The sequence below is a fragment of the Pseudomonas helvetica genome (assembly GCF_039908645.1).
GTDB lineage: Bacteria > Pseudomonadota > Gammaproteobacteria > Pseudomonadales > Pseudomonadaceae > Aquipseudomonas > Aquipseudomonas helvetica.
Genome location: NZ_CP150917.1, coordinates 1,015,088 through 1,071,955 on the forward strand (window position 1 = coordinate 1,015,088; position 56,868 = coordinate 1,071,955).

Sequence of the window (56,868 nt, forward strand, 5' to 3'; positions counted from 1 at the left end):
GTCGCCATCAAGAAGAACGCCACCAACACCAACCTGGTGTCCGGCGGCAACGGTCTGGAAAACTTCGAAACTGCCGTGCCGTTCCCGATTCCGAAAAGCGGCGTCGAAGTCATCTGGAACCACATCACCCGCTATCGCGGTGGCAGCGTGACCCGTCTGGTGACCCAGGCCACGCCGCAACCGAACGGTTCCTACAGCCTGGTGTACTTCCAGGACCAGTTCGTGTTCCGCGACAAGATGAAGGATTACGACCCGAAAAACCCGGGCAACATCCTGTTCTACTTCAAGCAGAAAGTGACTGCACCGGCGCGTCTGGCCGGTGGCGTGCTGCTGGTTCACGAAACCCTCGACCAGGTGAAGGAACCGCGTTCGGCGTGGGTCTACAACGCCGGTCAGCGTCGTGTGCGGCGTGCCCCGCAAGTGTCTTATGACGGGCCGGGTACGGCTGCCGATGGCCTGCGTACTTCCGATAACCTGGACATGTACAACGGTGCCCCGGATCGTTACGACTGGAAGCTCGAAGGCAAGAAAGAGATGTACATCGCCTCCGACAGCTACAAGCTAGACTCGCCTGCGCTCAAGTACGACGAAATCATCAAGGCCGGTCATATCAACCAGGACCTGGCGCGTTACGAACTGCGTCGCGTCTGGCATGTGGTTGCGACCCTGAAGGAAGGTCAGCGCCACATTTATGCCAAGCGTGACTTCTACATTGACGAAGACACCTGGCAAGCCGCGGTCATCGATCACTACGACGGTCGTGGTCAACTCTGGCGCGTGGCTGAGGCGCATGCCGAGAACTACTACGACCAGCAAGTGCCGTGGTATGCCCTGGAAACCCTCTATGACCTGCAGTCCGGGCGCTATCTGGCGCTGGGCATGAAGAACGAAGAGAAACGTGCGTATGACTTCGGTTTTACCGCGAGCACCAGTGATTTCACCCCGGCTGCACTGGCTCAGGACGGTGTTCGCTAACGTGTCGTAACACCGAGGCCGCATCCTCGAAAAACGCCCCGACTGGTTCGGGGCGTTTTTTTGTCTCGAAAAAAGATCGCTGCATAACCAGCCCGGTAACTTTTGTTCGTAGTCTTTTTGTAGCCATTTGTAGCAGGAACCTTCAATCCGCTCCGGTTTACCGCTAGTCTGCGGACATCTGCAATGCCGACAACAGCACTTAAACAAGAGTTGGCTATGACTGACCTGTTCCGAATCCAAAGGCCATCCGGTGCGGCAATGCCTGTGCTGGAAGGGCGTTTTTACCGGCCCCCCTTGCCCGACAGCTATGTGCTGCGGCCTCGTCTGTGCGAGCGGCTGAGTGCCGGGTTGCAAGGGCGATTGCTGCTGGTCAGCGCGCCGGCGGGGTTCGGTAAAAGCTCATTGGCGGTGGAGTTCTGTCAGAGCCTGCCGGCGCATTGGCAAAGTCTCTGGCTGGGGTTGAGCCCGCGCGACAATGATCCCGGGCGCTTCCTCGAACGGCTGCTTGAAGGCCTGCAAAACTATTTTCCACAGCTGGGCAGCCAGGCCCTTGGCCTGCTGAAAATGCGTCAACGCCATCAACCGTTCGCCTTCGAAGAATGGCTGGACGGGCTGCTCGATGAACTGGCCATTCACCTGTCACCGAGCGCGCCGCTGCTGCTGGTTCTGGATGACTACCATCTGGCCCAGGGCCCGGTGCTCGATCGCTGCCTGCAATTTTTCCTCAATCACTTACCCGATGGCCTGCTGGTGCTGGTGACCAGTCGCCAGCGTCCCGACTGGCACCTGGCGCGTTTGCGCCTGTCGCGGCAGTTGCTTGAACTGAGCGAACAGGACCTGCGCCTGACCCACGACGAATCCCTGACCCTGCTGGATCGACACAGCAGCTCATTGCGCGGCGAGGCGTTGGAGAATCTGATCCAGCGCAGCGAAGGCTGGGTCGCAGGGCTGCGTTTCTGGTTGCTGGCTGCCTCTGAAGCGCGCAATGGCGGCGCGTTGCCGCAGCCGCTGCACGGTGGCGAAGGCTTGATACGCGACTACCTGCTTGAAGAAGTCATCGACTGCCTGCCCGCCGAAGTGCAGGCATTTCTATACGACACCGCACCGCAAGAGCGCTTCTGCAGCGAACTCTGCGACGCCGTGCGCGAAGCCCATGACAGCGCCGAGATCCTGCGCTTTCTGCTGTCCCATCAAGTGTTCCTGGTGCCGCTCGACGAACACGGCCATTGGTACCGTTATCACCATCTGTTTTCCGACCTGTTGCGCAGTCGGCCGACCGCCAATGCGATGGTGCCCACCGCTAGCCTGCACTTGCGCGCCTGCCGCTGGTTCAACGCCCAGGGTCTGCTCGATGAAGCGGTGGAGCAGGCATTGCGCGCCGGGCACCTGGATGTAGCGGCGAACCTGGTGCAGAACCTTTCCGAAGAACAGCTGCTGGCCGAACAGAACGTCGGCATGCTGCTGCGCTGGAAAATGGACTTGCCCGACAGCCTGCTGATCAGCACCCCGCGACTGATCGTGCTGTACAGCTGGGCGCTGGGGCTGGCCTGCCAGCTCGATGCGGCTGAAGAATTGGCCAGCCACTTGAGTCGCTTCCTGCCGGCACCGTCGGCCACCGCGCAGAAGTCCATGCTGGCGCAGTGGCTCGCGCTCAGCGGGATCATCGCGCGTGGCCGCGGCCAGCGTGAACTGACGCTGCTGTATTGCACCGAAGCGCTGGAGAGCCTGCCGCATAAACGCTACGGGCAGCGCTTGATGTGCCTGTCGACCTTGTCCAACCTGGCGATCGCCGACGCGGACCTGTGGCGCGCCCGGGGCTTGAACCGCGAGTCGCTGGAGCTGGCGCAACGGGTCGGCAATCCGCTGTTCGAAGCGCTGGCCCATTACGACCGCGCACGGGTGCTGCAAGCGCGCGGGGAAATTCTCCGTTCGCTGGATGAAGTGCATCAGGGCCAGCAACGTTTGCAGGGTTTATCGCCGCAGCGGCTGTATGCGATTCGCGCACGTCTGACCTTGTACGAAGGTTTTCTGCTGACCCTGCGCCTGCAGCCCGAAGCCGGGCTGGCGCGTTTGCGGACAGGGCTGAACGAAGCGCGGGCCTGTCGCGATATCAGCGTGCTGATCGGTCATTGCGTGATCGCCAAGCTGGAAGGCTGCAATGGCGAGTTCGCCCGGGCGTTTGCCGAACTGGCCGAGGCTGAACGGCTGATGCACATCTGGGACGTGCCGCCGATTTACTACCTGGCGATGATCACGCTGGTGAAATGCGAGCTGTGGCTGGCTCAGGGCCGCACCGATCTGGCCGAAGCCTGGTTGGCGCGATTGGGTCAAACCTACAATGGCGAGCAAGCTGCGGCACCGCCAGAGTTTCATCCACAAATGCCGCTGCACATCGAACTGCAACAGGCGCTGCTGGAGTCCATCCAAGGGCAGCCGATGCTGGCGGAAGGGCGTTTGAACGCATTGCTGGAACATGGGCAGAAGACCGGAAGGCAGATGCTCAGCGTGATGGCGTTGAATCAGAAGGTCGCGCTGTTGCTGAACAATGGCCGTGAACCTGAAGCGCGTCAGGCGTTGGGGCTGGCCTTCGAGGCGGCGGCCGGTGGTGTCCTGCAACCTTTTGGTGAGTTATTGCGCGATCACCCGGACTGGTTGCGTGAGCAACTGGCGCAGTGTCCGACCGGTGCACTGCGTGAGAGCCTGATCGAGCGCTTACCCCAAGCCACTGCCCGCGAGACGGTTGAGTTGCAGCACCCCGGTGAAGCACTCAGCGCCCGCGAACAGGCAGTCCTGCAATTGATCGCCCAAGGCTGCTCGAACCAGGAAATCAGCGATCAGCTGTTCATCTCGCTGCACACCGTCAAAACCCACGCCAGCCACATCAACGGCAAACTCGGTGTCGAACGCCGTACCCAGGCCGTGGCTCGGGCCAAGGAACTGGGCTTGTTGGCGTAACGTCCAGCGATCAGGGGCGGGCCTTGGCGGTCAGCTGCTCGCGGCAATAATCGGCAAACAACTGCGCCGGTTTGGTCAGTTGCCCGCGTTTGAGCCAGGCCGCCACCAACCCCGAACCGGTGACGTCTTCGACAATGTCGACGCAGACCACTTTCTGCCCGTCATAGGTGCATTCCGAATGCGGTCGGGTGACCAGAATTGAAAAGCCGAAACCCTGGCCAACCATCCCGCGCACCATCTCGATCGACGGCGAGCTGAAAGCAATTCTGGGCGTCAGTCCGAGCTCTTCAAACAAACTGACGAAGTAGGTCCGGCTCGGCTGCACGTCGAGCAGAATCATCGGCTCCAGGCACAAGTCACGCAGGGACACTTGTGCTTGCTGGGCAAACCGATGATCGGCCGGCAGCAGCGCGTAAGGCCGTTGCGCCGGCATCAGGGGTTCGGTTTCGATGGTGGCGTCCAGGTCGTGCTCGTAAAGGATCGCCAGATCGAAAGCGCCCGAGGTCAGGTTCTGTACCAGCTCTTGCTGCTCGCCGTCACGGATGCGGATTTCCACCCCCGGATACAGCGCCGAGAACCCGGCAATCAATTGCGGCAGGTACAACGGCGCGACGGTTTCGAAGCAGCCGATATCGATCTGCCCGGACACCACGTCGTTGTCGGCCAGGGCGTTCTGTTCGAACTCCTTGGCCATGCGCAGCAGTTCCTGAGCCTTGCGGTAGAAGCGTGCGCCACTGGGTGTCAGGGAAACGCCCTGGGCGTGGTGACGAATCAGCAACTGCACGCCAAAGCTGTTTTCCAGACCCTTGATCGCCGTGGAAATCGACGGCTGGGCGATGTACAGCTTCCGCGAAGCCTCGGCGACGCTGCCGCACTCGACGGTGGTAATGAAGTACTTCAATTGACGCAGATTGTAGGCAGCCACAGCAAACCTCGGGGTGGATGGATTCGACGCCAGTCTTGACCGTTGAACCCAAGCAATTTGCGCACCGCCCTTATCCACTGGGGCGACGGTTTTGTTGTGCTTGAACAATAACCACATGGCGCGCACGCGGGGAGTTTGGCTGCCCAGTTTTTTCATGGCCTGCGACCACATATTTACTATTTTTCCCCTGCCGCCGCCTGAGCCACCATCGATCGCACACTAAAAAGTCCAAGGAGCATCCGAACGTGTTCGAGCGTGAATATTGGCAAGGCCAGGCCGCCGCGCTGCAGTTTCCTACGCAGGCGTTGATTGAGGGCAAACAACGGCCGGCACAGTCCGGGCAAACCTTCGCCGCGATCAACCCGGCCACCGGCGCAGTGCTGGCCGAGGTGGCGGCGTGCGGTAATGCAGACGTCGATGCGGCGGTGATCAGCGCACGACAGGCGTTTGAGTCGGGCGTCTGGTCGGCGCGTTCGCCCGGCGAGCGTAAACAGGTGTTGCTACGGTTGGCCGAGCTGATCATGGCCAACCGCGAAGAACTGGCGCTGCTCGATTCGCTGAACATGGGCAAACCGGTGATGGACGCCTACACCATCGATGTGCCAGGCGCCGCCGGGGTGTTTCGCTGGTACGCCGAAAGCCTCGACAAACTCTACGACCAGATCGCCCCGAGTGCGCAGAACGTGCTGGCGACCATCACCCGCGAAGCCCTTGGCGTGGTGGCCGCCGTGGTGCCGTGGAATTTTCCGCTGGACATGGCCGCGTGGAAACTTGCGCCGGCGCTGGCCGCCGGCAATTCGGTGATCCTCAAACCGGCCGAGCAATCACCGTTCTCCGCCTTGCGTCTGGGCGAGCTGGCGCTGGAAGCGGGTGTGCCGCCAGGCGTGCTGAACGTGCTGCCGGGCCTCGGCGAACAGGCCGGCAAGGCCTTGGGGTTGCACCCGGACATCGATTGCCTGGTGTTTACCGGATCCACCGAAGTCGGCAAATATTTCATGCAGTACTCGGCGCAGTCGAACCTCAAACAGGTATGGCTGGAGTGCGGCGGCAAGAGCGCCAATCTGGTGTTCGCCGACTGTCAGGACCTCGATCTGGCGGCGCAGAAAGCTGCGTTCGGGATCTTCTTCAATCAGGGCGAAGTCTGCTCGGCCAACTCGCGGCTGCTGGTGGAGCGCTCGATCCATGACGAGTTTGTCGAGCGCCTCATGGTCCAGGTCGAACGCTGGCAGCCGGGTGATCCGCTGGACTCGTCGAGCACTGCCGGGGCGATTGTCGATAGCCGGCAAACGGCGCGAATCATGAAGTTCATCCAGCAGGCTGAACGCCAGGGTGCGAAGCGTGTGTGCGGTGGCCAGCAGTCGATTATCAACGGCTCGGACAACTTCATTCAGCCGACGATTTTTACCGGCGTGACGGCGGACATGCCGCTGTTTCACGATGAAGTGTTCGGCCCGGTCTTGGCCGTCACGGCGTTCGATGACGAAGCCAGCGCACTGCAACTGGCCAACGACAGCGTCTATGGTTTGGCTGCATCGTTGTGGACCGATGACCTCAACCGCGCCCACCGCGTGGCGCGGCAATTGCGCGCCGGGACGGTGTCGGTCAACAGCGTCGATGCGCTCGACGTAACGGTGCCTTTTGGCGGCGGCAAGCAGTCCGGTTTTGGCCGTGACCTGTCGCTGCACTCATTCGATAAATACACCCAGTTGAAGACCACCTGGTTTCAACTGCGCTGACAATAAAAAGGAGAACTGGCGATGACCACCCCACGTGAAACCCGCGACTATCAGGCCGCCGATGCTGCGCATCACATCCACGCGTTCGTCGATCAGAAAGCCCTCAACGACGAAGGGCCACGGGTGATGGTCCGTGGCGACCGCCTGCACCTGTGGGACAACGACGGTCGGCGTTATCTGGATGGCATGTCCGGGCTGTGGTGCACCAACCTCGGTTACGGGCGCAAGGATCTGGCCGCCGCAGCGAGCCGGCAACTGGAGCAGTTGCCGTACTACAACATGTTTTTCCACACCACCCACCCGCAGGTGATTGAGCTCTCCGAGCTGTTGTTCAGCCTGCTGCCGGGGCACTACAGCCACGCGATCTACACCAACTCCGGCTCTGAGGCCAACGAGGTGCTGATCCGCACGGTACGGCGCTACTGGACGATCCTCGGCAAGCCCGAGAAGAAAGTCATGATCGGCCGCTGGAACGGTTACCACGGCTCGACCCTGGCCGCGACGGCGCTGGGCGGGATGAAGTTCATGCACGAAATGGGCGGGATGATTCCGGACATCGCGCACATCGACGAACCGTATTTTTTCGCCCACGAAGGCAACCTCACGCCCGCCGAATTTGGTCTGCGGGCGGCGCAGCAACTCGAAGAGAAGATTCTTGAATTGGGCGCCGACAAGGTCGCCGGGTTCATCGCCGAGCCGTTCCAGGGCGCTGGCGGGATGATCTTTCCGCCAGAGAGCTACTGGCCGGAAATTCAGCGGATCTGCCGCAAATACGACGTGCTGCTGTGCGCCGATGAAGTGATCGGCGGCTTCGGGCGCACCGGTGAATGGTTCGCCCACGAGCACTTCGGTTTCGAGCCTGACACCTTGTCCATCGCCAAGGGCCTGACCTCGGGTTATATCCCCATGGGCGGGTTGGTTCTGTCGAAAAAAATGGCCCAGGTGTTGGTGGAGCAGGGCGGGGTATTCGCCCATGGCCTGACCTATTCCGGGCACCCGGTCGCGGCGGCGGTGGCCATCGCCAACCTCAAGGCCTTGCGCGATGAAGGCGTGGTCACACGGGTCAAGGACGACATCGGCCCGTACCTGCAGAAATGCTTGCGCGAAGTGTTCGGCAATCACCCGTTGGTCGGTGATATCCAGGGCGTGGGCATGGTCGCGGCCTTGCAATTGGCCGAGGACAAAACCAGCCGCAAACGCTTCGCCAACGAGAACGACATCGCCTGGCGCTGCCGTACGATTGGCTTCGAAGAAGGGGTGATCATTCGCTCCACACTCGGCCGGATGATCATGGCTCCGGCGCTGATTGCCACGCGTGAAGAAGTGGATGAACTGGTCGGCAAAACCTTGCGCGCGGTGAATCGTACGGCGCAGGAATACGGCCGGCTCTGAGATTGCTGGAAGGTCCTGCGGACCTTATCGCGGGCAAGCCTTGCTCCTACAGATTTGTAGTCGATCACACCTGCGTGGTTCGACACACAACCTGTAGAAGCAAGGCTTGCCCGCGATAGCTATTGCCCGTTCAGTACACTTCTCACCTCTTGCACCCACCCCGGGCACCTCCGCGCATGGCGCCCATTTGCAGTGCGCGCTACCGAGGTTTTTCTTCATTCGCAGCGACATATTTCCTCGTTTTCCTATGGTCTTCCTTGGGCCAACATCAACCTCGCCAGTCAGCCGAACGCTGACCACCTCAAGGTCCATTCAGAGACCGCAGGTAGCACCTGTTCCAAGGCCGCTGGCCGTACTGCCCAGGACAAAACTAAATCAACAGCTGTGGGAGTGCTCCATGATCAAGTCCTTGCTAACCCGTTTCGCTCAACCACTCGCGATCACCGCCATCGCTGCCGGGGTCGCCACCAGCGCCCAGGCCGGCACCCTGTCCATCGGCCACACCACGTGGGTCGGTTACGGCACCCTCTACCTCGCCCAGGACCTGGGCTACTTCAAGGAGAACGGCCTGAGCGTCGAACTGCCGGTGGTAGAAGAAGCCTCGATGTACATGGCCGCCCAGGCTTCGGGCCAGTTGTCCGGTTCGGCCTCGACCATCGATGAAGTGCTCAAGTATCGCCCGCAGTTCTGCTTCAAAGCGGTAGCGGCTCTGGATGACAGCCATGGTGGCGACGGTGTGTTGGTGGGCAAGGACGTCATGAGCCTGCAAGAGCTCAAAGGCAAAGCCGTGGCGGTGAACGAGGGCTCGACCTCGCAGTTCTGGCTCTCCTACCTGCTGAAAAAGAACGGCATGAAAATGAGCGACATCACCGTGCAGAACATGACTGCCGACGATGCCGCCACCGCCTTCATCGCCGGTCGCGTACCGGCCGCCGTGACCTGGGAACCCCATCTGTCGATGGTCCGTGACAAGAAGCAAGGTAAAGTGCTGATCGACAGCAGCACTACTCCCGGCGTGATCGTCGACGTGGTTGCGCTCAACTGCAACGTCATCGAGAAACAGCCGGAAGACGTCAAAGCCCTGGTCGCCGGTTTGTACAAAGCGGTGAAGTACACCCAGGACCATCCGGACGAGGCTTACGCGATCATGGCCAAAGGCGTCGGCGGTTACCTCGCTGATCCGAAGGAACTGGCCGCTGCCGCCAAAGGCGTGCGCTTCTACGATCAGGCCATGAGCGAAAAACTCCTTGGCTCGCCGGGCAAACCGGGTGACAGCGCAGCGCTGATCAAAATCGCCAATGAAACCGCCAGCGAACTGCAAGGCAAACCCTACAACGTCAGCCACGATGAACTGGTCGACAACCGTTTCGTCAGCCCGCTGTAGGAGGTGACCATGTTCAAGCGAAATTCATGGTTGAGCCGCTGCATCACGCCCAAGACCGGCTTGCCGGTCAAGGTGATCTGGAGCGCCAGCGGCCTGGCCTGGGTGCTGCTGGTCGGCCTCTGGGCCGGGTTGTCGTACGGCGGCGTGGTGCCGGGCATGTTCCTGCCGACACCCGGCGCGGTACTCGATGCCGCCGTGCGCCTGGCGCGCGACGGCACACTTGGGGTCCACGTTTGGGCAAGCCTGGAAGTGGTGATGGTCGGCTTCATCGTCTCGTCGCTGGTGGCGGTGCCGTTGGGGTTGCTGATGGGCAGTTTCCGCATCGTCCAGGCGTTCCTCGAACCGATGGTCAACTTCATCCGCTACCTGCCGGTGACCTCGTTTGTGCCGCTGTTCATCCTGTGGATCGGTATCGGTCTGGAGCAGCGGGTCTCGGTGATCATTTTCGGCGTGTTCTTCCAGCAACTGGTGATGATCGCCGATGTCTCCAAAGGCATCTCCAAGGACCTGATCAACGCCTCGTACACCCTCGGTTCCAATCGCCGCGATGCGGTGCTGCATGTGATCGCTCCGGCCTCGTTGCCGGGTGTGCTCGACACCTTGCGCGTCACCATGGGCTGGGCCTGGACGTACCTGGTGGTCGCCGAACTGGTGGCCGCTTCCAGTGGTCTCGGCTACCTGAGCCTCAAAGCCATGCGCGGCTTTCAGGTGGATGTGATCTTTCTGGCGATCGCGATCATCGGCCTGTTGGGCCTGATCACCGATCAACTGTTCCGTTTTCTTCGACTGAGGATCGCCGCATGGGCTCAGTAACCGCCGCCAATCATCGTTTCACCACACCCACTGCAGCGCCGGTGCACGCCGCGCCACGGCTGCAAGTGGACAAGGTCAGCCTGCGTTACCAGAAGCCTGATGGCGGGATTTTTACGGCGCTGGAAAAGGTTTCGTTCGAAGTGCCGGACCAGCAATTCGCGGTGCTGGTCGGGCCCTCGGGCTGCGGCAAATCCAGCCTGCTGTACCTGACGGCAGGCCTGGCCGAACCCACCGAAGGCGAGATCTACGTCGGTGGCCAGCACGTCGAAGGCCCCGGCGCGGATCGCGGCATGGTCTTCCAGAGCTACACGCTGTTCCCCTGGCTGACCGTGCGGCAAAACGTCGAGTTCGGCCTCAAGCGTCGCGGCATGCCGGCGGCCCAGCGCAAGGAAATTGTCGACTACTACGTCAACGAAGTCGGCCTGACCGGCTTCGCCGACAACTACGCCAAGCAACTCTCCGGCGGCATGATGCAGCGTGTGGCCATCGCCCGGGCTTTGGCCAACGACCCGCAAATCCTGCTGATGGACGAACCCTTCGGCGCCCTCGACAGCCAGACCCGTCTGCAAATGCAGCAACTGCTGCTACGGGTCTGGGGCAACAGCAAGAAGACCGTGCTGTTCGTCACCCACGACATCGACGAAGCGATTCTGCTCGGCGACCGGGTCTATGTGATGGGCGCGAGACCTGGGCGGATCAAACAGATTCTCGACGTGCCGATCGAGCGTCCACGCACGCTGGACATGGTCATGAAGCGCTCGTTCATCGAGATGAAGCGAGAGATCTTCGGGTTGCTGCATGACGAGTTGGAGGAGGCGCATTAATCGCAGTGTCGCGTCAGACACAAAACCCGTGGCGAGGGAGCTTGCTCCCGCTCGCCAGCGAAGCAGGCGTAAAACCTGCTGACGGGGTTTGCCTGGCAACACGTTTTGGGGGGCGCTCTGCGCCCCAGCGGGAACAAGCTCCCTCGCCACAAATCGCCACGCATTCCGCCATCAAGCTCATCGAGATGAAGCGAGAGATCTTCGGGTTGCTGCATGACGAGTTGGAGGAGGCGCATTAATCGCAGTGCTGCATCAGACACAAAACCCGTGGCGAGGGAGCTTGCTCCCGCTCGCCTGCGAAGCAGGCGCAAAACCTGCTGACGGGGTTTGCCTGGCAACACGTTTTGGGGGGCGCTCTGCGCCCCAGCGGGAGCAAGCTCCCTCGCCACAAATCGCCACGCATTCCGCGATCAAATTCATCGAGATGAAGCGAGAGATCTTCGGGTTGCTGCATGACGAATTGGAGGAGGCGCATTAATCGCAGTGTCGCGTCAGACACAAAACCCGTGGCGAGGGAGCTTGCTCCCGCTCGCCTGCGAAGCAGGCGCAAAACCTGCTGACGGGGTTTGCCTGGCAACACGTTTTGGGGGGCGCTCTTCGCCCCAGCGGGAGCAAGCTCCCTCGCCACAAATCGCCACGCATTCCGCCATCAAGCTCATCGAGATGAAGCGCGAAATCTTCGGGTTGCTGCATGACGAATTGGAGGAGGCGCATTAATCGCAGTGCTGCGTCAGACACAAAACCCGTGGCGAGGGAGCTTGCTCCCGCTCGCCTGCGAAGCAGGCGCAAAACCTGCTGACGGGGTTTGCCTGGCAACACGTTTTGGGGGGCGCTCTTCGCCCCAGCGGGAGCAAGCTCCCTCGCCACAAATCGCCACGCATTCCGCCATCAAATTCATCGAGATGAAGCGCGAAATCTTCGGGTTGCTGCATGACGAGTTGGAGGAGGCGCATTAATCGCAGTGCTGCGTCAGACACAAAACCCGTGGCGAGGGAGCTTGCTCCCGCTCGCCTGCGAAGCAGGCGCAAAACCTGCTGGCGGGGTTTGCCTGGCAACACGTTTTGGGGAGCGCTCTGCGCCCCAGCGGGAGCAAGCTCCCTCGCCACAAATCGCCACGCATTCCGCCATCAAATTCATCGAGATGAAGCGCGAAATCTTCGGCTTGCTGCATGACGAGTTGGAGGAGGCGCACTGATGAGGACTCAGGCGTCCGTTGTCTCCGGGAGCGGTTCCGGTGCCTGAGCTGAAAAGTTCAGGGTAACCGTGAAGCGATTCTTTTCGGGCGCGACCTCGATGTGCCAGCCCAGTTTTGCGCAGAGCTGGTGCATCAGTTCGAGCCCGAGGCCGTAACCGAAATCGGTAGATTCCTGATGCTGTTGGGTGTCGCGTATCCGGTTGACGATGCGCAGTTGCAGCTGTTCGAAGGTGATTTCGACGCTGCCATCGTCGGCATATTGCAAGGCGTTGCGCAGGAAGTTACCCACCACGATGCGGCACGCGGTCAGGGGCAGCCGGCAAGGCTCGTCGCTAATGCGCAGGATCAATTCGATATCGCGTTTGCCGATCAGGTAGCGATGTTCCTTGATCAGTTCATTGAGCAACTGGCGCATGTCGAGCGGTTCTTCGCGCAGCGCTTCCGGGCTCTCGCGGCTCATCCACAACAACGTCTCGGCAATCCGCTGCATGTTCAGCACCGAGCGCTCGATCCGTTGCAAGGGCGGCGGCAGTTCGCCGCCGGACTGCACGGCGAGCAATTCGACATTGGCCTTGAGCACCGCCAGCGGTGTACGCAGTTCATGGCTGGTGTAGCGCAGCAGACGCTCTTCACGCAGGCTCGCGGCTTTAACCTGTTGCACGCTGTGGGCCAGCGAATCGGCCAGCACATTGAACTCGCGAAAGATGAAATGCGGCCGGCCATTCGGCGCCGCGCCGACGCATTCCAGGCGGGTCGACCACTGCGTCAGCCGGCCGAGCGGCCGGACCACCCACCACACCAGCAGGGCGATGATGATCAGCGCGGGAATAAACACTGCCAGACCGATCATGCTGATCATCGCCAACTCGTGTTCCAGGTAGGCATCGGACAACGGCGTCTCAACCACGCCACCTGCTTCATGGTCGTGGTCGGTGCCGTACATATACAGCGTTTTACCGTCGTACAACGGGTGGATCAGGATGGCCGTACCGTCATCCTCGTCGTCGGATTCCATGTCACTGAAGAACTGCACGGCGCCGAAGACCAATGTCGGCGTGGTGTCGAGCAGGTCGCGGATGTTCTTCGGCAAGGCCTCCTTGCCGATAGCACTCTTGACGAAGTAGTTATCGGGTGGCGGGGTCGTCGGGTCCTGCTGGTAATGCCGGGCGAAGTATTGCGCTTCCTCTTCCATCATCGCGCTGGCGGTAAACAGGAACCCACGCATGGTGTACACCGGCAGCAGCTGGTTATAGATGATCAGCACCACGGCAATAATCAACAGCAGACTGCCACTGATCACCCACTTCAGGCTCAGGCCTTTGCGCATGTCGCCCCCAACTGAACGCCGATACCGGGCAACGTCTGGATCAACGCCACATCGAAGTCTTTGTCGACCGCCTTGCGCAGACGGTGCATGTGCACCTTGAGCGTGTTGCTGTCCGGCAGTTCGTCGCCCCAGATCGCTGCTTCCAGGCGTTCGCGGTTGACCGGCACGGGGCTGGCGCGCATCAGGCATTCGAGCAACGTCCAGCCGGTCGGTGACAGGTGCAGCTCCTGCCCGTTGCGACTGACCTTGCGCGTTGAAAGGTCCATGATCAGGTCCGCAACTTGCAGCCGGCTGGCCTGGCCACTGCGGCGCAGGCTCAGGGCGCGGATCCGCGCAACCAGTTCCGGCAGTTCGAACGGCTTGACCAGATAGTCGTCGGCCCCGACCGAGAAACTGGCGAGTTTGTCGGCCAGGGCATCCAGCGAGGTGAGCATCAGGATCGGCGTCTGATTGCCCTGTTCGCGCAGCTTTTTACACAGCTGCTGACCGTCCAGGCGCGGCAGCATGATGTCGAGCAAGATCACGTCGTAGTGCTGAGCAAGTGCCAGGTTCAAACCCATTTGCCCGTCACTGGCGTGGTCGCAGACGATCCCGGTGATTTCCAGGTATTCGATGACAGTGTTCGCCAGGTCGATGTTGTCTTCGACCAACAACAGATGAATATGCACGTACAGACCCACGGTTTTTTACTGGTGGGGCAGAGGATAGCGGAGTTGCGATTCTTCGCGACAATGTTCACCTGACGTTAACCCGCTGGTCCCTATTGTGGCGGCGTGTTTCAACAACAGGACCTCGACATGCAACCCGCAGGCTCGGAAAAGGAAAGCGACCACTACACCGCACAGTTTGTTTTGTGCTTGCTGCTGGTGCTGAGCATCGCTATTGGTATGGCCATCTACATCTCCCAACTGAATGCCTGGATCGATAAGAGAAGAGCCTATTCAACCCCCCACTCGTTTGAGTGCGGCAGAGGGCAGGGCGTTTTCATCATCGACCCCAACGGCAAACGCCGTGATTGCTACTTTGTTGAAGAGACTGAGGACGCTGAAGATCAATAGCGCCAAATGCCGGTGGTATCAGCCCGTGAAATTCAATCGCAAGAAACGTAGTTCTTGCGTTTGAACCCACAATTACTCTGAATACGTCCTCTGACACAGATGAACGATCGCCTTCAGCGTCCGGCGACGTCTGAAGCTACTGTCGGATCAAGGAGTCAACCATGTCGTACGTATTCAAACTGATGAAATCCCCCGTCGGCACCCTCACCCTGGTCGCCAAAGGCAGCAAGCTCTGCGCAATCCTCTGGGAGAACGACAAACCCGACCGCGTTCGCCTTGGCCCGTTGCACGAAGATATCCACAGCCCGGTGTTGCTGGAAGCTGAGCACCAGCTCAATCAGTACTTTGCGGGTGAGCGGGATTGCTTTGAGCTGGAGCTTGATTTTGCTGGCACCGATTTTCAGCAGAAGGTTTGGCAGGCGCTGCTGACGATACCGTTTGGGGAGACGCGCAGTTATAGCCAGATTGCGGTGCAGATTGGTAACCCGAAAGCGGTTCGGGCAGTGGGGGCGGCGAATGGGAAGAATCCGATTTCGATTGTTGCGCCTTGCCATCGGGTGATTGGGGCTTCGGGGAGTTTGACCGGGTTTGCGGGAGGGTTGGGGGTGAAGCAGTTTTTGTTGGGGTTGGAGGGGAAGGAGACGTTGCAACTGGATTTTTGATGTAGGGAGATGTTGTGGGCACCACGGCCGGTAATCTCGAGGCGAATTGGCTCCGCGCAGGGCTTCGTGAAACGTTAAAGACCTTTCCTGGTTTGATCGAGTACCGCGCCTACTGCCCGATGAGCGACGACCGAATCTTCGCGGACTTAGCAATGTGGGACAGTCTTGAGAACGCACAAAAAGTGGCAAAGGCGTTCAATGATGGAGATCCGAGATTCTCTGAGTATATGTACGCTATTGAAAACCTGACGTTCATGAGTCACCTCGTTCCAGAGATGAGTTGACCCCGACGGACTGCCAGAGCAGGCAAGAAAGACCGATGCCTTTGCTGTCAGGCATCGGTGTCGTCACTTCCAGTGTAAGTGTCCTCAGATCACCTATTGCTATGTTCCGGGCTGCAAACTGACGTTATCTGGTAAAACCGTTTCGAAAAAACGTATCGTCCGCCCTCACACCTTGCGTGACTAAATGGGCGACCACGTATGGGGCAGCAACTCGATAAACCCACCACACTGTCGTCCGCGTAACGCACAACGATCACATCGCCACGGGCATGCCGCTGCAGGGACATCGAACTCTCGATTCAAGATGTTCGGGATATCCAACCGTTCAACCGTCGCTCGTTTATAGGCATGAGAACCTGGCTATTTGCTGACGAGGTCGGGCTCACGCATCAAGCTGCGCACTTTGAACCGACCGATTTGCTCACCATCGTCACGCATCAACGAGAGAAGGCTATGGCTGCCGGCAGCACTACGACTTTGTGAAAACAACTCGCTCACCCGGCTGCGCAACCGAAGCCGTTCGACATCAGGCGTTTGGCGCTTGAGGCGATGGGTGTAGTAACTTGACCGGTTGATTTCAAACACTTTGCACAGCCAATCAACAGGCTTATGGACGCTCAGCTGATTGATCAGCGCGTACGCTCGTGATCTCCGACATCAAGAGCGCGGTAGCCTTTTTTAATATCGATTTGTCCCACTCAAGGCGGGCGATCCGGGCTTCCAGCTCCTGGATTTTCTGCTGTTCCGGTGTCAGCGCTTTACTCTGCGGGGTAACGCCTTGGCGCTCCTGCTGAACCTGGTCGACCCAGCGGCGTAGTGCCGACTCGCCGATGCCAAGTGAGCGGCTGGCTTCGATATAGCTGTAGTTTTGCTTGAGCACGAGGTCGGCAGCCTCGCGTTTGAATTCAGCAGAAAAGGAACGGCGTTGTTTGGTCATCTGACACCTCGATCTGGTGAGCATTCTCACCTAAATGGGTGTCCGTTTTCATTAGACCACTACAGTGTGCACTCAAATTGTGCGCACCATTTTTAGCCATTCTTAAGCGGACACCCATACGACAAGAGCGTCGCAGCTATTCCAAGTCCTTTAAAGCTCAGGTTTCAACCGATCAGGTTCACCGTTAAGGACAGCGATAAACATTTCCTGAAAGGGTAACGTTGGTTTGCTCCAATCGGTTGTCCGAACCGGTTTGGCCCGCTCGTTGAGTTAGCAGATAAACCCGATTGCCCCCCATTGCTGCTGCTTTGTTTTTCAGGTCATTACGGGCTCCGGTCTCCAGGTTGGCGTTCCCAGTAATACTGCCCAGCAGAAAGTCGCCCTGACTACCTGTAACGTCTCCCAGGAACTGGCATTCGGAGCCAGGCTCGTTATGAGTTATGCGTACGGTGTTGGCGATGGGACCCACAGTAGATGTAGGTGCGCAACCTATCAGTCCAAGCAATACGGTGGACAAACTGATGCGAATAAGGGTACGGGGGATAAGCATGTACACGACTCCTTTCTTACCAAAATGACATTGCCCTTTTGGATAATCTGCCAGGGCTTTAAGCCTGCGCAGTATCAAGATTTGGTGGAATAGGAACTGTATTAATTAGTAATTTTTTCTTGCAAATCTGTAAACAAAAATTATACGTATCCGACGCCCATTCGCTCGCGGCAGGAATGGCAGTTACCTGCCCCCCGCGAAAAAATGCATGCCCCCCGGGTTGCATAAGCCAATCAGCTTGTCGCAGACACGTTGTTTCAAGGGATGCGCCCGCGCAGCTGAGAAATATGGAAAAAGGGGACTGGAAAAAGGGGACGGATTTATTTGCCATTGGTGGGGGGGCATTGGGCTAACCTTTGGCCAAAAAAATAAATCTGTCCCCTGTCCCCTGTCCCCTATTTTTTGCGTATTACGGGCTAACGGCATTACTGTTGGCGCGGACATAGTAATTATCAAACTCGCCGCTCTCGACAAATACGAAGCCATGTCGAGTGTAGAAACGATTTGAAGCGCTTTCCTTGAGTGCGCCAACCTTAATAGGACGCCCGATTTCATCAGCCTCTCTGAAAATCCGAGTGAGAACTTCAGAGCCTATTCCTAATCCTTGAGCGCCGGGTATGACATACAAGTGGTCAAGTAGCAGCTCGCCCTGATGGTTTTTTATGACGACAAAGCCGACTAGATCACCTGATACCACTATGCGGCGTGTGCTGTTAACGTCGAACCCACTAAGAAATCGTTCACGCGCACGATTAGGATCAAATCGCCCGAGCCGCTCAAGGCTTTCGCGCATAGCCTCAATCCGAATGGCTACCAGATCCTCCAAGTCACTATTTGAAGCTGCGCATAAAACGACAGCGGTTTTTTGATCAGAGGAAGCTGGCATAACGGGCACTCTAAATATGGCCAGTGAGTGATTATGGAGAGCAGAAGTCGCATAGCCAGTTCTATCAATGGGACAGACCACATTTTACTCAATCTCATGTTCGTGGTCGGTCCCTGTATTTTTGCGTCATCCCCACGTTTCTTTCAGTACAGAGCGAAACAGTTCGGAAAGTAATGGCTCAACCTCTTTGCGTTCGCTACGGTTCGGCTTGATGGCCTCGAGTCGATGCAGTTCACGCTCAATGAATTGCTGGATGGGCATGATCTGGGGCGATAGCCCCATCTCGGGAGACGTGCGTTTTATTGCAAGCAAGTCATCGATAGCCTGCTGGAGTCCGGGCTCGTCTTCGATGACTCCGCGCAGCTTGTCAAACTCGATGGGGGCGGGCTTATGAAACTGTTCCAGCCACCGCACCGATAACAAGGGGCGCAGTACGTAAAAATACTTTTTCAGCGGTACTTGAGGGGTCTGCAAATACCCCCTGTAGTTGGTTTTGGCCATGCTGCGATAATGGTAGATGCCACTTTCGACCGAGTACACCAGCGGCAGCAACTCCTTGGCCCGCTCGTGAAAGGATCCTGAGTGTTCGTAAACGATGGTGGACTGCAGCCACTCCACAAAACCTGGATTGGACTTCCAGAATAGCCTCAACGCCTTGCGCAGATCCCAGCCATTGATGTCCATGTCGTCAACGATCGGATACTCGATGACGTCGCGTTGTTCCTCAAGGCCGACAGACAAATACCACTCAGGTTTATTGACGTAGATGAAGCGTGCGTCGTAGTCGCTATTCGGAGAGGCAAATCCCCAGGCGCGACTGCCTGATTCAACGGCTAAAAGCACCTTCACGTCGTGCTCGTTCTCGGCACGGCGAAGGCGGTCTCGAACTTCTTCCTGAACAGCGATAGAAACCATGACCCAACTCTAATCAGATGATATTTAAAAAAGGCGGACGAATTTATTTATTGCTAAGGTGATCTGGCCGCTTAATAAATCTATCCCTCTCTGTCTTTTCACATTTCCGCTAGCGACTAGCTCTTCTGATTTAACGCATTCAGATAGGCCGACTTCAGCGCGAGACGCAGGGTGTCCAGCGCATCAGGGTCAAGCTGAGCGAGATTCCGCCCCAATAATGATTGCCCTGGCCTGTCAATCTTGACGACGCCTGTTCCGATATATATCGCACCGTTGATATCAACCGACATTTCAACCTGACATGCCGAGTACTCGGGCTTGTTCCAGGTTTTTAGGAAGATTTGTTTGATTCCGATTTTTGCCTTGGTTTTGCCATCGGGACGCGACTCAAGCGCAGACATGATGAAATTTTCCAAGTCCCTCACTGGGACCATGGCGTAGCCTTCATACAGCGAGCCATTGTAATTAGCGGCGTGCCAAACGATTTTGCTCTGTTCAGTACAGTCGCTACAGCGTTCTATCCCCGATACGCCAGTAACTTCAACATCTGTGGTGGCGTTCCGGATTTCGGATAATCCTTGCTCTGTGCTGTACGAAGCAAAATGAAGTCTATTTGTAGTGCAGCCAGCAACTAAGATCATGGTTGCCAAAAGCGCATATCGAATCATGAGCATTCTGCAGCATTTCCCTCTGACGGATCGGTCGAACGCGGAAAAATTGCGGTTGCAACTCTTTAGCTCTCTGAGCCTGCGGTAATGCTGCTCAAGGTTATTTGGTCGTTTGTAATCGTACTTTTTGTCGAGGCCAATTGCCATCGCTCAAAGCTATTGGGAGCAGAACTATTTTCTGCTGTTCCCCAATACACCCGATTCAGTCCTAGGAGGCGGCTACAAAAATTCTACTTTGGGAGAATCTTCCGACAGTTTTTCAAGGTTGCCAGGTGGGAAGGCATGTGGATAACCTCCAGGTGTCGCTGCCAATTCAGCGGCCGGGTTTAGCGACCTGAACAGGTATAGGTGATACAGCCCCCAAAAACTTTGTTTAGGAGCTTCACCATGCACAAGGTCACTCCCGATTCCGTAGAAACCCCAGGCACTTCCCCTTACGCCTCCACCGATTCCAAAAAACTCCACGCCGCCGCCGCGCGGGCGCTGGATCATTACCTCAAGCCGCCGTTTGTTGAGGCGCCGCTGTCCGATAAGCGTCCTTCCAATATTTTTACGGTGATTCCTGATCTGGATAACGAGACGCTGTTGGCGCATGCCTCGGAAACGTTGGCGTCGCTGAATGTGATGGCCAGTGATTTGGCGTTTGAGCTGGAGGGCACACGTCGGCATGTGGCGTTGGCGATTCAGCAGATGATTTCGTTGGGGGAGTTGTTGGTGAATCGGGCGTTGGATAATTTTGATCAGCCGGAGGCGCCGTAGCAGCGCGTTGTCCGGATACCGGTTAGTTAAGCCGTTACACGATTTGTAGCAGCTGGCGAAGCCTGCGTTCGGCTGCGAAGCGGTCGTGAGTTCTGCCTCCACGGTTGACCTGAAAAAACGGGTGTTTGATTTTACGACCGCTGCGCGGCCGAACGCAGCCTCGCAGGCTCGGCAGCTGCGGGGGAGTGTGCCGAGCCTGAAATCGCTTTTATGGAAAAAGGTGGAAAAAGGGGACGATTTATTGGCCATTGGTGGGGAGAGTGTCAGATTTTTTGTGTGCGGGCTGGTAGCGGCCTGCCGTCAGGCAGGCCTTAGTTTTACCAGGTCGGCCTGATAAATCGATCTCCGTACAGGATCGCAAATTGATTCATCGCACTCTTCCAGTCATGGGCCGGCTTGCCCCAGTTCGCGGTGATGTTGCGTAAGCCCAGCCAGATCAACTTCGTCGCAGCATCGTCAGTTGGGAAGTGACCTCGGGTCTTGATGATCTTGCGCAACTGAGCGTTGATACTCTCGATGGCGTTCGTTGTGTAGATCACTTTTCTTATGGCCGGGGGAAACACAAAGAATGGGAAAAATCCGATTTCGATTGTTGCGCCGTGCCATCGGGTGATTGGGGCTTCAGGGAGTTTGACCGGGTTTGCGGGTGGGTTGGGGGCGAAGCAGTTTTTGTTGAGTCTGGAGGGGAAGGAGACCTTGCAGTTGGCATTTTGATGGGCGAGATGTTGTTGTGGGGGCCGCAGTCGGTGGTCAGAACATATCGCTGAACTGCGCCTCAGAATAGGTTGATCGGCACGTTGGCGACGATGCGGAACTCGTCGTAACTGCCGTCAATCTGCCCGCCGCTGGCGAGGTGGTTGTAGACGATGGTGCGCAGCACCGAGTTTTTGAGTTTTCCGGACTGGATGATATAGCCCAGCATCAAACCGTTTTCGCTGTGTTTGGCGTCGTCCAGGCCGCGTACGTTGTAGCCGGTATTGCGGCCGTAGCGGTCGCCGTCGTAGTGGGTGCCGTCGATGTCCCAGCCTTTGGCGTGCCACAGGCTGGCGGTGAGACCAGGGACTCCGTAGGTCGTGAAGTCCAGGTCGTAGCGCAGTTGCCAGGACTTTTCGTTGGGGCCGTTGTAGTCCGCGTATAACGAGTTGGCCATGTAGTTGCCAGTGGATTCCCACACATAGTCAAAGTACTCGTTGCCGAATATTTGCTGCCAGGCAAGCGTCAGGCTATGGGCCTGGTGAGTGGTGGTGAAGGCCAGGCTGGCGGCGTTGTTGTCGATGTAGCCGAGGTTCTTCTTGCCTGAATCACTGGTGTGGTAGTAGTTGAAGGCAGTCTTGAGGGCCAGATTATCCTGGTCGCCCATGCGGTGCGTAACGCCGACGTAGGTCTGGTCCCACATGTCTTCGAAACGCGAGGCGTAGACGCTGGCTTCCAGCCCATAACCCGGTTTGACCGTGGCCCCCAGGTAGCTGATGCGCGCGCCACTGTAGGCGCGGTTGCCGAAGGTGGTGGTCAGCTTTTCGGCGCCGGTGCCGGTGCGCGGAATCGCCCGTTCGAAGCTGCCGCCCTGTATCGACAGCCAGTCGAGTTCGTTGCTGAGCAGGCCCACGCCCTGGAAGCTGGAGGGCAGGGCGCGGTTGTCCTTGTAGCGCAGGATCGGATTGTCGGTCATTAGCCGGCCGGCCTTGAGCTCGGTGTTGGACAGGCGAACACGCACATCACCTATACCTAGGCGACTCCAGGTGGGAATCGCATCGCCATCGCCGTCTACCAGCACCCGGTCGCCGCCGTTGGCCACCTTTCCGTGGCCGCGCTCCAGGTTTACGGCACTGAAGATCCCTGCATCCATGCCGACGCCGATCAGGCCCTGGGTATAGCCGGAGCTGTACTTGAGCATGCTCGCCTGCACCCAGGTTTCGCGAATACGGGTGGGCTCGATGCCGCCGGGTTTCTTGATGCTCAGGTGAGTGGTGCGTTTGGTGTGCTGGTTGGAATAGTAGTGACGCAGGTTCAGGTCCAGGGTACTGCCTTCCAGAAAGCCTGGCGCGTTAACCTGGGCCTGCTCTTGGGGGAATGGCTGAGCGAAAGCCTGGGTGCCGGATGCCAAAGTGACGGCCAGCAAAAGACGTGGATACATGGTAAATCCCATACAAATCAGATGTAAGGCAACCGTCCCGGGAAGGCCCCGGGGCGCATTTATCAGCGGACCTGGGCTTCTGCAAGCAGGGTTTCGCGGGCGGGGCGTTCGGGCAGCGACGGACGCGTTTCCTTGGCGAACCAGGCGGCGGTCAGGCACACAAGGTTAGCGATCAGCAGGTACCAGACTGGCGACATCGGGTCACCGGTGGTGCCGATCAGCCAGGTAATGATGATCTGCGCCGTACCGCCAAACGCTGCGACACCGAAGGCGTAGACGATGGAGAAACCGGTGGCGCGCACCGATTTCGGGAAGCTCTCCACCAGCAGCACGATCAACGCTGCGCCGCTCATGCCATGCAGGCCCGAGAGTACCGCCAGGGTCAGCAGGAAGGTCGCCGAGCTGGGGTGCTCGGTCATCAGTTGCAGGGCCGGGAACAGGATCAACAGCAACACCACTCGGGGCGTCATCAGGATCACCCGACGCCCAAAGCGGTCGCAGAGCATGCCCCCGGCCACCGCGCACACAGCCATGGCGGCGCCGGCCACCAGGGTCGAGAGCATGGCAATGCTGGTGGGCAGCTTCAATTCGGTGAGGGCGAAGGTGGTCATGTAGTTCAGGAAATACTGGGTGATGGTGCTGCCGGAAAGAATCAGCAGCCCCAACACCAGAGCGCGCCGGTGTTTGCCGACTATTTCCCGTACCAGATCGCCGGTGCGGGTTTGTTCGGTGTGGCCGTGGAAGGTTTCAGCAAGATTGCGACGGATGTAGATACCGATCGGCAACACCAGCAGACCGAACACGAACGGTACACGCCAGCCCCAACTATTGAGGTCTTCCGGGGACAGGACTTTTGTCAGGGTGAACCCCACCAGCCCGGCTACCATCGCGGCGACGCCTTGGGCAACCACTTGCCAGCAGGCGTAGGTGCCGCGTTTGTGGGGGGGCGCCGCTTCAAGGATGTAGGTAGTGGCGGGGCCGGCTTCACCGCCCCAGGCCAGGCCCTGGATCATGCGGGTGACCACCAGCAGGATCGGCGCGGCGATGCCGATGGTCTCGTAGCCGGGCAATATCGCGATGCTGCCGGTGCCCACAGCCATCATCACCAGGGTCAAAAGCATCGCCGGTTTGCGCCCGACGCGGTCGGCGTAGGCGCCGATCAGCACCGCACCCAGGGGCCGGACGATAAAGCCGGTGCCGAACGCGATGACCGATAGCATCAGGCTGACGAAGGCACTGTCGGACGGGAAAAACGTGTGGCCGATCATCACCGCAAACGTTGCGTATACACCGAAGTCGAAAAACTCCACGGCGTTACCCAGGACGACAGCGAAGATGCTTTTTTTGCCGGCGCCCGGCGTGGGTGTATCGCGTGCAGGATCGGGGCGAGTCAATGGTTGTACGGGCATTCCGTTGCCTTTCAGGTCGATAGCGCTCCGGCCGGGAAGGCCTGGAACAACAAGGTGGGAGGGGCGTTCTTGAGGGGCCGAAGTCAGGCAGGACTCGGCCAGCAGTGGATTGCGCCACGCCAGTTTTCGTAGGTTTTGGCGATTTGCAGCAGCCACTGATCGGCAAAGCGCGGGGCGATCATCTGCAGCCCAATGGGCATGCCGTCGTCGGCGAAACCGCAATTGATCGACAGCGCCGGTTGTTCGCCCATGTTCCAGGGCACCGTGAACACGATGTGTTCGAACGGTTGCTGCGGGTCATTGCTCGGTGACGGCCAGTCGGCCGCAAAGGCGTTGATCTGGTTGGTGGGAGAGAGCACCAGGTCGAATGTGTCGAACAACTGCGCGGCGCGGCGGCGCATTTCGAAGGTCTGGTTGAAGCCCCGTACGGCTTCCACGCCGGTGATATCGGCGCCTGGGGCGGCCCAGTCGCGGATATACGGCAAGACTCTGTCGAATTGCTCGCTGCTCAAGGCCGACAGCTCAGCCCATTGGCGAGCGCGCCAGAACTGGTCGAGGCCGTCGAGCTGGGCGCGGTCCATGATCGGCGCAATCACTGTGACCTTGGCACCGTGGGCTTCGAACAGCCGCGCTGCTTGCTCCACGGCGTTACAGACGAAATCTTCAGGTGCGAGGCCGGTGCCGGGTTCGAGCATCAGGCCGACACGCAGGCCCTTTACCGACAGCGGCTGATTGCTCCACTCAGTGGTGAGCGGTGGCAGGCTGGTAGCGTCGCGCGAATCGGGGCGGGCCAGGTGTTGCATCAACAACACGCAATCATCGACCGTGCGGGTCATGGGGCCGGCCGTGCGGCCGGTGTAATACGGGTCGATGGGGATGCGCCCCAGCGTCGGCTTGAAACCGACCAGTCCGCACCAGCCCGCGGGCAGCCGCACCGATCCGCCGATGTCAGTGCCAACGTGCAGAGGCCCGTAACCGGCAGCTGCAGCAGCGGCGGCCCCGGCACTCGATCCACCCGGGTTGTTGGCTGTGTTCCAGGGGTTGCGGGTGATGCCGTGGAAGCTGGAAAGGCCCGAAGAGAGCATGCCGAAATCCGGAACGGTGGTCTTGGCCAGGATGATTGCCCCGGCTTCACGCAAGCGCGCGGCGGGCGGTGCATTCTTCAGCGCAGGCGTCAGGCGGGTGGCGGCGCTACCCAGCGGGATGGGCTGGCCCTCGGTGGCGATCAGTTCCTTGAGGGTCACCGGCACACCGTCGAGGGCGCCGTTGGGTTGGCCTTTGTTCCAGCGTTCGGTGGAGGCCTGGGCCTGCTGACGCACTTGTTGCGGGTCGAAGGCGTAGAGCGCATTGATCTGCGGCTCCCAGCGGTCGATGTGGGTCAGGAGCTGGTCGTAATAGTCGATGGGAGTGAGTTGCCGGCTGGCGAATCGGGCCAGCAGTTCGGCGGCCGTAAGGGTGTGCAGGTCACTCATCATTCTCTTCCTTGGAATGGGCCGGCGGGTTGCAATGGGGGCGACTATATACACCCCGCCGTGCATCGGCCAACACCTGTTCAGCAAAAGCGGTGGGGCATTTCTGTTCAGACCTTTGTTTTTTGGCGCCGGGAGCGACGTCGAGGATTTGCCAGGTTATTGGCCAGCGTCGGTTGCCAACAGTTCAAGCCATTGCTGTGCCGCTACCGACAGCTGTGCGTTTTTGCGCCAGATTACGACGAGTTGCCACTGCAGTTCGGCGCATTCGAGCGGGACGATTTCCACACCGGGTGGGATATGGTGTTGAGCCAATAGCCTGGGTAATACCATCAGGCCTGCATTCGCGGCCACTAATGACAGGCAAAAGGCCAGGTTGTCGCTCTTGGCTGCCTGTAGGCGACTGACGTCCAGAGCAGGGCAACAGAGCTTGATACGGTGATTGAGGATAGAGGCGCCCTGCAGCTGTACCCATGGGTGATGCGCCAAATCTGGCAGAGTCAGTCGATGGCGGCTGGCGAGTGGGTGGCGAGGCGGCAGGACGACAACGAGTGGCTCCTCACAAATCGGCAGCCAAGCCAGGTCGTCGCCCTCTGGTCGCAGACTGATAGCCAGCTCTATCTCGCCCTTGCGAACGGCCTCTTCCAGGGCTTGGCCTCCTTGTTCACACAATTGGAGTTCCACTTGGGGAAAGCGTCGCCGAAACTCGGTCAACACGACCGCTATATGATCGGTACTGCCTAAAGGGGGTAACCCCAGCCGAAGGACGCCGGTGACGAGGCTATTGAGCAGGTTTACGTCGGTCAGCATTTGCTTGCTGCGGTTCAGTAATCCTTTGGCATGGCGGAATACCACTTCACCCGACGGGGTCAAGCGTGACGGCACGCCTGGACGGCTGCGAACCAATAGCGTCGTACCCAGTTCTTCTTCGAGTAATTGAACGGCTTTGCTAAGTGCCGATTGGGTGACGTGAATAGTGTGGGATGCCCTCGAGAAGCTTCCATGCTCAGTCACTTCCACGAAATAGCGCAAGTTCTTCAGGTCCATCTTGTATTCCATTTCCGCATAGAGTTTATAAAAATTGTTCACTCACTCCGGTTGGAGAAATGCTTCTACTATCGCCCCGCCAAAAACGTCCGGATGCCAAGACGGGGAACATCAAATCAGTAGTAGAGGCCAACCTTGTTCAGTGATTGTATTCGGCTTGATCAGACGCTGGTTGAATCTGCACAGCGCTATCCACAGAGGCCCGCGCTACAAGCGGAAGATGCGTCATTCAGCTATCAACAACTGAACGAAACGGTTAATAAGTTATACGAGTTGATGCGTGCGGAAGGCGTGCAGGCCGGTGATCGAGTAGGCATCTATATTGCGAAGAGCGCAGCCGCTGTTGTGGCTATTTATGCCGCATTAAGGCTGGGGGCATTAGTCGCTCCGATGGATGTCAAGGACCCCGCGGAACGGGGTGCACGGATGTTGGCCAACGCCGACCTGGATTTTTTATTGGCTACCCCTGCAAGCCAGGCAGCAGCCTCCAGGGTGGTTTCCATTCATGGTCAGTCTGGCGACGCTCGCGCAGTGGGCGATCTATGGCTGTTCCCCTTGCGAGGACAACCACGTCGACATGCCGGGTGCGAGGGTGGCTATGTTTTGTTTACATCAGGCAGTACCGGCGCGCCCAAGGGTGTATACCTATCGCATGCCAACGTCCTGCATTTTGCTGCCTGGGCGGCACGCGCAATTGCTCTGGACTGTGAAGACCGTGTTGGATCACAAGCGGCACTCACCTTCGATCTGACGACCTTCGATCTGTTCTCGACCGCACTGGCCGGCGCCTGTCTTTGCCTGTTGCCAGACTACCTCAAGACTTTTCCTCGCGATGTGACGCGCTGGCTGGGTGAGCAGTGTATCTCAGTGTTCTACGCAGTACCCACCTTGTACCAGATGCTGCTACAGCAGGGCGGGATTGAGCAAGCGAGGCCGTCTGCACTACGCGCCGCGTTGTACGCGGGTGAACCGTTCCCGCCACAACTGCTTAAGCGCTATCTGACTGCATTCCCCGACTTGCCGTTCTACAACCTGTATGGGCCTACGGAAACCAATGTGTGCACCGCAGAACAGGTGAGCCTGCCGAGTATCGAGACGGTTTTGCCGTCGATCGGTTGGGCGATTGATGGAGTGGAAGTCGACATCATCGGTGACGACGGTCGCGCAGCGTCGGAGGGTGAGATTTTCGTTGCAGGGCCGACGGTATTCGCTGGTTATCTGGTTGATGGCATCTGTCGCGATGCCCGCCGTGCAGTGTACTTCCGCGATGGAGTGGAAAGGTTGGCCTATGGCACGGGGGATATCGGGTATCAGGCGGCGGATGGTCGCTTTCATCTGCAAGGTCGACGAGACCATCAGGTGAAGCGTCGCGGCCACCGCATTGATCTTCTGGACATAGAAAGTGCGGTATTGGCCTTGCCAGGTGTTGAAACTGCCGCCGTTGTAGTTCGCCATGGCACAGCGCCGGACTGTGAGATCTGGGTACACGTGGTGAGTGCAAGTACAGGTCGTGATGAGATTGTTCGCGGCTTGAGCGGAGCATTGCCGAAGAGGATGCAACCGGATGGAGTTCATATGGCGCGAAAGTTGCCGGCGACTGCCAACGGCAAAATAGATCGACGTGCTTTAAGCATGTTGAGTGTAAACATGGAAGAGACAAGTAATGAAGAACATTGAAACGCTGTGCGCGCTGATTCATTCGAATCTGCTGACTCAATATCAAGGTGCAGACCTTAATGTGGTACCGGATACGGCGCTATTGGAGGAAGGCTGGCTGGACTCTCTCACGATCATATCCATTGTCGCCGACGTTGAGAAAAAGTTCGAAATAGCGTTCCCCGAAAACAAAGTTGTCGCGGCTTCATTTCGCACGCCGGCCGCACTATGGGCCGTCATTGAGGCCGCCCTGGTCGAGCTCGCTTGAGTCTGTGCCGATAACAGAGAGGGCGAGTGATGCTGTTCGCAGACGAAGACAAGTTAGTTGAACAAGCGGTGCAGGAGAGTTGCATCCAGGGTCAGGCTTTGTTGCCTGAGCTGGAAGGCAAAACGTTCCGCGAGCAATGGTTGCTGGCAGCGGCGACAGGGCTGCTGCGCACCTCCAATAGCACCGTGACAAACAAGCTCGCGATGGTGGAAGGATTGGGCATGAGCGGTCTGAGTCCTGCCCTTTGCTATGCGCTGGCTTCACAGTTGTTCGGTATGCAATTGCCTATGCAGCCCTGGCTGAATGCCGAACAGCGCAAACAACTGGCAGGCCTGGAAACCGGAGAGACGCTGTTGTGTCACGCGCTGACTGAAGTGCAGGGCGGTAGTGATCCGAAGTCGATGGAAACCGTGGCTGAACGTCAGGCGGACGGTAGTTATCGGTTGACGGGCGAGAAGCGCTTCATTACCGCCGCCCCGGTAGCCGATCACGCTTTGGTGTTCGTTCGTACCGGCAAGGGCCGATCACCATTCGATTTATCAGTCGCACTGGTTGACCTGTCGGATGCGGGCGTAGTGCGCAGTGAGCCGCTGGACAAGACCGCGTTGCCCGGCGTACCGATGGGGGTGTTGACCTTTGACGGTGTGCGGTTGGAAGAGCACAGCCTGTTGGGAGGCGAGGGGGCGGGTTTCTCTGTAATGACCGCGACCACGACCTGGGAACGAGCGCTGCTGATGGGGTATGCACTAGGCCCCATGCACAGGATGCTGGATCAGACGGTGGAGTGGAGCCGGGAGCGAATTCACTTCGGTAGATCCATGAGCTCCAGTCACCTGGTGGCGGGGCATGTGGCCGACATGAGCATGTACCTTTACCGTTCGCGAAAACTGCTCTACGGCATTGCGCGGCGCATCGATGCCGGGGTGACGATTCGTCAATTGAGCGGTGAGGCCGCGATGGTAAAGATTTCGGTTTCTGAAGACTTTACGCGGCTGTCGCAGTTGGCAGCCCAGTTAGGTGGTGTGCGTTCTTACATCGCCGATTCCGGTCGGGCGATCGATCTCATCAGCCCATTGGCGTCAATGACCTATGCGGGGGCGAACGATCTGCTACGTATCAGCGTGGCGCGCCAGGCTGGTTTGCCAGTCGAGAACTGAGCGCTCGCTAGAGTTTTTGAATCATATACATAAGGTCAACGCATATGGCTTTGCCACATCAAATCGATGAAATTCTCACGTTGGTGGATCGCATCGGTACACGGCTGGTCGACTTGGCTCCGTTGGTAGATAACCAACAATCGGATAGTAGCGAGAGCTATCAACTGATCAAGGAGTCTGGTCTGTTGGGCTTGCTGATCCCTCGCGAGGCTGGGGGGGCGGGTCTGAATTATATGGAATATAGCCAGGTTCTGGCGCGACTTGCTCAGTATGACGCGGCAACTGCGCTGGGATTCAATATGCACAATGTGGCGCTTGGCTCGTTATGTGAGTCGGCGGGGAAATCGCTGTCAGCGGCTGCGGATGCCTTTCGCTCCTGGGTATTTGATGAGGTGATATCGCACAACAAGATGTTTGCATCTGCGACGTCAGAGCTGGGTAGTGGTGCGCGGTTGCGAGGTATCCAGACACATTACCGCCCGCATGAAGGCGGCTTCCTGCTCAATGGCAACAAGTCTTTCGTGTCGTTGGCAGGCGCTGCAGACTATATCGTAGTAACGGCAAAACCTGAGGGTAACGACAGCGACAGCGAAATCAGCCACTTCGTGGTCGGTCGCAATGACGAAGGTGTGCGTTACGGCCAAGTTTGGGACGGGTTTGCCATGAATGGTACCCAGACCGCCAGCATGACTTTTGAAAATGTACTTTTGACCCGCCAGCGTTTGTTTCTGGCAGTCGAAGGGATGTCTTTATTCAAGCTGGTACGTGAGCCTCATTGGATGATTTCCGGTTATACCGGTGTTTATCTTGGGATTGCTACCGCGTTGCTGCAACACATCACCGAGGCCGTGCGTTCCACGCCTTCCCAACTCGAATCCAGCGCGATCCATCAGGAAGTAGGCCGGCTATCGGCTGAGTTGCAAGCGGGTCGAGCGTTGCTGAATGAGGCCGGCACACTCATCGTGCAACGGCGCGGAACGATAGAGGCGAATGCCGCTGTGCATGCTGCCAAGTACTTCATCGGTGAGCTTGCGCCAAAGATGGCAATGGCGGCGGTCAAGATTTGTGGTGCGAGCACATTGAATCGTAGCCGACCGCTGGAACGATTCCTGCGCGAATCGTTCTTTTGCAGTGTTATGCCGGCCAAGCCAATGGACTGTCTGGAGTACTTAGGCAAGGCCCAACTGGGGGTTAATCTGTTCGATGCACGACAGATTAACTGGTAGTGATTCATGCGAGTCTCAACCCAATTCAGACGCGCCGCCTGGCTCAGCACTTATCTGTTGTTGGTGGTGATGATGGTGGGGACCTTGCCGACACCGTTGTATCCGCTCTATGCCACGCAATTAGGCTTGTCTCCATTTGTGGTGACGTTGGTATTCGCGTCCTACGCACTCGCCATCCTGTTCAAACTGATGGTGTTTGGTCGATTGTCTGATTTGTTGGGCAGACGCGCAGTGCTGGGGCTGGGGCTCGGGCTGACATTTGCCAGTCTGTTGAGTTTTTTGCTCTGGCCCACGTTAGCCGGTTTGTTCGTCGGGCGAATATTGTCCGGGATGGCAGTAGGGTTGATGGTGGGGGCCACGACTGCCTATCTGAGCGAGTTGCTGAGTAATCGGTCACTCGCGGCGCTGATCTCCAGCTTGAGCAACATGAGCGGTTTGGGGCTTGGGGCGTTACTGTCTGGCTGGGTGGCAGAGACGGCCGCGCAGCCGCTCCATGCCAGTTATATCGCGCTGCTGTTCATGCTGTTGCCGGGTTTGCTGTTGCCATGGCTACCCGAAACAGTGATCCACGGAGGTACTCGTCCACCGTTGCGATTGCAGCGATTGAGGATACCGAGTGAGATGCGGCAAGCCTTTATGGCCGTGGCAATGTCGGTGTTGTGCGGCTTTAGCTTTCTTGGCTTGTTCGCCGCACTGGCTGGTCGTTTCCTCGCAATTGGATTGCATCACAGTGGCCTTCTGTTGAGCGGAGGCATTGTCTTTTTGACTTTCTGCAGTGCTGCAATCGGCCAGTTGCTGGTGTTGCGATTGTCGCCCCGTCGAGTCGTTCCCGTTGGTGTCTGGCTGCTGCCCTTGGCTTTGGCCTGTGTCTGGCTGGCCTTTCATTTTGCATCCTTGTCCTTGTTCCTGGGGGGAGCGGTCTTGGGAGGGATGGGTGCGGGCATGGTGCTGCGCGCAGGTCTGGGACTGGTGACGATGTTGTCTCCTGCCGATCGTATTGCGGAGGTCAGTTCAGGCTTTTTCGTCGCGGCCTATTTGGGGTTGATTGTGCCCGTGGTCGGGGTGGGTTTGCTTTTGTCCGTATGGGATATGTCTTCAACCATTGGCCTGTTCGGCGCACTGGTGACGATATTGGTGATTTTCAGCAGCCGTGCGGTTTTGGGGCTTGGCCCGGCACCCGGTTTGCCTATCGCAGTAGGGGGTGAATGATGGCGACGATCTCGCTGAATGGCGGAGAAATTGATTATTTGCTGATCGACGGTGAGTCAGATCTTCCTCCGCTTGTACTGCTGCATGAGGGGCTCGGTTGCATTGCGATGTGGCGACGTTTCCCTTATCGACTGGCAGCAATGACCGGACGCCGAGTGCTCACTTATAGCCGCTATGGTTACGGTCACTCGTCTCGAGCGGATTTGCCACGTCGTTCTGACTATATGCACGTGGAGGCGCAGCAGGTATTGCCTGAACTGCTGGAAAAACTGCAGCTTCGCAATCCAGTGCTGGTGGGGCATAGCGATGGCGCGTCTATCGCGCTGCTCCATGCGAGCAAATTCCCTGTTGCGGGGCTGGTGCTGTTTGCGCCACATGTTTTCGTCGAATCCATCACCTTGAGCGGCATCGACGCCGCGCGAAATTCGTTCCTGGCCGGGAACCTGGAACGACAACTCGCTCTGTTTCACCCCGACCCCAAAGCAGTCTTCGAGGGGTGGAGCAGTGTCTGGAGGTCCGATCATTTTCTTGACTGGAATATTGAGCCGTGCCTGGCCGATATCCATTGCCCTGTCTTGTTGTTGCAGGGAGATCGAGACGAGTACGGAACGCTGGCGCAGCTGAGCGCGATTCAACGCAAGGTACCCGCAGTGGTCACCCCGCATTGCCTGATCGATTGCGGACACTCGCCGCATCTTGATCAGACCGCCCACACACTTGATCTGATAGTCGAATTCTTCGACCAGATGACGGGCGTATCGCCCAGAGCCGAATTGGCGTCCGCGTCGATTTAAGAGGTCCTTCCTTCAACGCTATTTTCGCGAGGAGCTAACTTCATGAGTACCGCAATCAGTGAAACCCGCCGTCTAACCGTACCCGACATCAGGGCTTGCAAGGGCAACCGCAAGATCGTGTCGTTGACCGCGCACAATCGATCGCTCGCTGAAATCGTTGACGAATTTGTCGACGTTATCCTGATGGGGGATTCGACCGCGATGGTTGCCTACGGGCAGCCCAACACACTGGATTTCACTTTGGATCAGACGATCCAACACAGTCGCGCGGTAGTGCGTGCTACACGTCGCGCGTGTGTGGTGGCTGATCTGCCGTTCGCCTCCTATCAGGAGTCGCCGGCTCAGGCTTTCCGCAGTGCAGCGCGGTTGATGAAGGAAGCGAATGTCGCAGCGGTAAAAGTGGAAGGTAATGCGGCCATGGCGCCCACCGTGCAGTTTCTGGTGGAGCGGGGCATTCCAGTGATGGCGCATATCGGGTTGATGCCCCAGTTCGTCAACACCATGGGTGGGTTCAAAGCCCAAGGTATGGATGAGCAATCGGCAGACTCTATCTGTGAGGCAGCCATGGCGATGGAATCAGCAGGGGCCTTTTGCATTGTGCTGGAGGGGGTAGCAGAGCCGCTGGCCCGAGAGTTGACCGAGGTACTGCGCGTGCCGACGATCGGAATCGGGGCCTCGCCCGCGTGCGATGGCCAGGTGCTGGTGATCGAAGATATCCTGGGTCTTGGTGGTGAGTTCGTACCGCGTTTCGCTAAACGTTATGTCGATGCCCATGCTGTTATCCGCGATGCAGTGGGCCAGTACGCATCGGATGTCCGCAATGGCTGCTTTCCTGAACTCTCGCACTGCTTTGGAGTGAAACGCTGACATTAATGCTGCTTGACTCGGAGTGCTCGGCAAGCGTTCGAGCTACCCCCTCTTAAAACTCAGACCTTAAGGGGATTGCGCGCAGACTGATAGAGGAAGTCTATGCACAAGCGGGGTCGCTTCAGCTTCGCTGCGGCTGACGAACGCGCCGGCATCCATTTCCCGCTCTATCATGGTCGCCCGGGGTTTTGCTTCGAGCTGGGTATTGAATGTGTGTGTCTGTTGGGGTCAACCTTTACGTCTGATTTGGGCGTGCCATTGGTGGGGGCCTTTCTTTCTAAACCTCGCCATCGCTTTTCGCACGGTACCAAAAATGTGCCATTAACTTTTTCAGGAACGCCCATGGACGCTGCCAAACCCGCTCTGATTCGCGAGACCTTTCCCGTTGGGCCGTTGCAGTGCAACTGCACGATCATCGGTGATCCGATCACCAAGAAGGCCATCGTTGTCGATCCGGGTGGCAATCATGAGTTGATTCTGGCGCGGCTCGAGGCGTTGGGGTTGAAGGTGGTGAGCATCATTCATACACACGCGCATCTGGATCACTTCCTTGCGTCGGGCCAGTTGAAAGAGAAAACCGGCGCGACGTTGCACCTGCATAAAGAGGATCAGTTCCTTTGGGACAATCTGGAGATGCAGTGCCAGATGTTCAGGGTGCCATACACGCCGGTGCCATCGCCGGATCGTTGGTTGGCCGATGATGAAGAGCTTGCCTGCGGTTGTGGCGTGGCATTGCACACGCCGGGTCATACACCGGGTTCCATGAGCTTTTGGTTTTCTGAGGCTAAGCTGCTGATTGCCGGCGACACGCTGTTTCGTCGCGGGGTAGGGCGTACGGACTTGTGGGGCGGTGATCAGGCGACCATCGTGCGTTCGATCAAGCAGCGTTTGTACACCCTTGATGAAGAGGCGACAGTCATCACCGGACACGGTCCCGATACTCGTCTGGGCGATGAAATGCGTGAAAATCCTTTTGTGCGGGCCTGATTTTCCGGGCTGCGTAATGGCCTGATGGAATTTTTGCCTTAGGTCGTGTTCCAACGCCCGCAGGGGTCTATTGCCAACGTCCGTTGCACCACAGAATGTAAAAGTAGGAGCTCTCCATGTTCACCTCGAGTCGTTTGATTATTGTCGCTACTGCCGTGGCCATGCTGGCTGGCTGTGCCAACCAGAACCCGTATGACAATCAGGGGCAGGCCGACAGCGGCTCCACGGGCATGAGCAAAACCGCCAAGTACGGCGGCCTGGGTGCGCTGGCCGGTGCTTTGGCCGGTGCAGCCATCGACCACAACAACCGTGGCAAGGGCGCGCTGATTGGCGCCGCTGTTGTCGGTGCTTCCGCCGCCGGTTACGGTTACTACGCTGACCAGCAGGAAAAGAAACTGCGCGCCAGCATGGCCAACACCGGGGTTGAAGTGCAGCGTCAGGGCGATCAGATCAAGCTGATCATGCCGGGCAACATCACCTTCGGTACCGACTCGGCAAACATCGCTCCAAGCTTCTACCAGCCGCTGAACAACCTGGCCGGTTCGCTTAAAGAGTTCAGTCAGAACCAGATTGAAATCGTCGGCTACACTGACAGCACCGGCAGCCGTCAGCACAACATGGACTTGTCCCAGCGTCGTGCTCAAAGCGTGGCAACTTACCTGACGTCGCAAGGTGTCAGCGGTGCCAACCTGTCGGCACGTGGTGCCGGTCCGGATAACCCGATTGCCAGCAATGGCGATGTCAATGGTCGGGCGCAGAACCGTCGTGTAGAGGTTAACCTCAAGGCGATTCCGGGTCAGCAGTATGGCCAACCTGCCCAGCAGCAAGGTCAGCAGTACCAGTAACAAAAAACCTGACTGAACCCCAGGTGTAAAAAGCCCGCCCGATTCTCAGCAGATCGGGTGGGCTTTTTTTTGGTTCTTCACGGATTACCGGGAAACACAGCAACAAAAAAGCCCTCGGACATCACCTGTCCGAGGGCTTTTTTTATGTCGCGTGAAACCGGGTTATTTCTTCAAGCCGTAATGCTCGTCGAGCATGCCAGGGGAGTTCGGCATTTTCGGCGCGTAATCGCGTGGCGGCTCCTGATTGCGTGGCGGCGTCAGACGTTCCCGTGGCGCTTGCACGGCGGCCTCGGAGTGCAGGGCGGCCAGCAGGCGTTGGCGAGTCTGTTCGTCCAGGGCCAGGCGGTTGGCACCCTCGGCGAGGTGGTCTTGCACTTCCTGATAGCTCTGAGTGAGCTTCTTGACCAGCGTTGCGGTGCTGTTGAAGTGGGTGACCACTTCATTCTGATAGTTGTCAAAACGTTCCTGAATGTCATCCAGCTGACGTTGCGTGCTGCTAGGCGCGGCATTCGGCAGAAGGCGGGCGATCAGGAAACCAATGGCGACACCGGCAACCAGGGCAAGAGTCGGCAACAACCAAACTAAGAGCGAGTGTTCCACGAGTCCTTCCTCTATAAACGGCTTTGCTTTACGTTAACGGCTCGGACCTGCGCTGTATACCGCGACGAGATCGCAATCATGCCAGGCACAGACTTTTAGCTAGACGAGTCGACCCTTCGAGAGGTCACGGAGTTCCTTCCTTGCTTATGCGTGAAACCCCTGTATTGATTGATGGCCCGGTGGGCCAACTGGAAGCCTTGTACCTGGACTCCCCCGAGCCACGTGGCCTGGCGCTGATCTGTCACCCCAATCCGGTGCAGGGCGGCACCATGCTCAATAAAGTCGTTTCGACCTTGCAGCGCACTGCCCGCGACGCCGGTTTGATCACATTAAGATTTAATTACCGTGGCGTCGGTGCGAGCGCCGGCACGCATGACATGGGCACCGGCGAAGTCGATGACGCTCAAGCCGTGGCCGAATGGTTTCGCGCCAAACACCCTGGTTTGCCGATGACCCTGTTCGGTTTCTCGTTCGGTGGTTTCGTTGCGGCGAGCCTCGGCGGACGCCTGGAAGCCAAGGGCGAGCAGCTCAAGCACGTGTTCATGGTCGCGCCGGCGGTGATGCGTCTGGGCGATCAGGATCAGCTGCCGCAGCACGGCGAACTGACGCTGATCCAGCCAGAATCCGACGAAGTCATCGATCCGCAACTGGTTTACGATTGGTCTGACGCCCTCGATCGCCCCCATGAGCTGCTGAAAGTGGCAGAATGCGGACACTTTTTTCACGGCAAGCTGACCGATCTCAAGGATCTGATCCTGCCGCGCCTTTCGAATTGATTGCAGTCTGATAAGCGATTACCCATGACTACTCGTACGCGTATCCTCACCGGCATCACCACCACCGGCACCCCGCACCTGGGCAACTACGCCGGCGCGATCCGTCCGGCGATCCTCGCCAGCCGCGACAGCAATGCCGATTCGTTCTACTTCCTGGCGGACTACCACGCCCTGATCAAGTGCGATGACCCGCTGCGCATCCAGCGCTCGCGTCTGGAAATCGCCGCGACCTGGCTGGCCGGTGGCCTGGATGTGGATCGGGTAACGTTTTATCGCCAGTCCGACATCCCGGAAATCCCTGAGCTGACCTGGCTGCTGACCTGCGTCGCCGCCAAGGGCCTGCTCAACCGTGCGCACGCCTACAAGGCCTCGGTGGACAAGAACGTCGAAGCCGGTGAAGACCCGGATGCCGGCATCACCATGGGCTTGTACAGCTACCCGGTGCTGATGGCGGCGGACATTCTGATGTTCAACGCGCACAAGGTTCCGGTCGGTCGCGATCAGATTCAGCACGTGGAAATGGCCCGCGACATCGGCCAGCGCTTCAACCACCTGTTTGGCCAGGGCAAGGAATTCTTCACCATGCCCGAGGCGCTGATTGAAGAAAGCGTCGCCACGCTGCCCGGCCTCGATGGCCGGAAGATGTCGAAAAGCTACGACAACACCATTCCGTTGTTCTCCAGCGCCAAAGAGATGAAGGACGCGATTTCGCGGATTGTCACCGACTCCCGTGCGCCGGGCGAAGCCAAGGATCCGGACAACTCGCACCTGTTCACGCTGTTCCAGGCTTTCGCCACTGCGGCGCAGGCCGACGAGTTCCGCAGCGAACTGTTGCAGGGCCTGGGTTGGGGCGAGGCAAAGAATCGTCTGTTCCAATTGCTCGACAACGAGCTGGGCGAGTCCCGCGAGCGTTACTACCAACTGATCGATCGCCCGGCAGACCTCGAAGACATTCTGCAGCACGGTGCCGCCAAGGCTCGCGCCGTGGCCACGCCGTTCCTCAACGAGCTGCGTGAAGCGGTCGGCCTGCGTTCTTTCGTCAAGCAGACGCAAGTAGCGGCCACCACCAAGAAGAAAGCCGCGAAAGCCGCACGTTTCGTCAGCTTCCGTGAAGACGACGGCAGCTTCCGCTTCCGCCTGCTGGCGGCCGATGGCGAGCAACTGCTGTTGTCGCGCAACTTCGCTGACGGCAAAACCGCAGGCCAGGTGACCAAGCAACTGCAATCCGGCCAGGCGCTGGACGTTCGCAGTGAAGACCTGAGCTTCAGCGTCTGGCTCGAAGGCGAGTGCGTTGCCGACAGCCCGGCGTTTGCTGACAGCACTGCGCGGGATGTCGCCATCGACGCCTTGCGGGTTGCGTTGACGCCTGTTCAGGAATAATCAACGGCTCGGCCCGACCAAGGGCTGATTGCCATTCTCAAGGGTCGTCGCTACAGTGTCGGCCCGTTTTTGTTGCCTTGCTAACGAATTATGACGCCCCTAGAACGATATCAAGCTGATCTGAAACGCCCGGAATTCTTCCACGACGCCGCCCAGGAAACTGCCGTGCGTCATTTGCAGCGCCTGTACGACGATCTGGTCGCGGCCTCGCAGAACAAACCCGGCCTGCTCGGCAAACTGTTTGGCAAGAAAGACCAGGCGCCGGTCAAGGGCCTGTACTTCTGGGGCGGCGTAGGTCGCGGCAAGACTTACCTGGTCGACACCTTCTTTGAAGCGCTGCCGTTCAAGGAAAAGGTCCGCACTCACTTCCACCGCTTCATGAAGCGCGTGCACGAAGAGATGAAGACCCTCGGCGGCGAGAAAAACCCGCTGACCATCATCGCCAAGCGTTTCTCCGACGAAGCGCGGGTGATCTGTTTCGATGAGTTCTTCGTGTCCGACATCACCGACGCGATGATCCTCGGCACTTTGATGGAAGAGCTGTTCAAGAACGGCGTGACCCTGGTCGCGACTTCGAACATCGTACCGGACGGTCTGTACAAGGACGGTCTGCAACGTGCGCGCTTCCTGCCAGCCATCGCGCTGATCAAGCAGAACACCGACATCGTCAACGTCGATAGCGGCGTCGACTACCGTCTGCGTCACCTTGAGCAAGCCGAGCTGTTTCACTCCCCGCTCGACGAAGCGTCCCATGAGAGCCTGCGCAAAAGTTTCCGCGCACTCACGCCGGAATGCACTCAGGCCATCGAGAACGATGTGCTGATCATCGAGAACCGTGAGATCCGTGCCGTGCGTACGTGCGACGACGTGGCCTGGTTCGACTTCCGCGAACTGTGCGACGGCCCGCGTAGCCAGAACGACTACATCGAACTCGGCAAGATCTTCCACGCCGTGTTGCTCAGCGGCGTAGAGCAGATGAGCGTCACCACCGACGACATCGCCCGACGTTTTATCAACATGGTCGACGAATTCTACGACCGTAACGTCAAGCTGATCATTTCCGCTGAAGTCGAACTCAAAGACCTCTACACCGGCGGTCGCCTGAACTTCGAGTTCCAGCGCACCCTCAGCCGTCTGCTGGAAATGCAGTCCCACGAGTTCCTGGCGCGGGCGCACAAGCCGTAGGACGTTTCGAAAATAAAAAAGGGCCTGCATTGCAGGCCCTTTTTTATGCGTCAGTTTTGAAACCGGATGTCGTCGTTGAGATAGCGGGTCAGCTCATCTAGTCGCTGGCAGCCAACGAGCAGCCAAAGCAGGATTCTGGCTTTGCGCGGACAAAGAAATCCAGCCATCGCTGCGCCTCTACGGATCAGATCCATCTCGCTGCCGATGAAGCCGTAGGAGGATTGAGCGGTGGGGCCTGATCCGGTCCGGGTCGCAATGATGACCGGGATTTCTTTTGCGATTGCTTCGACGGCGTCAGCCCAGCGCTCCGAGACGTGTCCTGCGCCGAAACCGGCAATCACCAGCCCGTCGTAACCCAGTTCAAGGATGTTTTCCAACATCAAGGTGTCGGCAGACAGAGATGCTTCCAGCATGGCAATCGTCTGTGTTGTCTGTTGTGGCAAGGGTAAAGGCTTCCGGCGGGACGGCTGGCGTAGATAGCGGACGGTTCCCTCCAGAAGCATCCCTGCGGGACCCGTGACAGGGGAGGAAAACGCCTGCAACGCCAATGAATCGGTTTTGCGGACGACGCTCGCTTGGTGAACCTGGCCGTTCATTACCACTAGAACGCCTCGCTGACGGCTGTTTTCAGCCCGTGCGACTCGGCAAGCATCCAGCAGATTCGCCGGACCATCGGCCCCTGCCTGGGCTGCCGAACGCATGGCGCCGGTCAGAACCAGTGGTTCGTCGTGGTCCCATAAGTAGTCGAAAAATGTTGCGGTTTCTTCGAGGGTGTCCGTGCCCTGAGTGATGACAACGCCAATAGCGCCTTGCTCAATCTGGTATCTCGCCCAGGAAAGGACGCTCAGCAAAAGCTCGAAATCCAGTGAGGCACTTGGGAATAGGCCGAGTGTTTCAACGGTCACCCGGGCCAGTTCCTTCAGTTCCGGTACTGAGGCCAGCAGGGTTTCACCGTTGACGGTCGGGATAACACCTTCACCAGCATGCCTGGCTTGCATGCTCACGGTACCGCCGAGCGCCGCAATAGCCAGTTTGGGGAGGTTCATGTCATACCTCGTTCGATTGGGTGTGATTAAAAAGGTGGCTGTACCCGGTCTTGAGCGACAGGACTTCGGTACAGCTGAATGGGAGAAGTGCGGCATGAAATTTATTGGGTTATGAAGAACCCGATTAGCGGAACGATCAGCAAGGTGCTGATGGCCATGGACAGGACATTCCCTATGTAGGGGTGCATATCAGCCGGTAACCTCTTGGCAATCACACACGCCAAAGGTGGCGCGATGAGTGCCCCTAGCAGCGCACTTGATCCTATTACCTGCCAACTGCCGCCATAGGTCAGAACCGCCGCCGGCACTACGGACACCAGCGGAATGTAGGTGGGATACCAGCCGCGCAATATCCATTGTCGACGCCAGATCACCACGCCTAAAGCTGAGGTTAAAGCCTGCGCTCCGATCAGTTGTGGCAGCAAACCTGAGCCGTATACCGGACCCATGGGGTTCAAGGTGTATGCCAGCAATGCACCCAGTAACAAGCCGAGGCTGGCCAGTTCATTGCCAAAGAAGGGCGCTTCCGAAAAGTCTGCCAACACCCGGCGCAGGCTCCAGAAGATTCCGTAGTCGGGCGTCTTTGATCGGGCAGGTGTGGCCGCAGAATCGGATGACTCCTCAGATGGGGCGGATTGCTCGGACTTAACCAGGCTCGGCACGTAACGACAGAGTAGAAAGGCAAAGACGCTGGCGGCGGCCATGCCCGTGACATTGCCGATCACGGCTGGCAGGCCCAGTGGATTGCAGACGTAGTTAACGATTAGTAAACACATCGGGGTGACAAGAATGGCACCCATGATGGCTCCGTTGATCGTCACTTTCCAGCCACCGCCAAACATCAGCACCATCGCCGCTGGCAGTGAAACAAAGGCTGCGAACGTCGGTTGCCAATGGGTGGCCGTGACCGTCCAGCCCCACAGCAGGTTACTCAACAGCAGTCCAAGCAGCGAACTGGTGATCAGCCACGGCCATAGCCCGCTGCCATAGGAGATTGCAAAGCCTTGCCAGGATTTCCCCGTTCGATTGGCCCAGTAAGCCAGATAGGCTCCCGCCAAGAGTCCAATAGAGGCGAACTCGTGTTTGTAGAATGCAACCTCGCTGATGTCTCCCAGTACCCAGCGCAACCAGGCACTCGGCTCGGGGAGGCTCGTCACCATGTGACTGTAGTCTGGCCAATGGGCTGACCAGGAAGAGCGGTTGGTGAGTGAAAGCCAGAAAATCAGCAGTGTCGTGCCGATCATGAGGAGGATGATCGCAGTATCAAACGGCGATCTGCCGACAAGCCGATTTAACCGATGTTTTTCGGTTGTGGTGTCCATGAGTGATGACCCCCTTATCAGCGCGGGAGACAAGGGTGTTGGGTGTAACCAAGCATTTGATCGTAGAGATCGGCTCGACGATCGCGATGCAGATCGTTCAAGTTGTTCCAGATGGGGGCGCTACGGGAGCTGGTCAGGTCGATGTCGGCAAACAGGATTTCCTGCTTGTCCGCTGAAGCTACTGCGCCAATCGGCCAGCCATTGGTGCCGGCAATCAGTGAGCAGCCCAGGTATCGGGCGCCTCGTTCTTCGCCGATCCGGCTGGCGGCGGCAATAAACACGTTGTTGACGTGAGCTGCCGTCATCGTCAGATACGAAGCCATGCATTTGCCGGCGTCATCGAACAGCGGCGGAGGCGTCCAGACCCAGTTGTTCAAACTGCAAATGATGTCCGCGCCTTGCTGACTCAGGATGCGCGGCACTTCCGGGAACCAGATATCCCAGCAGATCAACAATCCGATACGGCCTATTGGTGTATCAAAAACCGGGAAGCCCAGGTCGCCTGGAGTGAACCAGAGTTTTTCCAGGTTCCACAAATGGGCTTTCCGATATTTCCCGATAAAACCGTCAGGTCCGACAAGAATGCCGGTGTTGAAGAGCCGCATGCCGTCGCGTTCGGTCAGGCCGGCCACGAGGTAAACCTTGTGTTTGCAGGCGAAATCTACCCAGCTCTGCGTACTCGGTCCGCCGGGAACCGCCTCGGAATGGTCGAAAGCATCCTGCCGATTGCTGAAGAAATAGCCGGTATTTGTAAGCTCGGGCATAACGATGAGATTTGCCCCTCCATTGACCGCTTGTAGCGCCAGTTCCAGGCTGTGATGCAAATTCCCTTCACGATTCTCTATGCCGACTTGTGGGTCGAATTGCACGACTGCGACACGAACAGGACTCGTTGATTCACTCATTTACGCTGACCTCTTATTATTGTTTTTCAACCTGTGTAGTTGTGCGTTTATAAGAGTTGAACCGGTGAGTGAGCGAAAGTCAGCGGCTTCCGTTAAGCGTGTAGTCCTTTTCCCAAGATGAACAAGGTTGAGCCAATACACAGCGTGCATCGACTCTTTTAGCGGGGAAAGTCTAGGTCAGGTCCTGAGTTTGTATTCTGGATAGTCACTCATGGTAAATCCGCCATTGAATGTAGCTTCGGTTTTATTGCAGATATGAATGACTGCATCGACGGCACCTCGAAAGCAAGGCTCTGTCCAGCCGGCATCGACTGAAAAAGACTCGCCAGAAAAATAGAGGCCAGAAATATGTGAAAAATCTCTGTTGTACTTCATCAAGCCCACTGCGTCGTAGTAGGTTCCGGGCCTGTACAACTTTGCACACCCCAAAGCATTTTTATCGGTCATCCAGCGTTGGACGACTGCTTGATCAATGCCAATATAGGGAGAGATTTTTTCCTGGATATTGGCGGAGTTCATAAGGATTCGATCAAGCTCTTTTGCGCATTTCGTAACCAGCTCTTTGTCAGTGAAGGACGCGAGTTTGGTTGCGTCATCCTCCCATGTGTAACTCAGAAGGATGCAGTCATAATTATAGTTGTCGTTATAGCGATAGGTATAAATGTCGTGAATGAAACTGTCTGTGACTATGGCTTGTGGGATTTTGGTGTTTTTTGATAAGAATGATTTTTTTAATGGTGCATAGACTTTGCAACTGGTTTCCCAGTGAGCGGTTTTATAGGCATTGATCGTTTCGAATGGAAGCATTTCTTGATTGAAGTCCTCGAGCTTGATTCGAGTTTCGATCAGCCATGAGGGAAGGGTCATGATGATTGAATCAAAGTCGTCGAATAATTCCTGAGTTTGCCCGGGGTGGCTCGATTTCCAGTTGTAGTAGACGCGTATTTTTTGATTGTCCAGTTTTTTCAGTTTTGTGACGGACGAGTCCGTGAGGAAACCATTACTGCGCTCAAGGCAGTGTTCGTAGAAGGATTTTCCGGTTTCGTCTGTTTTCATGAATAACAGGCATTCATCCAAAGAGGCGAGCCCGATATAGCGAGGTCTGTCGAAAACCAGCCCCTTGGAGTCAAAAACGGCTTCGCTGTGCAGGTGTGGTGAGGCTATCGGTTCACCGGTCGCGTCCACTCGGCCATGAATCAGTTGCAGTTGGCTGCTGAATCCAAAAATTGCCGTACGCAGGGGATAAAGCGAGCAGACATCGTAGAAGGCGCCCCAGCTACCGTCACCGATGCCTATCGAATAGAAAATGGCGGACTCGTCCGGGGACATTCCCATCCCGCCGAAGTCTCCTGGCGAGCTTTCATGCCAAGCGTCTACTATTGGCATGCTGACCAGGTCACGAAAAGAAATGCCCTCGTATTTCTTGACGATACCAGCCCACATGGCTTCCCACCGTTGGCTGGCATAAACCTCTGCTACGCGGCGGGTCATGCGGTCAGCAAATGCTTTCCACTTGGCGTAAACCCGTTGAAGCTCCTCGCCAGGAGGTGGTGTCATGCCGTCTTCATTTGTCCATATCAACATCTGTGGAGTAGCGCTGCCTCCCATGCTTCCTTCTCGAAGATAGATGCCAGTCGACGTTACCCACTGGCTTCCGGGATTTGGGAAGTCTGAAATAGCCAAGTCAAACTCCTTGGCGTAGTAAGCCATCAGAGACTTACCTTCTTTAGGCGGTTCGTCTGCTGTGTTGAAGAAAGGCATGCGCATCGCCCCCATTTCAAAGGGAGTATGACTTTTTACGGAGTTTCGGCTTCCGGGGATTGTAAGGTGTCTGCCGCCTATGCGTTTGGATTGTTCTATAAGCGTTATATTGGTAAAGCCGCAACGATAAAGCTCCCTGGCGGCAGTGAGCCCAGTCACACCTGCACCAATGATGCATATTTTATGATGTGGGTTGGGCGCGTTTGCGATGCCGTTTTCTTGTTCTACCAATGCTCGATAGTCAAAACATAAGTCTGGCGGGTTCGGAAAGCGAGCGCTCCACTTGTTGTTCGATGAGCGCTTTGTTCGAGTAATATCTTTAGCAATATGTGAGGGGTAGTTGTAACTAGAGCCGATGGTCATTGTTGATCTTCCCTGATGTGTGCATATTTTGTTTGCAGGGATGTATGTTGAAGTCTTGAACAGTCGGCTAACAAGTGTAAATCTGAGTTATCCATCACTCTGGTTTCCGATTTACTCGTAGGATAAAGGCTCGCGAAGCGAGGTGTTGCGTTTAGATCGCAATGTCGAGTTTGAATTGTTAGTTACATAAAGCTTCTGAAGCAGGCGCCGCTCCTCAGCCGTCTGCTGGAAATGCAGTCCCACGAGTTCCTGGCGCGGGCGCACAAGCCGTAACGGTCCACATAAGGCATGGTTGACCCTTTCCTTGGGTCAACCGCGCCTTCATTGCACCGCCGGGGCCGGGAATTCCAGCAGGTCCCCGTCGTTCGGGATCAGCAGGCGCGACTCGATGCCGGCCTGTCGGGCGGCATTGGCCAACGACTGGCGTGTCACCGGGCAGTGGCTGAGCGCTTCAAGGTGATTGGCGACCACTGTGCCTGAAGACTGCCGAGTGAATGCCAGCACCTCATCAATCCCCATGATGATGTCCCCACCCAAATCGAATCGCGCACCGCCTGCCGGTACCACCGAAACGTCTGGCCGATGCCGTGCAACGAATGCCTGAACGGCAGGCGTGAGCAGCGTATCGCCCGTCAGGTAGAGGCTGGGCTCGCCAGGCATTTCAATCAAATAGCCCACGCCATGCTCCATCATCTTGCCTACCAGTCCCCGCCCATGGGTGCAGCGAATCGTGCGGATCTGGCCGCCGAGGAACGCGCTCGGTTGCTCGTGATCGGCCGGTAAGGGCTGCACATTCAACTCATGTTCGGCCAGATGGGCGGCGTCGTGCGGTGTGCAGATGACCGGAGTTCGAGTCTCGCGCAGCCACTTTTTCGCGGCGCGATCCAGATGGTCGAAGTGTCCTTTCTGGCAATGGGTGATCAGGCAATGAGTGACGGACTCCAGTGCGGCCATGGCCGAGTCGGGTAGCTCGACCAGAGGGTTGCGGTCTCGTGCGCTGAAAATGCGCAAGGGTGGAAGTGCGTGTTTTCGCGCCAGCATCGGGTCGACCAAGATGCGATGAGGGCCGAGCTCGACAATAATTGTCGCGTTGCGTAGCTGATGAATCTTCATGGCGATTCCTCTGGGAAGAAGCGCCATTGTGTCCAGTCGCGTTGCACCACAGAATGGCAGGCCCGGACATAATTAATTCGATTTCAGCCATGACGCCACCTCTTCGAATCGGCTTGCTGCTTTTCCCTCGTTGCATGCCAGCGGGCTTGTTGGCATTTGCCGATTTGCTGCACGCCGCCAATCGTCGTGCTTCGCGGGTGTTCTTTGAAACACGCTTCGTTGCAATGCAGGCCGGTACGGTTGAATGCGCTCAAGGCTTGTCATTACAGGTGGGCAGCGCGTTGGCGGAGGCTGACATTGACGCGCTATTGATCCCCGGTTTTTGGGCCGAGTCGGCACAGCAGGTTGGTGATACGTTGGCCGCCAATGCCTCTTTGGTCTCGGCTTTGTCGGCACGCTCGAAGAAACAGCAGTTGTGGAGTTATTGCACGGGTGTCTGTTTGTTGGCTGCAAGCGGGAGGCTGGACGGTCAGCCAGCAACGGTGACGTGGTGGCTGGCAGACGTCATGGTGCAGCGGCATAAAGCCGTGAAGTGGCAAAGCGAACGTCACAGCATCATTAACGAACGGACGGCTACCGCGTCGGGTGTGAACGGTTACTTGCCCATCGCTCAGGCCTTGATCGAGCGGTATGTCAGCGCGGAAGTGTTTCGCGATCTCACCAAGCTGATGGTGCTTGCGCGCCCGGCCCAGGCGCATAGCGCCTTTGTGGCCATGAGTTTGATTGAGCAATCGAGCAAGCTGTTGCGCCAGTTGCATGCACTGGTTGAGCAGTTGCCGGCCGAACAGATAACCGTGCAGCGGTTGGCGGAGCAGCTCGGCATGTCCGAACGCACCCTGTCGCGTAAGGTGAGCAGCGAAACCGGTGTCGCCGTTGCGACCTATGCTCGCTGCATCAAGCTGAATCAGGTCAGCGAGCGCCTGATCCTCACGTCCGCAGCGGTCAACACGATCAGTGCTGAATTGGGTTTCAGCAGCGACTCCAACCTGCGGCGCATGTTCAAGGAACTGACAGCGTTGACTCCGCTGGAGTACCGGCAGCAGTTCGGGCGGTATTGAAAAGTCGGGTTCGCCTTGCGCACGATCGTCCCACGCAGAGCGTGGGACGATCGGCTGTGTGATTACGCCGCTTGCTGAAACTGCTGCCGATACTGGTTCGGCGACAACTCGGTGTGCTGGCGGAACAGCCGGGCGAAGAAGCTCGCGTCGTCGTAGCCGACTTCATAGCTGATGGTCTTGATGCTTTTGCGGCTGGCGGACAGCAGGCCTTTGGCGGTTTCGATGCGCAACCGTTGCAGGTAGTGCAGCGGCTTGTCGCCAGTGGCGGTCTGGAAGCGCCGCATGAAGTTGCGGATGCTCATGCCATGTTCGCGGGCGACGTCTTCGAAGCGAAACTTGTCGGCAAAATGCTCTTCGAGCCAGTGCTGGATCTGCAGGATGATCACATCCTGGTGCAGCTTCTGTCCGCCGAAGCCGATGCGCCCTGGCGAATAACTGCGCTGCACTTCATACAGAATGTCGCGGGCCACGGCCTGGGCCACGTTGGCCCCGCAGAAGCGCTCGATCAAATAAATGTAGAGGTCGCAGGCCGAGGTGGTGCCGCCGGCGCAGTACAGGTTGTCGGCGTCGGTCAGGTGCTTGTCCTGATTGAGCTGAACGTTGGGGAAGCGCTCTTCGAAGGCGTTGAAGAAACGCCAGTAAGTGGTCGCTTCCTTGCCATCGAGCAAGCCCGCCTCGGCGAGCCAGAACACTCCGGTGGCTTCACCGCAGAGCACCGCGCCGCGTGCGTGTTGCTCGCGCAGCCACGGCAGCACCTGTGGATAACGCTTGCAGAGCGTATCGAAATCGTCCCAGAACGCCGGGAGGATGATGATGTCGGCGTTTTCCAGGCCGCCATCCACCGGCATGATCACATCGCTGAAGCTGTTGACCGGTTTGCCGTCGGGGCTGACCAGGCGGGTTTCGAACGCCGGGGTCAGGCCGTGGCCCAGTTGTTTGCCGTAACGCAGGCTGGCCAGATGGAAGAAATCCTTGGCTTGCATGAGGGTAGAAGCAAAAACCCGATCGATTGCCAGGATGCTGACGCGCCGCAGGGGCGTGGAGAGTTGGATAGACATATTCAATTTATTCTTATAGGGGAAAGTGGTCACCAAGCGGCTGGATCGTCTTATTTTTTGTCTGATGTGTCCAGTGTCCTGTTATCAACTGGAGGCTTAGGCTCATGGATTCAATAGCGACCCACAATAACCACAGGTGCCCCGATGATCCCCAGAACCTTGTTCAGTTCCGAGCACGAGCTGTTTCGCGACAGCGTACGAACCTTCCTCGAAAAAGAAGCCGTGCCGTTTCATGCGCAGTGGGAAAAACAGGGCTACATCGATCGCACGCTGTGGAACAAGGCGGGGGAGGCGGGGATGCTCTGCTCCCATCTGCCGGAAGCGTACGGCGGGTTCGATGCGGACTTCCTCTACAGCGCCGTGGTGATCGAAGAGGTGGGGCGACTGGGGTTGACCGGTATCGGCTTTTCCCTGCATTCGGACATTGTGGCGCCGTACATCCTGCATTACGGCAGTGAAGTGCTGAAGCACAAATACCTGCCGAAACTGGTTTCGGGTGAAATGGTTACTGCGATTGCCATGACCGAGCCGGGCGCCGGATCCGACCTGCAAGGGGTGAAAACCACAGCGCTGCTGGACGGCGACGAGTACGTGATCAACGGTTCGAAAACCTTCATCACCAACGGCTTTCTCGCGGACCTGGTGATTGTCGTGGCCAAGACTGATCCCAAGGCCGGGGCCAAGGGCACCAGTCTGTTTCTGGTGGAGGCGAACACCCCGGGCTTCGAAAAGGGCAAGCGCCTGGAGAAGGTCGGGATGAAGGCGCAGGACACCTCGGAGCTGTTTTTCCAGGACGTTCGTGTGCCCAAGGAAAACCTCTTGGGGCAGGCCGGGATGGGGTTCGCCTATCTGATGCAGGAATTGCCGCAGGAACGTCTGACGGTCGCCATCGGCGGTTTGGCCTCAGCCGAGGCGGCGTTGCAGTGGACCCTGGATTACACCCGCGAGCGCAAGGCGTTCGGCAAGGCGATTGCGGACTTTCAGAACACCCGTTTCAAACTGGCGGAGATGGCCACGGAGATTCAGATTGGTCGGGTCTTCGTCGACCGCTGTCTGGAGCTGCACTTACAAGGCAAGCTCGATGTGCCGACGGCGGCGATGGCCAAATACTGGGGCACCGACCTGCAATGCAAGGTGCTCGACGAGTGCGTGCAGCTGCATGGCGGTTACGGTTTCATGTGGGAATACCCGATCGCCCGGGCCTGGGCGGATGCGCGGGTGCAGCGGATTTATGCCGGGACCAATGAAATCATGAAGGAGATCATCGCGCGGTCGCTGTAATGCCGCGTGATCGTTCCCGCGCTCTGCGTGGGAATGCATCCCGTGACGCTCTGCGTCAGATTCAGACGCGGGCGCGGAGCGTGGGAACGATCAGTGCAGGTTACGGTGCCGGGTTCGGGTGATCCTTGTGAATCGCCTCGATCCCCGCCAGCACTTCATCCGATAGTTTCAGGTCGAAACTGGCAATGTTGCTGTCCAGTTGTTCCAGCGTGGTCGCGCCAATGATGTTGCTGGTGACGAACGATTGCCGGGTCACGAACGCCAGGGCCATTTGTGCCGGGTCCAGGCCGTGTTCACGGGCCAGTGCCACGTAACGGCTGCACGCGACTTCCGACTGCGGGTTGAAGTAGCGGCTGAAGCGGCTGTAAAGGCTCAGGCGAGCTTTTGCCGGACGCGCCCCGCCTTCGTACTTGCCGGACAGAAAACCAAACGCCAGCGGCGAATAGGCGAGCAGCCCGCATTGTTCGCGGATGGCGATTTCCGACAGGCCGATTTCAAAGCTGCGGTTGAGCAGGTTGTAGGGGTTCTGGATCGACACCGCGCGCGACCAGCCGCGGGCTTCGGCCAGCGCGAGGAACTTCATGGTGCCCCACGGCGTTTCGTTGGACAGGCCAATGTGGCGGATCTTGCCGGCCTTGACCTGTTCGTCGAGTGCTTCGAGGGTGTCTTCCAGCGGGGTCAGGTTGACTTCGCTCTTGTGCGTGTAGCCCAGCTGACCGAAGAAATTGGTGCTGCGCTCCGGCCAGTGCAGTTGGTAGAGGTCGATATAGTCGGTCTGCAAGCGCTTGAGGCTGGCGTCCAGGGCCTGGACGATGTGTTCGCGGTTGTGTTTGAGGTGGCCGCCGCGAATGTAGTCGATGGTGTTGCCGGGGCCGGCGATCTTGCTCGCCAGAATCCAGTCGGCGCGATCGCCACGACTCTTGAAGTAATTGCCGATGTAGCGTTCGGTGGTGGCGTAGGTTTCGGCTTTGGGCGGCACCGGGTACATCTCGGCGGTGTCGATGAAATTGATCCCGGCGCTCTTGGCTCGTTCAATCTGTGCGAAAGCCTCTGCCTCGCTGTTTTGCTCGCCCCAGGTCATGGTCCCGAGGCAGATTGCACTCACGTTCAGATCGGTACGGCCCAGCTGTCGATAGTCCATCGGGTAGTCCTTGGCGGAAAACAATCATAAAAGCAGGTTGAATTTTTTTTCGCAATCTGCATAATTGCGCACCTCTTTCTGCAGTGGAAGTGATGCGCCGCCTGCCGAAGAATCTTGCCGTTGAACGGACGCGCCGACCCGAGCCCCCGATAGCGTCTGTACCCGGCTGCCTTTGACTTGTCAAAGTACGCACTATTCAGTAAGATCCGCCGTCTAAATTTACAGGGCGGCCCCTGAGGCTATAAAGAATGAAAACTTTTACTGCTAAACCGGAAACAGTAAAGCGCGACTGGTTTGTCGTCGACGCTGCTGGTCAGACCCTGGGTCGTCTGGCCACCGAGATCGCGAGCCGTCTGCGTGGCAAGCACAAGCCTGAGTACACTCCTCACGTTGACACCGGCGACTACATCGTCGTTATCAATGCCGAGCAGATTCGTGTGACCGGTGCTAAAACCACCGACAAAATCTACTACTCCCACTCCGGTTTCCCGGGCGGCATCAAGTCGATCAACTTCGAAAAGCTGATCGCTAAAGCCCCTGAGCGCGTGATCGAGACCGCGGTCAAAGGCATGCTGCCTAAGAACCCGCTGGGTCGCGACATGTATCGTAAGCTGAAAGTCTATGCGGGCGCTGCTCACCCTCATACTGCTCAGCAGCCCCAAGAACTGAAGTTTTAACGGAATAGTTCATTATGTCGGCGACTCAAAATTACGGCACTGGCCGTCGCAAGACCGCAACCGCACGCGTTTTCCTGCGTCCGGGCACTGGTAACATCTCCATCAACAACCGCTCCCTGGATAATTTCTTCGGTCGCGAAACTGCCCGCATGGTAGTTCGTCAGCCGCTGGAATTGACTGAGACTGTCGAGAAGTTCGACATCTACGTCACCGTGATCGGTGGTGGTGTAAGTGGTCAAGCTGGCGCAATCCGCCACGGTATCACTCGCGCTCTGATGCAGTACGACGAAACTCTGCGCGGTGCTCTGCGCAAAGCCGGCTTCGTTACTCGTGACGCACGTGAAGTTGAACGTAAGAAAGTTGGTCTGCGTAAAGCGCGTAAGCGTCCGCAGTACTCGAAGCGTTAATTCGCTTTCGCGTTCAAAGCGCCCAGTCTCCTCGCGGAGCTGGGCGTTTTTTTTGCTTAAAGATTTATGATGTGACAACTTGCCACATCCGTAGAGCCCCTATACTACAAGGCTTGGCGCTGACCCTGGATGGTAATTACCTTGTCAGAACTGGGGCTTTTCATTACCATTCTGCAAAATTTTTATAAGTTCAGATTTTTACTTAGTAGATGCCTGATTTAACAGGCCACAAAGCTGATGGGAGAGGACTGAATGAGCAATGACGGCGTGAATGCAGGCCGGCGTCGCTTCTTGGTAGCAGCCACATCCGTGGTGGGTGCTGCAGGAGCGGTGGGGGCTGCGGTCCCGTTCGTGGGGTCATGGTTTCCCAGTGCCAAGGCGAAAGCCGCAGGTGCACCGGTGAAAGTGAATGTCAGCAAAATCGAACCAGGTCAGCAGATGATTGCTGAATGGCGCGGTCAGCCGGTATTCATCGTCCGCCGTACGCAGGAGATTTTGGGGAATCTTGCAAAGATCGAGGGTGACCTCTCTGATCCAGACTCCAAGAATTCGGTACAGCCAACTTACGTGGACCCCAAGACGCGCTCGATCAAGCCGGAAGTTCTGCTGCTGATCGGTATTTGCACGCACTTGGGTTGCTCTCCGACCTTCCGCCCAGAAGTAGCGCCCGCCGATCTCGGCCCGAAATGGGTAGGTGGTTATTTCTGCCCTTGCCACGGTTCCCACTACGATCTGGCTGGCCGCGTCTTCAAGTCGCAACCCGCGCCTTTGAATCTGCCAGTTCCCCCGCATTCCTATGAGTCGAACGACATCATTGTCATCGGCGTCGATACGGAGAAAGCGTGATGAGCAAGTTCATGGATTGGGTTGATGCGCGCTTTCCTGCCACTAAAATGTGGGAAGACCATCTCAGCAAGTACTACGCCCCGAAGAACTTCAACTTCTTCTATTTCTTTGGCTCCCTGGCACTGTTGGTTCTGGTTAACCAGATCGTAACCGGTGTCTGGCTGACCATGAGCTACACCCCGTCGGCGGAAGAGGCATTCGCCTCCGTCGAATACATCATGCGCGACGTCGAGTACGGCTCGATCCTGCGTCTGCTGCACTCCACCGGCGCTTCGGCGTTCTTCATCGTGGTTTACCTGCATATGTTCCGTGGCCTGCTCTACGGTTCGTACCAGAAGCCGCGTGAGCTGGTGTGGGTCTTCGGCATGCTGATCTACCTGGCGCTGATGGCTGAAGCCTTCATGGGCTACCTGCTGCCGTGGGGCCAGATGTCCTACTGGGGCGCCCAGGTGATCATCTCGCTGTTCGGTGCGATCCCGGTCATCGGTAATGACCTGACCCAGTGGATCCGTGGTGACTACCTGATTTCGGGCATCACCCTGAACCGCTTCTTCGCCCTGCACGTCGTGGCCTTGCCGATCGTGATTCTCGGTCTGGTGGTGCTGCACGTTCTGGCGCTGCACGAAGTCGGCTCGAACAACCCGGACGGCGTGGACATCAAGAAACACAAGGACGAAAACGGCGTACCGCTGGACGGCATTGCCTTCCACCCGTACTACACCGTGAAAGATATCGTCGGCGTGGTGGTGTTCCTGTTCATCTTCTGCGCGATCGTGTTCTTCTTCCCGGAAATGGGCGGTTACTTCCTCGAGAAGCCGAACTTCGAAGTGGCGAACGCCTTCAAGACTCCGGAACACATTGCCCCGGTCTGGTACTTCACCCCGTTCTACGCGATTCTGCGTGCGGTTCCGGACAAGCTCCTGGGTGTTGTGGCCATGGGTGCTTCGATTGCCTTGCTGTTCGTCCTGCCCTGGCTCGACCGTAGCCCGGTCAAGTCCATGCGCTACAAGGGCTGGCTGAGCAGGATCTGGCTCTGGGTGTTCTGCATCTCCTTCGTGATTCTTGGCTGGCTGGGCGTCATGGCGCCTACCCCGGAACGTACGTTGCTGTCGCAGGTCTGTACCTTCCTGTACTTCGCCTACTTCATTCTGATGCCGTTCTACACCAGGCTCGAGAAGACCAAACCGGTTCCGGAAAGGGTGACTGGCTGATGAAAAAGCTATTTGCTGTACTGATTCTTGCTGCGTTGCCTGTCTTGTCCTTCGCGGCCGAGCACGGCGGTCCAGAGCTCGAAAAAGTCGATATCGACGTCTCCGATAAAGCGGCAATGCAAGATGGCGCGCGTACGTTCGCCAACTACTGCATGGGTTGCCACAGTGCCAAGTTCCAGCGCTATGAGCGCGTTGCCGACGATCTGGGGATTCCTCACGATCTGATGCTGAAGAACCTGGTGTTCACGGGCGCCAAGATCGGTGACCACATGAGCATCGGCATGCAGCCGGCAGACGCCAAGTCCTGGTTCGGCGCTGCGCCGCCCGACCTGACGCTGGTGGCTCGCGTTCGTGGTACTGACTGGCTCTACGGCTACCTGCGGTCGTTCTATGAAGACCCGACTCGTCCTTGGGGTGTGAACAACAAGGTGTTCCCGAACGTCGGTATGCCTAACGTTCTGGTCGGCCTGCAGGGTCGTCAGGTGGTAGGCTGCAAACAAGTTCAAATCGTCGAAGGCGGCAAGAAGCAGTATGATCCTCTGACCGGCACGCCGCTGACTCATGAAGCGTGCGATCAGCTGACCATCGTGCCAAAAACCGGTGCTCTGAACGAGCAGCAGTTCGACGAGAAGGTCAAGAATCTGGTGACCTTCCTGGCCTATTCGGCCAACCCGGTGAAGCTGCAGCATCAGCGCATCGGTACCTATGTGTTGCTGTACCTGGCGTTCTTCTTCGTATTCGCTTACCTGCTCAAGCGTGAATACTGGAAAGACGTGCATTGATAAAGCTTTAAGTAATTGCTGTTAATCGCGCGCGCCCAAGGGCGTCTCTGAACGTGTAACGAGTCTGGTCATCCAGACGTTACGGGAGGCGCCCTTTGGGCGCGCGCGTTTTTCCGCTCCCGATAATTTCTACAAGCGAGGAGGACCGCCATGGGCGTGACCAATCGGTTGGCCTGTTACTCCGACCCCGCCGACCACTATTCCCACCGAGTGCGTATCGTACTGGCAGAGAAGGGTGTCAGCGCCGAGATCATCAGTGTGGAGGCGGGCCGTCAGCCGCCAAAGCTGATCGAAGTGAACCCTTACGGCAGCTTGCCCACCCTGGTCGATCGTGACCTGGCGTTGTGGGAGTCGACCGTGGTGATGGAATATCTGGATGAGCGTTACCCGCATCCACCGTTGCTGCCGGTTTATCCGGTGGCGCGTGCCAATAGTCGTCTGCTGATTCACCGTATTCAACGTGACTGGTGTGTTCTGGTGGATCTGATTCTGGATTCGCGGACCAAGGAGCCGGCACGTGTGCAGGCTCGCAAGGAATTGCGTGAGAGCCTGACTGGCGTTTCGCCGCTGTTCGCCGACAAGCCGTTTTTCTTGAGTGAGGAACAAAGTCTGGTGGATTGTTGCCTACTGCCAATACTCTGGCGCTTACCGATTCTGGGTATTGAACTGCCGCGGCCTGCCAAGCCGCTGCTTGATTACATGGAGCGCCAGTTTGCGCGTGAGGCTTTCCAGGCGAGTCTGTCTGGTGTCGAACGCGATATGCGCTGAGGCTTAAGGAGCCGCTATGAACTCCAGTCGACCTTATTTGGTCCGCGCGCTCTATGAGTGGATTGTGGACAACGATTGCACCCCGCACCTGCTGGTCAATTCCGAGTATCCGTCGGTGCAGGTGCCGCAAGGCTTTGCCAGCGACGGACAAATTGTCCTGAACGTATCGCCTGCGGCGGTGCGCCATCTGCACATGGATAATGATGCGGTCAGCTTTGAAGGGCGCTTCGGTGGCGTGCCGCATACGCTGTACGTGCCTATCGCTGCGATCCTCGGTATTTACGCCCGGGAGAACGGTCAGGGCATGGTGTTCGATCTGGAATCGCCTATGGAAGACGAGGAAGAGATCGAGCCGGATGATGATCTTCCACCACCCGACAGCGAGCCACCGCGTCCAAGCGGCAGGCCAAGCCTGAAGGTAGTGAAGTAATAAAAAAGGCGACCTGCAACGGTCGCCTTTTTTGTGCCTGCACTTCTGTAGGTCTGTAGGAGCAAGGCTTGCTCACGATGGCGGCCTCAAGGACGCCATCGCCGGCAGCCGTGCTCCGGCAGGGGCGCGGCAGGTATCAGTCGATGTACTCGAACAGCTTCACAATCTTCTGTACGCCAGAAACGCCCTGCACCAGGTTGGTGGCCTGTTCGGCTTCCTGTTTGGTCAGCAGCCCCAGCAAGTAGACGATACCGTTCTCGGTCACGACCTTGATGCGCGAGCCCGGGATGCTGGCGTCGGCGAGCATCTGGGTTTTAATCTTGGTGGTCAGCCAGGCATCGTTATTGCGGGCCAGTATCGACGAAGGCTGCATTATTTGCAGTTCGTTGTGCACGGTTTTTACCCGCTGAACCGCAGCGGCGGCTTGACCGGCCAGTTCCTTGAGGTCGGGGCTTGGTGTTTGCCCGGCGAGCAGCACCACACCGTTGAAGCTGGTGACGATGATGCGCGAGCCCTGGGCCAGGCCCGGGCTGGCCTTGGCCACGTTCACGTCGACCTTGGTTTCGATCAGGGAATCGTCGATCTTGCTGCCGAAGGTGCGAGTGCCGCGATCGTCTTCAATGGGGGTTTCGCGGGTCGCGGTGAGTACCGAGCTGCAACCGCTGATGCCCAGGCTTAGAGTCAAGGCCAGAAGGCCAAGGCGATTAAGGGTCATTCTTCACTCCCGAACAGTTGGCTGTCGATCAAGTCGCAAAGACAGTGGATCGCCAGCAGGTGGACTTCCTGAATACGTGCAGTGACATTGGCCGGCACGCGTATTTCGACGTCTTCGGGCAATAACAGCGATGCCATGCCGCCGCCATCGCGTCCGGTCAATGCTACGACAATCATTTCGCGATCATGTGCTGCCTGGATCGCTTGAATAATGTTTGCCGAGTTGCCGCTGGTGGAAATCGCCAGCAGCACGTCGCCGGGTTGGCCGAGCGCGCGGATCTGTTTGGAGAAGATTTCGTTGTAACTGTAGTCGTTGGCGATCGAGGTGATCGTCGAACTGTCGGTCGTCAGTGCAATCGCCGGCAAGCTCGGGCGTTCGCGCTCGAAGCGGTTGAGCAGTTCGGAGGAGAAGTGTTGTGCGTCACCGGCTGAACCGCCGTTGCCGCACGAGAGCATTTTGCCTTCGTTGAGCAGGGCGTTGACCATCACCTGGCTGGCTTGCTCGATGTGCGGTGCAAGTACGTCCATCGCCTGTTGCTTGGTATCGATACTGGCCTGAAAAAGCTGGCGAATTCGCGATTGCATGTCCATCTGTGTGACCTTAAGTAGCGCGGCTTGGTGGCACAGCAATGTGCGGCCCGCAAAGCAAAGAGCAAAAGTGTTGAGTGAAGATCGGCCTTGCCTTTGAGCAGTCAGCTGTCAAAGGCGTTCCTTAGCCAGTTCAAATGAGC

Annotated in this window: 54 protein-coding genes and 3 pseudogenes (2 of these 57 only partly in view); 33 read left to right on the top strand and 24 right to left on the bottom strand. The window is 57.8% G+C overall.

The features are described from left to right. Together AABM55_RS04540 and AABM55_RS04545 are read left to right on the top strand one after the other, a co-directional pair. Positions 1-975: the 3' portion of a DUF1329 domain-containing protein gene (locus AABM55_RS04540; protein ID WP_054595667.1), read on the top strand. The gene continues 390 nt to the left of window position 1, outside the view; the window shows 975 of its 1,365 coding nt (coding positions 391-1,365); its start codon lies beyond the left edge, outside the window; its stop codon occupies positions 973-975. A gap of 216 nt (positions 976-1,191) precedes the next feature. After that, positions 1,192-3,930 carry a LuxR C-terminal-related transcriptional regulator gene (locus AABM55_RS04545; RefSeq protein WP_347928926.1) on the top strand — a complete coding sequence of 913 codons (2,739 nt, stop codon included), beginning with the start codon at positions 1,192-1,194 and terminating at the stop codon, positions 3,928-3,930. A 10-nt stretch (positions 3,931-3,940) separates the two neighbouring features. Here AABM55_RS04545 and AABM55_RS04550 read toward each other — a convergent pair whose 3' ends face one another. Next, positions 3,941-4,855 (bottom strand): LysR family transcriptional regulator, encoded by a 915-nt coding sequence (locus tag AABM55_RS04550; protein ID WP_054598237.1) that lies wholly within the window; start codon positions 4,853-4,855, stop codon positions 3,941-3,943. Positions 4,856-5,100: 245 nt separating this feature from the next. On the opposite strand from AABM55_RS04550, the gene AABM55_RS04555 reads away from it, so the two are divergent. The 5 genes from AABM55_RS04555 to AABM55_RS04575 all read left to right on the top strand — a co-directional run bounded on the left by AABM55_RS04555 (position 5,101) and on the right by AABM55_RS04575 (position 11,004). After that, positions 5,101-6,591 (top strand): aldehyde dehydrogenase, encoded by a 1,491-nt coding sequence (locus AABM55_RS04555; RefSeq protein WP_347928927.1) that lies wholly within the window; start codon positions 5,101-5,103, stop codon positions 6,589-6,591. Positions 6,592-6,612: 21 nt separating this feature from the next. Continuing rightward, positions 6,613-7,983, top strand: coding sequence for an aspartate aminotransferase family protein (locus tag AABM55_RS04560; protein ID WP_347928928.1), 1,371 nt, complete (start codon positions 6,613-6,615; stop codon positions 7,981-7,983). A 397-nt stretch (positions 7,984-8,380) separates the two neighbouring features. Continuing rightward, the gene (locus AABM55_RS04565) at positions 8,381-9,367 is read left to right on the top strand and encodes an ABC transporter substrate-binding protein (RefSeq protein ID WP_347928929.1); all 987 of its coding nucleotides are present in this window, start codon (positions 8,381-8,383) and stop codon (positions 9,365-9,367) included. 9 nt (positions 9,368-9,376) lie between these two features. After that, positions 9,377-10,180 (top strand): ABC transporter permease, encoded by an 804-nt coding sequence (locus tag AABM55_RS04570; RefSeq protein WP_054595672.1) that lies wholly within the window; start codon positions 9,377-9,379, stop codon positions 10,178-10,180. Further along, positions 10,168-11,004 (top strand): ABC transporter ATP-binding protein, encoded by an 837-nt coding sequence (locus AABM55_RS04575; protein WP_347928930.1) that lies wholly within the window; start codon positions 10,168-10,170, stop codon positions 11,002-11,004. Before AABM55_RS04570 ends, AABM55_RS04575 begins: the two co-directional genes overlap by 13 nt. A 1,202-nt stretch (positions 11,005-12,206) precedes the next feature. On the opposite strand, the gene AABM55_RS04580 is transcribed toward AABM55_RS04575, so the two are convergent. Both AABM55_RS04580 and AABM55_RS04585 read right to left on the bottom strand, forming a co-directional pair. After that, a complete protein-coding gene (locus AABM55_RS04580; protein ID WP_347928931.1) occupies positions 12,207-13,526 on the bottom strand; it encodes a HAMP domain-containing sensor histidine kinase in 1,320 nt (439 codons plus the stop codon). Continuing rightward, entirely contained in the window at positions 13,511-14,194 is a 684-nt protein-coding gene (locus AABM55_RS04585; protein WP_347928932.1) for a response regulator transcription factor, read from the bottom strand. Before AABM55_RS04585 ends, AABM55_RS04580 begins: the two co-directional genes overlap by 16 nt. 129 nt (positions 14,195-14,323) lie before the next feature. Between AABM55_RS04585 and AABM55_RS04590 the strand changes: the two genes are divergently transcribed. From AABM55_RS04590 to AABM55_RS04600, 3 genes are all read left to right on the top strand, one after another. Next, positions 14,324-14,584: a hypothetical protein gene (locus AABM55_RS04590; protein WP_054595675.1), complete on the top strand. Its 261-nt coding sequence runs from the start codon at positions 14,324-14,326 to the stop codon at positions 14,582-14,584. Positions 14,585-14,745: 161 nt separating this feature from the next. Further along, a complete protein-coding gene (locus AABM55_RS04595; protein ID WP_347928933.1) occupies positions 14,746-15,246 on the top strand; it encodes a methylated-DNA--[protein]-cysteine S-methyltransferase in 501 nt (166 codons plus the stop codon). Positions 15,247-15,260: 14 nt separating this feature from the next. Beyond that, positions 15,261-15,530 (top strand): hypothetical protein, encoded by a 270-nt coding sequence (locus AABM55_RS04600; protein WP_347928934.1) that lies wholly within the window; start codon positions 15,261-15,263, stop codon positions 15,528-15,530. 276 nt (positions 15,531-15,806) lie between these two features. On the opposite strand, the pseudogene AABM55_RS04605 reads toward AABM55_RS04600, so the two are convergent. The 5 genes and pseudogenes from AABM55_RS04605 to AABM55_RS04625 all read right to left on the bottom strand — a co-directional run. After that, positions 15,807-16,467: pseudogene (locus AABM55_RS04605) on the bottom strand (transposase); the annotation flags it as partial. 184 nt (positions 16,468-16,651) lie between these two features. Then, on the bottom strand, positions 16,652-17,017 hold the full coding sequence (locus AABM55_RS04610; protein WP_081013735.1) for a DUF4156 domain-containing protein: 366 nt from the start codon (positions 17,015-17,017) through the stop codon (positions 16,652-16,654). A gap of 409 nt (positions 17,018-17,426) precedes the next feature. Next, the gene (locus AABM55_RS04615; protein WP_347928935.1) at positions 17,427-17,903 is read right to left on the bottom strand and encodes a GNAT family N-acetyltransferase; all 477 of its coding nucleotides are present in this window, start codon (positions 17,901-17,903) and stop codon (positions 17,427-17,429) included. Between the two features lie 126 nt (positions 17,904-18,029). Then, positions 18,030-18,818 (bottom strand): nucleotidyltransferase domain-containing protein, encoded by a 789-nt coding sequence (locus AABM55_RS04620; RefSeq protein WP_347928936.1) that lies wholly within the window; start codon positions 18,816-18,818, stop codon positions 18,030-18,032. A 116-nt stretch (positions 18,819-18,934) separates the two neighbouring features. Then, positions 18,935-19,492, bottom strand: a complete 558-nt coding sequence (locus AABM55_RS04625; RefSeq protein WP_347928937.1) for a hypothetical protein — start codon at positions 19,490-19,492, stop codon at positions 18,935-18,937. A 381-nt stretch (positions 19,493-19,873) separates the two neighbouring features. Between AABM55_RS04625 and AABM55_RS04630 the strand changes: the two genes are divergently transcribed. After that, entirely contained in the window at positions 19,874-20,245 is a 372-nt protein-coding gene (locus AABM55_RS04630; protein WP_347928938.1) for a DUF6124 family protein, read from the top strand. Positions 20,246-20,562: 317 nt separating this feature from the next. Here the strand turns inward: AABM55_RS04630 and AABM55_RS04635 are convergent. Further along, positions 20,563-20,817 (bottom strand): annotated as a pseudogene (locus AABM55_RS04635) (transposase); the annotation flags it as partial. Between AABM55_RS04635 and AABM55_RS04640 the strand changes: the two are divergent. Next, a pseudogene (locus AABM55_RS04640) lies at positions 20,813-20,959 on the top strand (methylated-DNA--[protein]-cysteine S-methyltransferase); the annotation flags it as partial. The pseudogenes AABM55_RS04635 and AABM55_RS04640 overlap by 5 nt on opposite strands. Positions 20,960-21,020: 61 nt before the next feature. Here AABM55_RS04640 and AABM55_RS04645 read toward each other — a convergent pair. From AABM55_RS04645 to AABM55_RS04660, 4 genes are all read right to left on the bottom strand, one after another. Next, positions 21,021-22,379 (bottom strand): OprD family outer membrane porin, encoded by a 1,359-nt coding sequence (locus AABM55_RS04645; protein ID WP_347928939.1) that lies wholly within the window; start codon positions 22,377-22,379, stop codon positions 21,021-21,023. Between the two features lie 62 nt (positions 22,380-22,441). Next, positions 22,442-23,788, bottom strand: coding sequence for a citrate-proton symporter (locus AABM55_RS04650; protein ID WP_347928940.1), 1,347 nt, complete (start codon positions 23,786-23,788; stop codon positions 22,442-22,444). A gap of 83 nt (positions 23,789-23,871) precedes the next feature. Next, positions 23,872-25,260, bottom strand: coding sequence for an amidase (locus AABM55_RS04655; RefSeq protein WP_347928941.1), 1,389 nt, complete (start codon positions 25,258-25,260; stop codon positions 23,872-23,874). Positions 25,261-25,416: 156 nt separating this feature from the next. Beyond that, positions 25,417-26,346 (bottom strand): LysR family transcriptional regulator, encoded by a 930-nt coding sequence (locus tag AABM55_RS04660; RefSeq protein ID WP_146016070.1) that lies wholly within the window; start codon positions 26,344-26,346, stop codon positions 25,417-25,419. A 93-nt stretch (positions 26,347-26,439) separates the two neighbouring features. Between AABM55_RS04660 and AABM55_RS04665 the strand changes: the two genes are divergently transcribed. The 9 genes from AABM55_RS04665 to AABM55_RS04705 all read left to right on the top strand — a co-directional run bounded on the left by AABM55_RS04665 (position 26,440) and on the right by AABM55_RS04705 (position 35,313). Next, complete coding sequence (locus AABM55_RS04665; protein ID WP_347928942.1) at positions 26,440-27,981, top strand: AMP-binding protein; 1,542 nt, start codon at positions 26,440-26,442, stop codon at positions 27,979-27,981. Further along, on the top strand, positions 27,968-28,228 hold the full coding sequence (locus AABM55_RS04670; RefSeq protein WP_347928943.1) for an acyl carrier protein: 261 nt from the start codon (positions 27,968-27,970) through the stop codon (positions 28,226-28,228). The genes AABM55_RS04665 and AABM55_RS04670 overlap by 14 nt, the downstream gene beginning before the upstream one ends. A 29-nt stretch (positions 28,229-28,257) precedes the next feature. Continuing rightward, positions 28,258-29,385 carry an acyl-CoA dehydrogenase gene (locus tag AABM55_RS04675; protein ID WP_347928944.1) on the top strand — a complete coding sequence of 376 codons (1,128 nt, stop codon included), beginning with the start codon at positions 28,258-28,260 and terminating at the stop codon, positions 29,383-29,385. A gap of 44 nt (positions 29,386-29,429) precedes the next feature. After that, on the top strand, positions 29,430-30,611 hold the full coding sequence (locus AABM55_RS04680; RefSeq protein ID WP_347928945.1) for an acyl-CoA dehydrogenase family protein: 1,182 nt from the start codon (positions 29,430-29,432) through the stop codon (positions 30,609-30,611). Positions 30,612-30,617: 6 nt separating this feature from the next. Continuing rightward, complete coding sequence (locus tag AABM55_RS04685) at positions 30,618-31,820, top strand: MFS transporter (RefSeq protein ID WP_347928946.1); 1,203 nt, start codon at positions 30,618-30,620, stop codon at positions 31,818-31,820. Beyond that, complete coding sequence (locus AABM55_RS04690) at positions 31,817-32,614, top strand: alpha/beta hydrolase (protein WP_347928947.1); 798 nt, start codon at positions 31,817-31,819, stop codon at positions 32,612-32,614. The genes AABM55_RS04685 and AABM55_RS04690 overlap by 4 nt, the downstream gene beginning before the upstream one ends. A gap of 42 nt (positions 32,615-32,656) precedes the next feature. Further along, positions 32,657-33,481 (top strand): 3-methyl-2-oxobutanoate hydroxymethyltransferase, encoded by an 825-nt coding sequence (gene panB / locus AABM55_RS04695; RefSeq protein WP_054595686.1) that lies wholly within the window; start codon positions 32,657-32,659, stop codon positions 33,479-33,481. 342 nt (positions 33,482-33,823) lie between these two features. Beyond that, positions 33,824-34,468, top strand: a complete 645-nt coding sequence (locus AABM55_RS04700) for an MBL fold metallo-hydrolase (RefSeq protein ID WP_054595687.1) — start codon at positions 33,824-33,826, stop codon at positions 34,466-34,468. Positions 34,469-34,584: 116 nt separating this feature from the next. Further along, the gene (locus AABM55_RS04705; RefSeq protein ID WP_347928948.1) at positions 34,585-35,313 is read left to right on the top strand and encodes an OmpA family protein; all 729 of its coding nucleotides are present in this window, start codon (positions 34,585-34,587) and stop codon (positions 35,311-35,313) included. Positions 35,314-35,475: 162 nt separating this feature from the next. Here the strand turns inward: AABM55_RS04705 and AABM55_RS04710 are convergent, their stop codons facing one another. Next, a complete protein-coding gene (locus tag AABM55_RS04710; protein ID WP_054595689.1) occupies positions 35,476-35,913 on the bottom strand; it encodes a YhcB family protein in 438 nt (145 codons plus the stop codon). Between the two features lie 146 nt (positions 35,914-36,059). Between AABM55_RS04710 and AABM55_RS04715 the strand changes: the two genes are divergently transcribed. The 3 genes from AABM55_RS04715 to zapE all read left to right on the top strand — a co-directional run bounded on the left by AABM55_RS04715 (position 36,060) and on the right by zapE (position 39,254). After that, positions 36,060-36,689 (top strand): alpha/beta hydrolase, encoded by a 630-nt coding sequence (locus tag AABM55_RS04715; protein ID WP_054595690.1) that lies wholly within the window; start codon positions 36,060-36,062, stop codon positions 36,687-36,689. Between the two features lie 24 nt (positions 36,690-36,713). Next, the gene (locus AABM55_RS04720; RefSeq protein WP_347928949.1) at positions 36,714-38,069 is read left to right on the top strand and encodes a tryptophan--tRNA ligase; all 1,356 of its coding nucleotides are present in this window, start codon (positions 36,714-36,716) and stop codon (positions 38,067-38,069) included. 90 nt (positions 38,070-38,159) lie between these two features. Continuing rightward, positions 38,160-39,254, top strand: coding sequence for a cell division protein ZapE (zapE, locus tag AABM55_RS04725; RefSeq protein ID WP_054595692.1), 1,095 nt, complete (start codon positions 38,160-38,162; stop codon positions 39,252-39,254). Positions 39,255-39,304: 50 nt separating this feature from the next. Here the strand turns inward: zapE and AABM55_RS04730 are convergent, their stop codons facing one another. From AABM55_RS04730 to AABM55_RS04750, 5 genes are all read right to left on the bottom strand, one after another. After that, complete coding sequence (locus AABM55_RS04730) at positions 39,305-40,300, bottom strand: asparaginase (RefSeq protein ID WP_054595693.1); 996 nt, start codon at positions 40,298-40,300, stop codon at positions 39,305-39,307. Between the two features lie 101 nt (positions 40,301-40,401). Continuing rightward, the gene (locus tag AABM55_RS04735) at positions 40,402-41,622 is read right to left on the bottom strand and encodes a hypothetical protein (protein ID WP_347928950.1); all 1,221 of its coding nucleotides are present in this window, start codon (positions 41,620-41,622) and stop codon (positions 40,402-40,404) included. Positions 41,623-41,639: 17 nt separating this feature from the next. Then, positions 41,640-42,527: a nitrilase family protein gene (locus AABM55_RS04740; protein WP_054595695.1), complete on the bottom strand. Its 888-nt coding sequence runs from the start codon at positions 42,525-42,527 to the stop codon at positions 41,640-41,642. A 177-nt stretch (positions 42,528-42,704) separates the two neighbouring features. Continuing rightward, positions 42,705-44,651: an FAD-dependent oxidoreductase gene (locus AABM55_RS04745; RefSeq protein WP_347928951.1), complete on the bottom strand. Its 1,947-nt coding sequence runs from the start codon at positions 44,649-44,651 to the stop codon at positions 42,705-42,707. Positions 44,652-44,972: 321 nt separating this feature from the next. Beyond that, on the bottom strand, positions 44,973-45,764 hold the full coding sequence (locus AABM55_RS04750) for an MBL fold metallo-hydrolase (protein WP_054595697.1): 792 nt from the start codon (positions 45,762-45,764) through the stop codon (positions 44,973-44,975). 89 nt (positions 45,765-45,853) lie between these two features. On the opposite strand from AABM55_RS04750, the gene AABM55_RS04755 reads away from it, so the two are divergent. Then, positions 45,854-46,822 (top strand): helix-turn-helix domain-containing protein, encoded by a 969-nt coding sequence (locus tag AABM55_RS04755; protein ID WP_347928952.1) that lies wholly within the window; start codon positions 45,854-45,856, stop codon positions 46,820-46,822. Between the two features lie 62 nt (positions 46,823-46,884). Here the strand turns inward: AABM55_RS04755 and AABM55_RS04760 are convergent, their stop codons facing one another. Next, on the bottom strand, positions 46,885-47,781 hold the full coding sequence (locus tag AABM55_RS04760; RefSeq protein WP_173859988.1) for a GlxA family transcriptional regulator: 897 nt from the start codon (positions 47,779-47,781) through the stop codon (positions 46,885-46,887). A 225-nt stretch (positions 47,782-48,006) separates the two neighbouring features. On the opposite strand from AABM55_RS04760, the gene AABM55_RS04765 reads away from it, so the two are divergent. Beyond that, the gene (locus AABM55_RS04765) at positions 48,007-49,161 is read left to right on the top strand and encodes an acyl-CoA dehydrogenase family protein (protein WP_177474901.1); all 1,155 of its coding nucleotides are present in this window, start codon (positions 48,007-48,009) and stop codon (positions 49,159-49,161) included. Positions 49,162-49,261: 100 nt separating this feature from the next. On the opposite strand, the gene AABM55_RS04770 is transcribed toward AABM55_RS04765, so the two are convergent. After that, on the bottom strand, positions 49,262-50,302 hold the full coding sequence (locus AABM55_RS04770) for an NADP(H)-dependent aldo-keto reductase (protein ID WP_103319117.1): 1,041 nt from the start codon (positions 50,300-50,302) through the stop codon (positions 49,262-49,264). A gap of 248 nt (positions 50,303-50,550) precedes the next feature. Here AABM55_RS04770 and rplM point away from each other — a divergent pair, with 248 nt between their 5' ends. The 7 genes from rplM to AABM55_RS04805 all read left to right on the top strand — a co-directional run bounded on the left by rplM (position 50,551) and on the right by AABM55_RS04805 (position 55,423). Further along, a complete protein-coding gene (gene rplM, locus AABM55_RS04775) occupies positions 50,551-50,979 on the top strand; it encodes a 50S ribosomal protein L13 (RefSeq protein WP_019693576.1) in 429 nt (142 codons plus the stop codon). Between the two features lie 14 nt (positions 50,980-50,993). Beyond that, the gene (gene rpsI, locus AABM55_RS04780; RefSeq protein WP_002555064.1) at positions 50,994-51,386 is read left to right on the top strand and encodes a 30S ribosomal protein S9; all 393 of its coding nucleotides are present in this window, start codon (positions 50,994-50,996) and stop codon (positions 51,384-51,386) included. Between the two features lie 252 nt (positions 51,387-51,638). After that, positions 51,639-52,232 (top strand): ubiquinol-cytochrome c reductase iron-sulfur subunit, encoded by a 594-nt coding sequence (gene petA, locus AABM55_RS04785; protein WP_019693575.1) that lies wholly within the window; start codon positions 51,639-51,641, stop codon positions 52,230-52,232. Further along, positions 52,232-53,443, top strand: a complete 1,212-nt coding sequence (locus tag AABM55_RS04790) for a cytochrome bc complex cytochrome b subunit (protein WP_054595702.1) — start codon at positions 52,232-52,234, stop codon at positions 53,441-53,443. The genes petA and AABM55_RS04790 overlap by 1 nt, the downstream gene beginning before the upstream one ends. Continuing rightward, positions 53,443-54,225 (top strand): cytochrome c1, encoded by a 783-nt coding sequence (locus AABM55_RS04795; RefSeq protein ID WP_054595703.1) that lies wholly within the window; start codon positions 53,443-53,445, stop codon positions 54,223-54,225. The genes AABM55_RS04790 and AABM55_RS04795 overlap by 1 nt, the downstream gene beginning before the upstream one ends. A 150-nt stretch (positions 54,226-54,375) precedes the next feature. Further along, entirely contained in the window at positions 54,376-54,993 is a 618-nt protein-coding gene (locus tag AABM55_RS04800; protein WP_019693572.1) for a glutathione S-transferase N-terminal domain-containing protein, read from the top strand. 16 nt (positions 54,994-55,009) lie between these two features. After that, on the top strand, positions 55,010-55,423 hold the full coding sequence (locus AABM55_RS04805; protein ID WP_054595704.1) for a ClpXP protease specificity-enhancing factor: 414 nt from the start codon (positions 55,010-55,012) through the stop codon (positions 55,421-55,423). Between the two features lie 136 nt (positions 55,424-55,559). On the opposite strand, the gene AABM55_RS04810 is transcribed toward AABM55_RS04805, so the two are convergent. From AABM55_RS04810 to AABM55_RS04820, 3 genes are all read right to left on the bottom strand, one after another. Continuing rightward, complete coding sequence (locus AABM55_RS04810) at positions 55,560-56,138, bottom strand: BON domain-containing protein (RefSeq protein ID WP_103319122.1); 579 nt, start codon at positions 56,136-56,138, stop codon at positions 55,560-55,562. Further along, a complete protein-coding gene (locus AABM55_RS04815; RefSeq protein WP_007904374.1) occupies positions 56,135-56,728 on the bottom strand; it encodes a phosphoheptose isomerase in 594 nt (197 codons plus the stop codon). Before AABM55_RS04815 ends, AABM55_RS04810 begins: the two co-directional genes overlap by 4 nt. A gap of 101 nt (positions 56,729-56,829) precedes the next feature. Then, positions 56,830-56,868, bottom strand: partial view of a YraN family protein gene (locus tag AABM55_RS04820; protein ID WP_347928953.1) — the end only. 324 nt of this gene lie beyond the right edge of the window; the window shows 39 of its 363 coding nt (coding positions 325-363); its start codon lies beyond the right edge, outside the window; its stop codon occupies positions 56,830-56,832.

Coding starts and splice junctions, on each gene's coding strand:
- AABM55_RS04545 (WP_347928926.1), top strand. CDS start 1,192: ATGACTGACCTGTTCCGAATCCAAAGGCCATCCGGTGCGGCAATGCCT.
- AABM55_RS04560 (WP_347928928.1), top strand. CDS start 6,613: ATGACCACCCCACGTGAAACCCGCGACTATCAGGCCGCCGATGCTGCG.
- AABM55_RS04565 (WP_347928929.1), top strand. CDS start 8,381: ATGATCAAGTCCTTGCTAACCCGTTTCGCTCAACCACTCGCGATCACC.
- AABM55_RS04570 (WP_054595672.1), top strand. CDS start 9,377: ATGTTCAAGCGAAATTCATGGTTGAGCCGCTGCATCACGCCCAAGACC.
- AABM55_RS04575 (WP_347928930.1), top strand. CDS start 10,168: ATGGGCTCAGTAACCGCCGCCAATCATCGTTTCACCACACCCACTGCA.
- AABM55_RS04580 (WP_347928931.1), bottom strand. CDS start 13,526: ATGCGCAAAGGCCTGAGCCTGAAGTGGGTGATCAGTGGCAGTCTGCTG.
- AABM55_RS04590 (WP_054595675.1), top strand. CDS start 14,324: ATGCAACCCGCAGGCTCGGAAAAGGAAAGCGACCACTACACCGCACAG.
- AABM55_RS04595 (WP_347928933.1), top strand. CDS start 14,746: ATGTCGTACGTATTCAAACTGATGAAATCCCCCGTCGGCACCCTCACC.
- AABM55_RS04610 (WP_081013735.1), bottom strand. CDS start 17,017: ATGCTTATCCCCCGTACCCTTATTCGCATCAGTTTGTCCACCGTATTG.
- AABM55_RS04615 (WP_347928935.1), bottom strand. CDS start 17,903: ATGCCAGCTTCCTCTGATCAAAAAACCGCTGTCGTTTTATGCGCAGCT.
- AABM55_RS04620 (WP_347928936.1), bottom strand. CDS start 18,818: ATGGTTTCTATCGCTGTTCAGGAAGAAGTTCGAGACCGCCTTCGCCGT.
- AABM55_RS04625 (WP_347928937.1), bottom strand. CDS start 19,492: ATGCTCATGATTCGATATGCGCTTTTGGCAACCATGATCTTAGTTGCT.
- AABM55_RS04630 (WP_347928938.1), top strand. CDS start 19,874: ATGCACAAGGTCACTCCCGATTCCGTAGAAACCCCAGGCACTTCCCCT.
- AABM55_RS04645 (WP_347928939.1), bottom strand. CDS start 22,379: ATGTATCCACGTCTTTTGCTGGCCGTCACTTTGGCATCCGGCACCCAG.
- AABM55_RS04650 (WP_347928940.1), bottom strand. CDS start 23,788: ATGCCCGTACAACCATTGACTCGCCCCGATCCTGCACGCGATACACCC.
- AABM55_RS04655 (WP_347928941.1), bottom strand. CDS start 25,260: ATGAGTGACCTGCACACCCTTACGGCCGCCGAACTGCTGGCCCGATTC.
- AABM55_RS04670 (WP_347928943.1), top strand. CDS start 27,968: ATGAAGAACATTGAAACGCTGTGCGCGCTGATTCATTCGAATCTGCTG.
- AABM55_RS04675 (WP_347928944.1), top strand. CDS start 28,258: ATGCTGTTCGCAGACGAAGACAAGTTAGTTGAACAAGCGGTGCAGGAG.
- AABM55_RS04680 (WP_347928945.1), top strand. CDS start 29,430: ATGGCTTTGCCACATCAAATCGATGAAATTCTCACGTTGGTGGATCGC.
- AABM55_RS04685 (WP_347928946.1), top strand. CDS start 30,618: ATGCGAGTCTCAACCCAATTCAGACGCGCCGCCTGGCTCAGCACTTAT.
- AABM55_RS04690 (WP_347928947.1), top strand. CDS start 31,817: ATGATGGCGACGATCTCGCTGAATGGCGGAGAAATTGATTATTTGCTG.
- panB (WP_054595686.1), top strand. CDS start 32,657: ATGAGTACCGCAATCAGTGAAACCCGCCGTCTAACCGTACCCGACATC.
- AABM55_RS04700 (WP_054595687.1), top strand. CDS start 33,824: ATGGACGCTGCCAAACCCGCTCTGATTCGCGAGACCTTTCCCGTTGGG.
- AABM55_RS04705 (WP_347928948.1), top strand. CDS start 34,585: ATGTTCACCTCGAGTCGTTTGATTATTGTCGCTACTGCCGTGGCCATG.
- AABM55_RS04715 (WP_054595690.1), top strand. CDS start 36,060: ATGCGTGAAACCCCTGTATTGATTGATGGCCCGGTGGGCCAACTGGAA.
- AABM55_RS04720 (WP_347928949.1), top strand. CDS start 36,714: ATGACTACTCGTACGCGTATCCTCACCGGCATCACCACCACCGGCACC.
- zapE (WP_054595692.1), top strand. CDS start 38,160: ATGACGCCCCTAGAACGATATCAAGCTGATCTGAAACGCCCGGAATTC.
- AABM55_RS04730 (WP_054595693.1), bottom strand. CDS start 40,300: ATGAACCTCCCCAAACTGGCTATTGCGGCGCTCGGCGGTACCGTGAGC.
- AABM55_RS04735 (WP_347928950.1), bottom strand. CDS start 41,622: ATGGACACCACAACCGAAAAACATCGGTTAAATCGGCTTGTCGGCAGA.
- AABM55_RS04740 (WP_054595695.1), bottom strand. CDS start 42,527: ATGAGTGAATCAACGAGTCCTGTTCGTGTCGCAGTCGTGCAATTCGAC.
- AABM55_RS04745 (WP_347928951.1), bottom strand. CDS start 44,651: ATGACCATCGGCTCTAGTTACAACTACCCCTCACATATTGCTAAAGAT.
- AABM55_RS04750 (WP_054595697.1), bottom strand. CDS start 45,764: ATGAAGATTCATCAGCTACGCAACGCGACAATTATTGTCGAGCTCGGC.
- AABM55_RS04755 (WP_347928952.1), top strand. CDS start 45,854: ATGACGCCACCTCTTCGAATCGGCTTGCTGCTTTTCCCTCGTTGCATG.
- AABM55_RS04770 (WP_103319117.1), bottom strand. CDS start 50,302: ATGGACTATCGACAGCTGGGCCGTACCGATCTGAACGTGAGTGCAATC.
- rplM (WP_019693576.1), top strand. CDS start 50,551: ATGAAAACTTTTACTGCTAAACCGGAAACAGTAAAGCGCGACTGGTTT.
- rpsI (WP_002555064.1), top strand. CDS start 50,994: ATGTCGGCGACTCAAAATTACGGCACTGGCCGTCGCAAGACCGCAACC.
- petA (WP_019693575.1), top strand. CDS start 51,639: ATGAGCAATGACGGCGTGAATGCAGGCCGGCGTCGCTTCTTGGTAGCA.
- AABM55_RS04790 (WP_054595702.1), top strand. CDS start 52,232: ATGAGCAAGTTCATGGATTGGGTTGATGCGCGCTTTCCTGCCACTAAA.
- AABM55_RS04795 (WP_054595703.1), top strand. CDS start 53,443: ATGAAAAAGCTATTTGCTGTACTGATTCTTGCTGCGTTGCCTGTCTTG.
- AABM55_RS04800 (WP_019693572.1), top strand. CDS start 54,376: ATGGGCGTGACCAATCGGTTGGCCTGTTACTCCGACCCCGCCGACCAC.
- AABM55_RS04805 (WP_054595704.1), top strand. CDS start 55,010: ATGAACTCCAGTCGACCTTATTTGGTCCGCGCGCTCTATGAGTGGATT.
- AABM55_RS04810 (WP_103319122.1), bottom strand. CDS start 56,138: ATGACCCTTAATCGCCTTGGCCTTCTGGCCTTGACTCTAAGCCTGGGC.
- AABM55_RS04815 (WP_007904374.1), bottom strand. CDS start 56,728: ATGGACATGCAATCGCGAATTCGCCAGCTTTTTCAGGCCAGTATCGAT.